The following is a 55197-nucleotide window of genomic DNA, read 5'->3' on the forward strand; positions in this document are numbered from 1 at the left end:
GAGACCTTCTTGCGGTCGCGCCCGCGCGCGAGGTCGAAGGCGAAGCGCATGATGCGCTCGCAGCCCTTCTCGGTGAACAGCGCGGTCTGCAGCGCCACCTCGTTGCCGGGCCCGCGACCGGAGAGGTTCCGGCCGCCCAGACCCGCGTACTCGCCCTCGCTGTTCTCCCGGACCACCACCCAGTCCAGCGGGGTGTCGTCGGCCTTGCGCAGCGGCGAGGTGATGCCGGGGTGGAAGTGCACCGGCCGGACGTTGGCCCACTGGTCGAAGCTCTGGCAGATCCGCAGCCGCAGCCCCCACAGGCTGATGTGGTCGGGCACCGACGGCCAGCCGACCGCGCCGAAGTACAGGGCGTCGAAGTCCTGGAGGACCTCGAGCCCGTCGTCGTCCATCATCCGGCCGGTCTTCTCGTAGTACCCGCAGCCCCAGGGGAATTCGGTCCAGGCGAAGGAGAACCGACCGCCGGATCCCGCGGCCAGCGCGTCGAGGACGGCGCGGCCCGCGGCCACGACTTCGGCCCCCACGCCGTCGGCGGGAATGGCGGCGATGGTGAACGTGCGCTGTGCTGACATCGGGTCGCTCCCTGCTGCGCGGACGGTCTGCTGCACCGAGTCAAGCGCTCGACGCGGCCGACGTCCAAGACGCACTCCCGATCCCACCGATAGGCGAAGGCTATCCGTCCTGGTCCAACAGCTCGTCGGGGGAGTAGTCGCGGGCGACGGAGAGGAATGCGCGGGCGGCGGGTGACAGCGGCGCGGACCGGCTCAGGAGCGCGACGTGCAGTTCCGCGGGCGGTTCGATCCGCACCGCGCGGGCACCCGCCCGGCGGGCCAGCGGAGCCCACGCCGACGGCAGGATCGCGAGCCCGACGTGCTGGGTGATCAGCGGCAGGATCGAGGTCCGGTGCGCGACCTCGGCGATGATGCGAATCTCCACGCCCGAGGCGAGGATCTCGTCCACGATCTGGCGCATCAGGCTGCCCGGAGGCGAGACGATCAACCGCGCTCCGCCCAGCGCCGACCGCGAAACCGGGTTCCCCTCCGGCATTCCGGCTTCCGGCGTGCCGACGAGCACGAAGTCCTGCGATTCGAGCGGGAGCACCGCCACGCCGGGTGCTCGCACCGGGCCGGGAGACCCGACCAGGCCGAGCTCGCAGGCGCCCTGCTTGATCTTGTCCACCACGTCGCCAGGGGTGAAGGCGGCGTCGGCACCGACCGTGATGCCCGGATGCCGCTCGCAGAACATGCGGGTCAGCGTCGCCAGCGGTTCGATCCCGGGGGAGGGCATGGTCACCAGCTCGACCCGGCCACGCGTGACGCCCTTGACGGAGTCCATCGTCGCGCGGGCCGTGCGCAGGTCGCGCAGCACCTGGCGGGCCGGTTCGATCAGCTCGCGTCCCGCTTCGCTGAGCACCGCGCCCCGGCCGATCCGGTGGAACAACCGCACTCCGAGCTCGCGTTCGAGGCCGGCGATCGTCTGCGACAGCGACGGCTGCGCGATGTGCAGGTGCTGAGCGGCTTTCCCGAACCCGTCGTGGTCGACGATCGCCAGGAAGTGCTCCAGCTGCCGCGCGTCCATCGACGATCTCCCCTGGTCAGCAGCCGTCCATTCGCGGAGCCTATCAGTGGGGTAGCGAGTCCCTGTTGGACCTTCCGCCGACGCGGAGGCGACGGTGGTGCGCGCAGAAGCCGCGCCAACGACGGCGCCCTCGATCGGAGCGTGCAATGACGCAGACCGCGCAGGACCCGGTGCCGCACAACGATGTTCGACAGAAGTCGAAACCCTGGTACCGCCAGCTGTACGTGCAGGTCCTCGTCGCCATCGTGGTCGGGATCGTCGTCGGCGCGGTGTGGCCGGACCTCGGCGAGTCCATGCAGCCGATCGGGGAGACCTTCATCGCGTGCGCTGGTCAACTTCTACGGCAACGCGGTGGCGACCCTGGCGATCGCGAAGTGGGACGGGACCCTCGACCTCGACCGGGACCGGGCGGTGCTGGCGGACCGGACCTCCGCCGAGCGCTCCGCGGCCTGAACGCGCAGCAGCCCCGGAGCCGTTTCCTCCTCCGAGGAGGAGGCCGAACCGGACGCAGTTCGGGGCTCCGGGGCCGGGTAGCTGCCTGGTATTCGCCGACCGCTCTCCCGCGCGGGGATCGCACGGAATCGTCACGCGTCGGGTCGGCTGGTGTTGCCGTGGGCGGTCCTAGCGGACAGCCACCTCACAAGTCCTGTTGGTATTCAACTTCGGACCACCTCCTTTCCTGTGTACTCGCAGGTTATGACCCATCCTGGCGGGTGGGCAACAGATTTTTCCGAGGCCGTGGTCGCAGGTCAGGCGCTGAGGCCGAGCGTTGACAACACATACCCCCCAGGGGTATGTTCGGCGTGTCGGTGGAAGGAGGACGTCATGGATCACGAACACCACCACCACGTCGGCGTCGAGCAGCAGGACGGCCGCGCGCTGACCCGCTCGGCCATCAGCGCCACCGCGCACTGCTTGACCGGCTGCGCGATCGGCGAAGTCCTCGGCATGGTCATCGGCACGGCGCTGGGCTGGGGGAACCTGGCGACGATCGTGCTCGCGATCGCCCTGGCCTTCCTCTTCGGCTACAGCCTGACGATCGTGCCGGTGCTGCGCGCGGGCGTCGGTCTCGGCGCGGCCATCGGTGTGGCGTTCGCCGCCGACACCCTGTCGATCACCGTGATGGAGATCGTCGACAACCTGTTCATGGTGCTCATCCCGGGTGCGATGGACGCGGGCCTGACGAGCTGGCTGTTCTGGCTGTCGCTGGCCGCAGCGCTGGCCATCGCCTTCGTCCTCACGGTCCCGGTCAACCGAGCGCTCATCAGGCGCGGCAAGGGCCACGCCGTGGTCCACCAGTACCACTGAAACACCTGGTCGGAGGGCCGGTTAGGCTCGTCGCATGCCGATGTCAGTACGCCTCGCCACCCAGGAGGACCGGCCCGCGATCCTCGAACTGCTGCAGTCCGCGCAGGAGAGCGCGGTGCCCGAGGGCAAGCGCGGGGAACAGGGGTTCGTCCAGGGCGAGTGGGACGAGGACGCGCTCGACGCCTTCCGCGGCGGCCCCGGCATCTTCCTGGCCGAGGACAAGAACAAGCTCGCCGGAATCGTGCTGACCTCGGAAGGCGCCTCGACGTTCGGGCCCGCGCAGCGGACCGCCGAGCTGACCAAGAACCTCGAAGGCCCGGTGCTGCAGTACGGCCCCGTCGTGGTCGCCCCGAAGTACCGGGGCAAGGGCGTGGTCCGGCTGCTGCTGTCGGGCATGGCGCTGATGCTCGGCGACCGCTATCCCAGCGCCGCGCTGTTCGTCGACAACACCAACCAGCGCTCGCTGAAGGTGCACCGCGCGCTCGGGATGCGCAAGCACGCCAAGTTCACCCTCGACGACCGCGCTTACACGGTCTTCACCTTCGCCCCCCAGGACTTCAGCCCCAAACCCGCCAGGTGACTCACCCGGCGCGGAGGAGCCCGAGCGCTTCCTCCGAGCTGAGGCAACCGGCGGTGGCGAGGTCCAGGTTCGCCACCGAGGCCTCGTGGACGGCCGGGTCGGCCGCGGCCGTGCAGTCGCTGATCACGTGCGCGGTGAACCCCAGGTCGGTGGCGTGGCGGGCGGTCTGCTCGACCGTGAGGTTGGTGGCCACACCGGTGATGAGCAGCGTGTCGATCCCGGAGTCCGCCAGCCGGGCGGCCAGGTCGTTGCCCGCGAGCCCGGACAGCTTCTGGTTGTCGACCACGATCGCGCCTGCGGCCATCTCCGGGATCAGCCGGGCGCCGGGCGAGTCGGGGCGGAAGAGCTCCTGGGCGTCGCCGACCGCGCGCATGAACTCGGTGTTGCGCACCATCTCGCCCTCGCCCTCCGGGACCGTGAACCGGGTGAAGAACGCCGGAACTCCCGCCTCGGCGTGGAACCGCACCGCCCGCTCGACCACGCCGCTGCGCGCCACCGGCTCGGCGAGCATCCCGCCGAAGAAACCCTCGGGCTTGATCACGTTGACCTGCCAGTGCAGGGCCAGAACCGCCGTCGAACCGATCTCCATGACCACATGATCCCCCAAACGGTGCGACCCGACGCCGTCCGAGGGGCGAACACCGCAGTCTTCGCCCCGCTGGGGGGCGTCGGAGTGTTCCCAGGTCGTGGATCTTGAGGCGGGGTTGGCGCGGTGGTCGTATGCTCTGCGTCCACAGTGCTGCCATCCGGGCACTGTGGACGGTGAGGAGTGGTCCGTGCGGCATGCGCTCAGGTGCGCGCTGCTGTTGCTGACGTTGATGGTCGTCGCGCCCGCGCAGGCAGGTGTCGCCGCCGCGCAGGACGCCGAGCGACCGGTGGTCAGGGTCGGGACGGAAGGCACCTACCCGCCCTTCTCGTTCCACGACCCCGATCCGGCTCGCTCACCGGCTACGACATCGAGGTCATGACGGCGATCGCCGAGCGCGCCGGGTGGCGCCTCGAGTTCGTCGAAACCCAGTGGGACGCGGTCTTCCCCGCGCTGGACGCCGGCCGGATCGACGTCGTCGCCAACCTCGTGGCCGATGTTCGTCGGCCTGGTGCGGGTGACGATTCCGCTCACGGCGCTGAGCTTCGCGATCGGGCTCGCGCTGGTGCTGCTGACGGAGCTGTTCCGCGAATCCCAGCTGGCCGGCGGAGAGCAACGAGTTCCTCGCGCTGTACGCCTTCGCCGGGCTGTACTACTGGGTGATCTGCGTGGCGCTGTCGGCGGCGCAGAAGCGGCTGGAAACGCGACTGGACAGGTACGTGGCCCGATGACCGAAACCGAGCAGAACCTCCGCATCCGAGTCCGCGGGCTGGAGAAGTCCTTCGGCGACCGGCACGTCCTGCGCGGCATCGATTTCGACGCGGCCACCGGGACCTCGACCGTCGTCCTCGGGGCCTCCGGCTCGGGCAAGTCCACGCTGCTGCGGTCGCTCAACGCGCTGGAGGTCCCGGAGCGCGGCGTCGCTCTCCGGCGGGCAGCAGCAGCGGGTCGGCACCGCGCGGGCGCTGGCCCTCAAACCCAAGGTCGTGCTGTTCGACGAGCCGACGTCGGCGCTGGACCCCGAGCTGGTGGGGGAGGTGCTGGCGGTGATCAAGGACCTCGCCTCGCAGGGCTGGACCACGGTGATCGTCACCCACGAGATCAGGTTCGCCCGCCAGGTCGCCGACCAGGTCCTCTTCCTCGACGAGGGCGTGATCGTCGAGAAGGGCACCAGCGACGAGGTCATCGGCGACCCCAGAGAAGACCGCACCCGCCGCTTCCTGAGCAGAATCCTCGACGTTTGAGAGCACGCCCTGGAGGCGGCCTCAGTCGTGATCGCCGTCGACGTAGAGCCAGCTCGTGCCCTCGCGGGTGAAGCGGCTGTGCTCGGTGAGGGCGTGGGTGCGTCCGTGGTGGCGGTAGCGGGCCCGGAAGTCGACCGTGCCCTCGGTGGCGAACGGGCCCCCGCCGGTGCGGCCGAGGATCTCCAGGTGCAGCCAGCGCTGGGCGGGATCGAGGTCGAGGTCCGCCGGCCGGGTGTCCGGGTGCCAGGTGCGCAGCAGGTAGTCGGCGTCGCCGACGGCGAACGCGGCGTAGCGCGAGCGCATCAGCTGCTCGGCCGTGGCGGCCTCGCGCTCCCCGGCGTGCAGCGGTCCGCAGCAGTCGGGGTAGGGCTCGCCGAGTCCGCAGGGGCACAGGTCCTTCGCGCTCACCAGCGCATCTTCGCATCCGGCTCAGCGGCGCCGCCGGGTGCGTTCGATCGCGGCGGCCCGGTTGCGCTGGATGTCGTCGTTGAAGATCCGGGCCCGCTCGGCCAGCGCGTCGCGGATCAGCGGGTGCGCGGCGGCGACGTCGGTGGACTCGCCCGGATCGCGGTCGAGGTCGAACAGCATCTCGCGCCCCAGCTCGGGCCACACCGTCGCGGGCCAGAGCAGCTTCCACCGGTCCTGGCGCAGCGCGGCGACGTTCCACACCCAGTCCGGGTCGACCTCGCTGGTGGGGCCCTCGTCGAAGTCGCCGTAGAAGTAGAGCGTGCGGCCGCCCGGCATCGGTTCGCCCGCCAGCGCGGGCGCGATGCTGATCCCGTCGACGGGGCGGTCCGAGGGCGGCGGTGCGGCTCCGGCCAGGTCGATCAGCGTCGGCAGCACGTCCACGAACGAGATCGGGTGCGGGTTCTCGGCGACCGGGACCCGGCCCGGCCAGCGGGCCATGAACGGCACCCGGATGCCGCCCTCGAACGGGTCGGTCTTGCGGCCCCGCAGCCCGCCGGTGCTGCCGGTGAACCACGGGCCGTTGTCGCTGGTCAGGATCACCAGCGTCGACCCCACCAGGTCCAGCGCGCGCAGCTCGTCGAGCACCCGGCCCACCTGGCGGTCGGCCTCGCGGACGATGTCGGGGTAGCTGCCGTCCACGCCACCGGTCTCCTCGGGCACGTGGAACGGCTGGTGCACCGCGCTGTGCGGGATGTAGGCGAAGAAGGGGCGCTGCTGGGCCGCGCTCCTGCGGATGAACGCGATCGCGGCATCGGTGTACTCGCCGGCCAAGAGCTCCTGCCCGCGCTCGGTGTTGACGTCGTCCACCGCGACGGCGTCGCCCCGGTACAGCGGGAGCCGCTTCTCCTGGCCCCAGCCCTGGTCGTTGCTGTAGGGGATCCCGCAGAAGTGGTCGAAACCGTGCGCGGAAGGCAGGAATTGCGGCTGCGCGTCCCACGGGTTGCCGGTGAGCATCGGATCGCCGAGGTGCCACTTGCCGAAGATCCCGGTGCGGTAACCGGCCGAGCGCAACGCTTCGGCGAGGGTGTGCTCGAACTCCGGAAGTCCGCGATCCTCCTCGGGCCACAGCACCACCGGCAGCCCGACGCGCTGCGCGTAGCGGCCGGTCATCAGCGCCGTCCGCGACGGGGTGCAGAGGGGCGCACCGGCGCAGGCGTGCCGGAACGTCATGCCGTCGCGGCCGATCTCGTCCACGCGCGGGGTGCCGATCGGCGAGCCGTACCAGCCGAGGTCGCCGTAGCCCAGGTCGTCGAGGACGATGAGCACCACGTTGGGCCGTGAACCCGAGAGCGCACCGGACATGTCAGCCACCCCCTGACGCGGACGCGCGAGGACATCGATTCTCCCTGGTGAGCGGGGTGATTCCCGGGCTTGCCACACGGACGGCCCAGGAATGTCGATCGACTGGCCCAACGTGTCCCGGCGCTGTGGGAAGATGGACGGGCACAGGTGAAGACCCGGACGCACTCCTGCGGAGCGCTGCCCGACCCGAGGCACCCGCAGGAGCAGGCATTGGCCACCATCAGCTGGTCCGAGAACGGATCGACGCACTCCGCCCGCTGGCATTCCGAGAACTCGGCGCCCGCCCCGGCCACCGTCGTGGTCATCGACGACCGCAGCTCCGCGAAGGCCGCGCACCGCACCGCCGAGTCGGGCGCGGGGATGTTGTGGCGCGGTGATTTCCACGCCGCCCGGCGTCTCGTGCAGGACCTCGATCGCCGCCTGCGGCGGCTGCGCCCCGAGCCGGAGGGCGATGCGGCGCAGCTGTTCCACGCGCAGCGCGCCGCGCGGGCCGAGCGGGCGGAGCTGCTCGGCAGGGTGCTGGTGCTGCTGGAGGCCGACCGCTCGCTGGCGCTGCGCCGCGCACCGGACGTGCGCGAAGCGTGCGCGCACGCCTACGGCCCGCCGACGGGCGAGGCGATGTGCGTGTCGGTGCCGGAACTGCTCGGCGTGATCAGCGCCCACCAGTGGCACCAGAAGGGCGTTGACGTTCCGGCGCTCGGCGCGCGGATCCACCCCGACTACGGCGTGTTCTCCCCGGTCCGGGGTGAGTACGTCGATCTCGTCGCCGAGGCCCCGATGCCGGTGCCGCGTCCCGCGGTCTTCGACATCGGCACCGGAACCGGTGTGCTCGCAGCGGTTCTCGGCCGGCGCGGCGCGAACGTGGTGGCCACCGACATCAACCCGCGCGCGGTGGCCTGCGCGCGGGCGAACGTCGACCGCCTCGGGCTCGGCGCGCAGGTGCGGGTCGAGGAGGCGGACCTGTGGCCCGCGGGGCGGGCCGACCTGGTCGTGTGCAACCCGCCGTGGATCCCGGCCCGCCCGACCTCGGCGCTGGAACTCGGTGTGTACGACCAGGATTCGGACGTCCTGCACCGGTTCCTCGCCGGTCTCGCCGAGCACCTCGCCCCGGCCGGTGAAGGATGGTTGGTGCTCTCCGACCTCGCCGAGCGCCTGGGCCTGCGCACCCGCGCCGAGCTGCTGGACCGCATCGCCGACGCGGGACTGAGCGTGCGGGCCCGCTGCGACACCGTCCCGCGCCACCCGCGCGCCTCCGACTCCACCGACCCGCTCCACCTGGCGCGCCGGGACGAGGTCACCTCGCTGTGGCGCCTCGTCCCAGGAAGTCGAGCAGGTGACCGGTGACCTCGGCCGGTTCCTCCAGGTGCAGGAAGTGCCCGGCGTCGGGCAGCAGAACGGCGCGCGAGGGCTCGCTGGTGCGGGCGGCGACGGCGGGGAAGAAGCGCGGATCGAGCGCGCCGTCCCGGTCGCCGTGGAGGTGCAGCAGCGGGATCCGCGGCTGCGCGAGCGCGGTCCGGCTGCCGCGCGAGACCAAGGCCCGGTAGTAGGAGACGACGGCTTCGGCGTGCGCCTTGTCGGGGACGGCTCGCGCGAGGTGGGCGAGGTCGTCGGTGGCGTCGTAACCCGGTGACCAGTCCCGCCACAGGCGCCGGGCCAGCCGGGTGAAGTTCCGCTCGGCCAGGCCGGGGACCTGGTTGTAGGCGATGTACCAGGAGCGCAGCGGCTGGCGGGCCACCGCCGACAGCCAACTGCGCGAGGTCGCCGACGTGGGGTTCATCCACGCCAGCGGCGGCACCGCCAGGAACGCGACTCGGGCGAACGGCGAGGCGGGATCTCCGGCCAGCGCCGAGGCGGTGATCGCGCCCCAGTCGTGGCCGATCAGCGCCGTGGTCGAGTCACCGCCGAGCCGGTCGCGCAGCGCGACCGCGTCGTCGGCGAGGGCCCGCACCGAGTAGTCGCCGTCGATCGGGATCTCCGAGGGCGCGTAGCCGCGCAGGAACGGTGCCACCACGCGGTACCCGGCGTCGGCCAGCAGCGGCGCGACCGACCGCCACGTCCAGGCGGTGTCGGGGAAACCGTGCAGGGCCAGCACGAGCTCGCCGTCCTCCGGGCCCCATTCGACGACCGCGGCCTCGTGCGTCGGCAAGGTGACGGTGTGCTCGCGCATGCCCTGCGACGCTAGCCGCCGAACGCGCGCCGCAACAGCGGCTGCGCCGGTTGATCGATCCTGCCGGTGAAAGCGGCGAGCAAGCGAGGAGCCCTAGCGTCGGTGATCGGGTGGGGAGTGCGAGATGACCACGATCGATCTTTCCGACCTCGATTTCTGGGCCAAGCCGCGTTCCGAGCGGGACAGGGCGTTCGCGGCGTTGCGTGCTGCTGACGAGCCCGTGTTCTGCCTGCGCGAGGACGGGCCCGGGTTCTACGCGATCACCCGCTACGACCAGATCGCCGAGATGAGCCGGAACCCGCAGGTGTTCAGCTCCGAGCCCATCGCCGTCGGCTTGGACGACCCGCCGCCGGAGGTGTCCGGGCTGCTGGGCTCCATGCTGAGCTTGGACGACCCGAGGCACGCGCGGCTGCGCCGCATCGTCGCGCGCGCCTTCACCCCGCGCATGATCGCCAAGGCCGCTGACGACGTCGCCCTGCTGGCCACCGAAATCGTCGACTCGCTGCTCGAGCGCGGCCCGTGCGACTTCGTCTCCGAGGTCGCCGTGCCCATGCCGCTGGAGGTCGTGTGCCGGATGATGGGCGTTCCCGAGTCCGTCCGGCCCGAGATCGTCGAGGCGACCGACTCGCTCATCGCGGCCATCGGCGACCCGGATCACCAGGACCCGCGAGGCAAGCCCAGGGCCGCGGTGCTGGTCGACAACGCGCGGTTCATGCACGAGCTGATGGGTGAGCTCGCCGAGGACCGGCGGGCCCGCCCGGCCGACGACGTCATCACCGCGATGGTCAACGGCGACGTCGACGGGGAAGCGCTCAGCGACGCCGCCCTGGGCAAGTTCTTCGTGCTGCTGGTCGTCGCGGGCAACGAGACCACCCGAAACGCGCTGTCGCACGCGCTCACCCTGTTCACCGACCACCCGGAGCAGCGCGACCTGCTGCTGGACGACCTCGACGAGCGGATGCCGACCGCCGTCGAGGAGATCGTCCGCTACGTCACCCCGGTGAACTGGATGCGGCGGACCGCGAAGCGCGACGTCGACCTGCTCGGGCACACCTACCGCGCCGGTGACCGGCTGATCATGCACTACGTGTCGGCCAACCGGGACGAAACCGTCTTCGTCGATTCGCACCGGTTCAACATCCGGCGAAACCCCAACCCGCACTTGGGTTTCGGATCGCGTGGCCCGCACTTCTGCCTGGGCGCGCTCGGCGCGAGGTCGGCCTGATGCTGCGGGAGCTGTTCAACCGGGTGCCCGACATCCACGCCTCCGCCGAGCCGGTCCGCCAGCGCACCAGCTTCGTCAACGGCGTGGTAGAACTGCCCTGCGCGTTCTGAGCGCGTCAGCGTCCGCTGGCGCGCAGCGCGGTGCGGATCATCGGCCACTGCATCGGCAACCGGGCGAGCGTGCCCGCGAAGAACGCCGTCGACTTCGGTTCGCGCTTGCGCTGCGCCCGCTTTCCCGCGTCGAGGCTCATCTTCACGTTGCCGGGGAAGACGCCGACCAGCAGCGCCGCGCTCGCGATCCCGGCGGCGGCACGGGTGCGCGGGTGCAGCAGCCCGGCCGCGCACGCGAGCTCGGCGACCCCGGAGATCTCCACGACCTCGCGCGGCGCGGGCAGCGCAGACGGGATCAGCGGTTCGAAGATCTGCGGTCTGACCAGGTGCAACGTCCCCGAGGTGGCGAACAGCCCGGCCAGGCCGGCGATCGGGAGGTCCAGCGGCGGTGCGGCACGAGAGGCCATGCACCCGAACGTAACGGCCCCGCGGTGCGAGGGCGAACGAATCGAGCCGAGATCACAACCGCCGGCTCTCGGGCGGGCCGAGGTAGCTGGGTCGCAGGCCTCCGGTGTCGACGACGAGCTTCTGGACCACCACGGTCGGGTCGACCATCCAGATCTTGAGGGTGTGAGCGCCCGGTCGGGCGAGGGTGTGGCGGGTGGCGGTTCGGTTGACGTTGTCGGAGGTGTTGCGCTCCCAACCGCGGTTCATCCCGGCGTCGTCGGAGTCGGTGGCGGCGATGATGTCCACGACCTGCGGGGCGGCGTCGTCGATCGAGATCGCGTAGCGCAGGCCGTCGTGCGCCCGGCGGGCGCGCGGGTGAAGTCGACGCGCAGTTCGGCGCGCGCCTCCTGATCGACGGTCCCGGCCGGCCGGTCCGCGCTCAGCCACGGCCGGCCGGTGTCGATCCGGTAGTCGAAGGGCACCGAACCCCGGTTGAACACCTCGACGTACTGTGCGGGCTGGCTCTGGAACGGGCTGAACACCGGCAGCACGCCACCCAGGCCCTGCGCCCACCACTGCTCGGAACCGTCGATGGCCACGCCCATCTCGGCCCGCGCGGGCACCTCGATCCGGCGCACGGCGGGGAAGACCTCGTCGGGCAGTCCGACGTCGCCGGGCCCGCGCATGCCGAGGGTCACCACGCCTTCGATGCCCTGGTCGACCATGCGCCGGATCCCGTCGGTCCAGTAGGCCTCGACGGCCGGGGCGTTGTAGCGGTAGCTCCACTCGCCGGTGCCGCCGCAGGGGTCGCTGCCGGGGGTGACGACGTTGCCGTTCTCGTCCCGCTCGGCGGGCTGGGCGTGCCGGTTCCACTCCTCGATGCCGCGCATCATCGGCGCCTCGTGCGAGGTGCCCATGACCACGCCGTACTCGCTGGCCACGCGGTGGTTGTCGGGATCGTTCTCGGCGAACGCCCGGCCCCACACCGCAGGCCACAGGTAGTTGGCCTTCAGCCGCAGCATGACCTCGAAGACCTTGGCGTAGAACGCGCTGTTGAACCCGTCGGGGTGGTCGGGGGCGTGCCCGGGCCCGAAGTGCGCGGGCGCCCAGGTGCCCAGCGCCGGGTTCTCGTCGTTGATGAAGAAACCCCGGTAGCGCACCGCGGGCGTGCCCCGGCTGTGCCTGCCGGGCAGCACGTGGAGTTCGTCGTGCTGCGCGGCCGGGACGTCGGCTCACCAGTACCAGGGCGAGACGCCGATCTCCCGGGAGACGTCGTAGGCGCCGAAGATGGTGCCGCGCTGGTCGCTGCCGGCGATGACGAACGCCTGGCGCACGCCGGGCATCGGGTAGGTGACGACCTGCTCCAGGGAGGTCTCCCACTGGCCCACGATGCCGGTGACGTCGAGCTTGCCGTCGGCGATGAGCTCGTCGATCAGCGGGCTGCGGCCGATCGTCCCCACGATCACCGGTGCGCTGCCCGCCGGAACGTTCCCGGTGATCACCTCCGGTGCGATGCCGGTGACCCGCTCGACGTCGTCGCGCAGGTCGGCGACCACGCGCACGACGCCGGGGAAGTCCTCGCCGCTGACCACCAGCGGAGCCGCCTTCCCGCCTGCGACCAGCGGAAACCTCCCGGGGCCCGGCTGGTCGACGACGTAGCCGCATCGACCTCGGATGTCAACCCTGCAACTGCCAGGGGAACCCGACCGTCGCAGCGTGACACTTTCGAATCTCGCCGGGATGAGCATGACCGGAATGAGTGAGGTGTCCGGTGTTCCGGGACTTTGTCCCCTGTGAGGCGCGCGTGGGGGCGGGGAGTCTCGGTGCCGGTCCGGGGGACGCGTGCGCCCAGGATCTCGACCGCTCTGATCTGGGCGGGTCGCACAACGGGGGAGGGTGATCAGATGGCTGTCGTGCCCACGGTTCAGTCGGACTTCCAGGTGGAGGCGGCGTGGACGCCCGCGGAGATCGCGGAGCTCGGCGAGTCGGTCTCACGTGCTCCGTCGGTGCACAACAGCCGCCCCTGGACGCTGACGCTGCACCACCGCACCGCGGTGCTGCGGGAGAACCCGGCACCGCTGATGAACCACGACCCCCAGGGTCGTGACCGGCGGATCTCGGTCGGGGCGGCGCTGATGAACCTTGTCCTGGGGGTGCGGGGCCTGGGCTGGAGCGCGCAGGTCGAGGTCGGGGCCACCAGCGACCTGGTCTCCGCGGTCGTGCACGCCGCGAACCCGGCCGAGCTCAGCCCGCGCGAAGCCGCCTGGGCGCGCGCGATCCCGCAGCGCCACAGCCACCGCGAACCGTTCACCGGCAGGCCGGTGTCCGAGCCGCTCCGCGAGAAGATCTGGGACGCGGCATCGGGAACCCGCTGCGGCGGCCGCTGGATCAACTCCGACGCCGAGGCCGTCGCGGTGGCGCGGATGCTGGGGAGCGCGGCGAACGCCTTCCATGCCAACTCCGACTACACGCGAGAGCTGACCGGTTGGGTGACGCCCGAGGGGCGGCGGTTGCAGACCGAGTCCGGTGGTCTGCGGGGTCTGGCCGCCGTCGGGCTGACCGCGATGACCACGCACCTGCCCGACGAGCACCGCCTGGCGCGGCTCCTCCGCGAGGAGTCGGTGCTGCTGGTGGGCACGCGCGGCGACCGCGCGGCCGACCACGTGCGCGCCGGACGAGCCGTCGAGCGCGCCTGGCTGGAGGCCACCAGCACCGGGCTGTCGGTGTCGATGATGACCCAGCCGCTGCACCTGCCGGAGATCCGCACCGGGCTGGCGGAACGGCTCGGGACCTCGATGATCCCGCAGGTGATCATGCGCTTCGGCTACGCCGCGGAGAGCTGAACACCCGCGCACGGGTGCGCGTGACGGCCGTTGGCAGCGGGCAGCTCGGACCAGAGCTGCCCGCTGCCGTTGCCGGACGCGGCGGAAAAGTGGGAACGGCGCGGGCGGTGTTAAGGGGAAGTGGAGTTCGGTTAACCGAGGTCGGTGCAGGGGTCCTTCGGCGGCGGCCCGAAGTGGGGTTCTGGGGTCGGAGCGTTCGCGCGGTAAAGGAACTTTGTCTGTTTGCCTCCTGCTCGGGGGCGTGAATTCGCTTCTGCTCGTGGGAAAAACCAGAACTGGCGAGTAATCGTCACCGGGTTTCTCCGGGCGGGACCGGTCGTCCACCGTATGGATCCAGAAGTCCCACGGGATGGGCGGGTTCATCCCCGAGCTGAGGACCGAGGTGCCTGTGAGCGCGAACGGAACGGATGCCGGTTGTCCGGGCGGGAACGTCGACGTTCCCGCCGGCCCGCAGCGTCGCGCGACCTGGGTCCCCGAACCCGCCGAACTGTCCGATGTGGAATTGCTGCTGGACGGCGCTTTCCCGCCGCTGCGCGGTTTCCTCACCGCCGACGAGGTCGAGTCGGTGCGCACCCGCCAGCGCCTCACCGCGGACGTGCCCTGGCCGGAACCGATCGTGCTGACCGTTCCCCAGGAGATCGCGGCGGCCGCGGAGGTCGAGCTGCACGACGTCGAGGGCGCCCCGGTCGCGGTCGTCCGCAACGACGCCGCCTGGTCGGACGCGACCGGCTGGCACGTCGCGGGTCCCGTCGAAGCCGTCGACGAACCCACCGGCGTGCTGCGGCGCATGCGCCCGCCGGCCGAGCAGGTCCGGGCGCAGCTCCCGGCGGGCCCGGTGCTGGGCGTGCTGCCCGAGTCGCCGCTGCACCACCGCGAACTCGCCCAGATCCGCCAGCTCGCCGCCGAGCTGGACGCGCACGTCCTCCTCCTGCCGCGGATGACCGGTCCGCGTCCCGAAGTGCTGGTCCAGTCGGTGCTGGCCGCCGGCCCGGAACTGCCCGAGAGCACCACGATCGTGCCGGTCCCGCTGGTGCGCCGCAGCGACCCGAAGCGCGACGCGCTGCTGGCCGCGCACGTCGCCGCCGCCTACGGCGCGACCCACCTGATCGCCGAGACCGCGCTCGAACGAGCACCGATCCAGGTGCTCGAACCGCCGGAGGTGGTGCGCGACCAGGCCGACCGCTGGCGCCCGGCCGCGCAGGTCGCCCCCGCCGACAGCCGCCCCGGGCTCAGCGACGAGCGGCTGCGCGAACTCCTCGACAGCGGCGAGGATCTGCCCACCTGGTTCACCACCCCGGCGATCGCCGAGCAGCAGCGCAGGCTGCACCCGCCGCTGGCCGCGCGCGGGTTCACCGTCCTGTTCACCGGCCTGTCCGGAGCGGGCAAGTCGACGCTGGCCAGAGCGCTGCGCGACGAGCTCAGCAGGCACGACCACCGCGCGGTGACGCTGCTCGACGGCGACGTGGTCCGCCGGACCCTGTGCGAGGGGCTGGGCTTCTCCGCCGAGGACCGCAGTCGCAACGTGCGCCGCATCGGCTACGTCGCCGCCGAGATCACCCGGCACGGCGGCGCGGCGATCTGCGCGCCCATCGCCCCGTACCACGCCGACCGCGACGCGGTGCGCCGCATGGTGCGCGAGGCGGGCGGGTTCGTCCTGGTGCACGTGGCCACGCCGCTGGGCGAGTGCGAGCGGCGCGACCGCAAGGGCCTCTACCGCAGGGCGCGCACCGGGTCGCTTCCCGAGTTCACCGGCATCTCCGCTCCCTACGAGTTCCCCGACGACGCGGATCTCGTCCTGGACACCTCCGAGCTGTCGCAGGACGAGGCGGTGGAACGCGTCGTGGCGTTGCTGCGCGAGCGGGGCTGGGTGCGGTCGTGGATCTCGGCGTAGCGGCGACCGGGCTGCTCACCGGCCTGATGGTGGGCGTGACCGGCATGGGCGGCGGGGCGTTGACGATGCCCCTGCTGACCCTGGTCTTCGGCGTGCCGCCGCTGGCCGCGGTGTCCTCCGACCTGGTGGCCGCCGCGGTGATGAAACCGCTGGGCGCGGCGGTGCACCTGCGGCGCCGGACCGTGCAGCCGAAGCTCGTGGGCTGGCTGTGCCTGGGCTCGCTGCCGTGCGCGGCGGCCGGATCGCTGCTGGCGGGGTCCCTGGGCGAGGGGACCCAGTCGGCGCTCAAGGTGGTCGTCGGCGGCGCGGTGCTGCTGGCCGCGATCACCCTGTTCGCCCGCATTGTGCTGTCCCGCCGACCCTCCACATCGGACGGAACGCGGGTTCGGCCGGTGCCGACCGTGCTGCTCGGGGCCGTCGCCGGGCTGGTCGTCGGTACGACTTCGGTGGGTTCCGGGTCGATCATCATCGTGGTACTGCTGCTGCTCAACCGGGGGCTGAGCTCGGCGCGGCTGGTCGGCACCGACCTGGTCCAGGCGGTCCCGCTGGTGCTGGTCTCGGCGATCGGCCACGTCTTCGCCGGCGACGTCCACCTCGGGCTGGTCGGTTCGCTGCTGGCCGGCTCGATCCCGGGCGTGCTGGTGGGATCGCTGATCTCGGCGCGAGTTCCGGACAGCCCGGTCCGGGTGCTGCTCGGCGGGATGCTGGTGACCACCGGGCTGATGATGCTCGGAACCGACGTCCTGCCCGGCGTCTCGGCCGGGCTGCTGGTCGTGCTGCTCGGCGCGGTGGTCCCGCCGCTGCGCGGCGCGATGTCGTCGCGGCGGGCGGCCGCCGCGAGTGATCGCAGGGAGGTAGTGGGGTGAGGGTCGACGACCACGAGCTGGCGGCCGCGCTGGCGCGGCGGGCCGGGGAGCGCCTGGTGGAGCTGCGGGCGGAGTCCACTTCGGACCCCGAGCGGCTCGGCGACGCCGGTGACGCCGCGGCCCACCAGCTGCTGATCGAGGCCCTGGCGCAGCAGCGACCGGCCGACCCGGTGCTCTCCGAGCACGGCGTGTCGGGTCCGGAACGCGTTGCGGGAGAACGGGTCTGGATCGTCGATCCGCTCGACGGGACCCGCGAGTTCACCGAACCCGGCCGCAGCGACTGGGCGGTGCACGTCGCCCTCGCCGAGCGCCACGAGGTCATCGCCTCCGCCGTGGCCCTGCCCGCCCAGGGCGTCGTGCTGCACACCGGCGAGCCGCCCGAGCAGCCCACGCACGGCATCGCCCGGCCGCGCATCGCCGTCAGCCGCAGCAGACCGCCGGAGTTCGTCGCCGCCCTCGCCGAGGAGATCGGCGCCGAGCTCGTCCCGATGGGCTCGGCGGGCGCCAAGATCACCGCGGTGGTGCTCGGCGAGGTCGACGCCTACCTGCACGGCGGCGGGCAGTACGAGTGGGACAGCGCCGCCCCGGTCGGCGTCGCCGGCGCCGCCGGACTGCACACCAGCCGCCTCGACGGCTCCGAGCTGGTCTACGACCGCCCCGACCCGTGGCTGCCCGACCTGCTGGTCTGCCGCCGCGAGCTGGCCGTGGACCTGCTGGCCGCCCTGTCCGACCGACCCGAGGGGAGTCGCTGATGCCCGCCGGACTTTCTCGTCTGGACGTACTGGAATCCGAGGCGGTGCACCTGATCCGCGAGGTGGTCGCCGAACGCGACCGACCGGCGCTGCTGTTCTCCGGCGGCAAGGACTCCGCCGTGCTGCTCAAGCTGGCCGAGAAGGCGTTCGCCCCGGCGCCGATCCCGTTCCCGGTGCTGCACGTCGACACCGGCCACAACTTCGAGGAGGTCCTGGACTTCCGCGACCGCCGCGCCGCCGAGCTCGGCGTGCGGCTGGTGGTCGCCTCGGTGCAGGAGTCCATCGACGCCGGGCGCACCGTCGAACCCGAGGGCCTGACCAGCCGGAACCGGCTGCAGACGGCCTCGCTGCTGGAGGCCATCGCCGAGCACCGCTTCGACGCGCTGTTCGGCGGCGCCCGCCGCGACGAGGAACGCGCCCGCGCCAAGGAGCGCATGCTGTCCTTCCGCGACAGCTTCGGCCAGTGGGACCCGCGCAACCAGCGCCCGGAGCTGTGGAACCTCTACAACGGCCTGATCCACCCCGGTGAGAACGTGCGGGCCTTCCCGCTGTCGAACTGGACCGAGCGCGACGTGTGGACCTACATCGACCGCGAGGACGTCGAGCTGCCGTCGCTGTACTTCGCGCACAACCGCAAGGTCTTCGAGCGCGACGGGATGCTGCTGGCCGACAACCCGTTCCTGCCGCGCGATCCCGAGGAGCAGCTGGTCGAGCGGTCCGTCCGGTTCCGCACGGTGGGCGACATGACCTGCACCGGCGCCGTCGAGTCCACGGCCGCGACGGTGTCCGAGGTGATCGCCGAGATCGCCGCGACCAGGATCTCCGAGCGCGGCCAGACCCGCGCCGACGACCGCACCAGCGCGGCGGCGATGGAGGACCGCAAGCGGGAGGGATACTTCTGATGACCACCACCGAGCCGGTCTTCGCCCCGGCCGACGACCTGCTGCGCTTCGCCACCGCCGGAGCCGTCGACGACGGCAAGTCCACCCTGATCGGGCGGCTGCTGCACGACTCGAAATCGCTGCTGGCCGACCAGCTCGAACAGCTGGAGGTCGCCAGCAGGGAGCGCGGCGACGAGCAGCAGCTGGACCTGGCGATGCTCACCGACGGGCTGCGCGCCGAGCGCGAGCAGGGCATCACCATCGACGTGGCGCACCGCTACTTCGAGACCGCGCGGCGCGCGTTCATCATCGCCGACACCCCGGGGCACGCCCAGTACACCCGCAACATGGTCACCGGTGCCTCCACCGCGGACCTGGCGATCGTGCTGGTCGACGCCCGCAACGGGCTCACCGAGCAGAGCCGCAGGCACGCCGTGCTGGCCGGGCTGCTGCGGGTGCCGCAGCTGGTGCTGGCGGTCAACAAGATGGACCTGGTCGACTTCGACGAGACGGTCTTCCGCTCCATCACCGGGGAATTCGCCGCGTTCACCAAGCAGCTGGACCTGCGCGAGGTCACCGCCCTCCCGATCTCGGCGCTGCGCGGCGACAACGTCGTGGACCGCTCGGCGGCGATGCCCTGGTACGACGGGCCGTCGCTGCTGGAGCACCTGGAGAACGTCGAGGTCGCCGAGGAGACCGGACGCTTCCGGCTTCCGGTGCAGTACGCCCTGCGCGCCCAGGACCAGGACTACCGCGGCTACGCGGGCCAGATCGTCGGTGGTTCCGTCGCCCCTGGCGAGGAGGTGCTGCACCTGCCCTCCGGGATGCGCAGCCGGGTGGTGGCGGTCGACACCGCCGACGGGGAGCTGGAACGCGGGCAGGCGCCGCAGTCTGTGGCGCTGCGGCTGGCCGAGGACATCGACGTCGGGCGCGGCGACGTGCTCTGCTCGGTCGAGCAACCCCTGGTCGCGGCCGAGGAGCTCACCGCCTCGGTGTGCTGGATGTCGCCGAGAACCCCGCTCACACCGGGAACCCGGCTGCTGCTCAAGCACACCACCCGCGTGGTCAAGGCGATCGTCACCGAGGTCCGCGAACGCCTCGACGTCACCACGCTGGAACGCGGGGCGGCGGATTCGTTGCAGCTCAACGACATCGGCGAGATCACCCTGCGGCTCGCGCAACCGGTGTTCTGCGACCCCTACGAGCACAACCGGTTCACCGGGGGAGCGGTGCTCATCGACGACGCCAGCCATGCGACCGTCGGCGCGGTCCTGATCACCGACGCGCGCTGAAGACCCTCAACGGCACGACGAAGGAGCAGACAATGGTCAAGATCATCGGGGCCGGGTTCGGCCGGACCGGCACCGCGTCGATGAAGGCGGCGCTGGAGCACCTCGGCTTCGCTCCGTGCTACCACATGTTCGAGGTCATCGCGCAGCCCGAGCGCGCCGAGGACTGGGACCGGGCGCTGGACGGGAAGGTCGACGACTGGGAGACCGTGCTCGGCGGGTTCGAGTCCACGGTGGACTGGCCGGGCTGCACGTTCTGGCGCGAGCTCATGGACTTCTACCCGGACGCGAAGGTGCTGCTCACCGTCCGCGACCCGGAGCGCTGGTACGACAGCGTGTTCAACACGATCTACCAGTTCGTGCAGGAGCCCCCGGGCGACGACGACTTCAGCAACACGATGCGGCCGACCGTGGAGCGGATGATCTGGAACGGCACCTTCGACGGCCGCTTCGAGGACCGCGAGCACGCCATCAAGGTCTTCGAGGCGCACAACGCCGCTGTTCAGGAGGCCGTTCCGGCCGACCGGCTGCTGGTCTACCAGGTCGGCGAGGGCTGGGACCGGCTGTGCGAGTTCCTCGACGTCCCGGTGCCCGAGGAAGCGTTCCCGCACGTCAACGACTCCGGCTCGATCCGCGATCTCGTGGAGAAGACGCAGCGCGAGGGCAAGTTCACCTCGCCGTTCCAAGCCTGATCCCGCCGAGCACTGTCGAGGAGACCCCATGTCCGCCAACAAGTTAGGCCGCAGATCGGTGCTGCGGATGCTCGCCGCAGCGCCCCTGGTTCCCGCGGCGTTATCGGGCACGGCCCAGGCCGCACCTCGTCCCGCCGCCGGCGCGCTAGGTGCCGACCTGGTCAGCCGACCGGACCTGCACCCGCCGCTGGTGGAGATCATGACCCCGGCCGCGGGCACCGAGCCGGGGCACGTGCTGCTCACGCCGACCGGCGCCAGCACGATGGACGTCAACGCACCGGCTCCGCGCGGCCCGATCCAGCCGGGCGCGATGCTCATGGACAACACCGGCCAGGCCGTCTGGTTCGGCCCGGCGTCCAACGGCGTGAACTTCGACCTGAAGGTGCAGCGGCACCAGGGCAAGCCGGTGCTGACCTTCTGGGAGGGGAAGGTCGTGGTGCCGCCCGGTTTCGGGCACGGCACGTTCGTGATCGTCGACGAGACCTACACCCGGATCGCCGAGGTCGCCCCGGTCAACGGCCTGACCGGTGACCTGCACGAGTTCGTCATCACCCCGCAGGGCACGGCGCTGCTCCTCGCCTACCGCGAGGTGCGGGTGGACACCACACCCGTTGGCGGGCAGCTGAATTCGAAGGTCCTCGAAGGCGTGGTGCAGGAGATCGACATCGCCTCGGGCGAGCTGGTCTTAGAGTGGAACAGCCTCGAGCACATCGGCTTGGAGGAGTCGTTCTACCCGGTTCCCACCGATCCCGAGGCGTTCCACGACTACATCCACCTCAACGCGATCTGCGAGGACGGCGACGCGCTGCTGATCTCGGCCCGCTGCACGCACGCCATCTACCGCATCGACCGCAGGACCGGTGACGTGAAGTGGCGGCTGTGCGGGAACAGGAGCGACTTCGCGATGGGCGACGACGCGGCGTTCGCCTGGCAGCACGACGTCCGCCGCCAGGGCGACGGCACGATCACGCTGTTCGACAACGCCGACGTGGGCGGTCGCGGCAAGTCGCGCGGCATGACCCTCAACGTCGACGAGGCGGCCAAGACGGCAACGCTGCTGCGCAGCGCTGAAAGCCCGGAAGGGCTGCTCGCCCCCAACCAGGGCAACGCCCAGATGCTGCCCAACGGTCACATGTTCGTCGGCTGGGGCGGCAAGCCGTACTTCACCGAGTTCGGCCCGAACAACGAGGTGCTGTTCCACGGCCGCTTCGCCGAGACGATGGCCTCCTACCGCGCCTACCGGGCCCAGTGGGTCGGCAAGCCCACCGATTCCCCCGCGGTGGCCGGCAAGCCCGGCGACGGCGTGACCAGCGTCTACGCCAGCTGGAACGGGGCCACGGAGGTCACCGCCTGGCGCGTGCTCGCAGGCCCCGACGAGCAGAACCTCGCGCCGGTGCTCGACGCCCCCAAGTCGGGCTTCGAGACGAAGGTCGACGTCCAAGGCGCTCACGCCTTCGTCGCCGTGGAAGCCCTCGACGCGGGCGGAGCGGCGCTCGGCAGGTCGGCGGCGGTCCAGGTCGCCTGATGCGCGGGCGGGCTCCATCGCCGGAGCCCGCCCGCGGATACCGCTCGCGGGCGTTCACCTCCCGCGACGGGTCTCCCCGAACCACGACCGGAAGGCCTCCGGCCCGACCTGATGTCGAAACCCGGCTTCAGGGCTGGTCCTTGAACTCGGATATGAGCGTCTGGTTGCAGTCCGCGCAGGTGGGCGCGGTGATCCAGTCGAGGTCTGTGGGAGCCGCCATCGCCACGTCGATGCCGCAGACGGTGGTGTCGGACGGCTGGCTCTCCCAGCGGCGGCCCCGGAAGGCATGTCGCGCGAAGACGCCGGACTCCGGGTTCGGGGTCGGCAGCCAGTAGTGCCGCGCAGGTTCGAGGTGCATCGGTGCTCTCCGCTCTTTCCGGTTCGAGGATGCCGATCAACCTAAATCTGCGATCGCAGATTTCGTAATTGCCGATTCGGGTGATGTTCTTGCGGGCGTTGATCCGGAACACTGGTGGGTGACGGAGATCGACTTCGGAGGCGATGGATGGCCACACCCACCGTGCGGCGGCTGCAACTCGGCAACGAACTGCGCCACGTGCGCCTCAAGGCCGGCCGGGAACAAGCCGAGGCGGCCGAGGCCCTGGACTGCGGGATCGGCAAGATCAGCCGCTTGGAGCTGGGCCAGGGAGGCATCTCCAAAGGCGACCTGAAGCTCCTGCTGGAGTTCTACGAAGTCGATCCCGACGAGATGCAGTGGATGTTCGAGCTCGCCAGAACCCGCAGCAGCCGGGGACGTTGGGGCGACTACCGCGCGGTCTTCCCGGAGTGGTTCCGGATGTACGTCGACCTGGAGAGCGACGCGGAGGAGATCCGGCAGGTCCAGGGAGAGATCGTTCCTGGGATCTTGCAAACCGAGGGCTACATCCGGGCTATGGACAAGGCTTCTGCCCGCCGGGAGAGCGAAGACATCGACGGCAACGTCGCCGCACGCCAGGAGCGACAGGCGATTCTGACCCGGGACGGGCCGCCGAACGTGTCGTTCGTGCTGTCGGAGTCCTGTCTGCGGCGCAAGATCGGTACCGCTGAGGTCATGCGTGAGCAGCTGGAACACCTGGCGGAGATGGCGTTGCGCCAGAACGTGAATCTGCAGGTCTTGCCCTTCGACGTGGAGGCCCCACCCGGTGGCACCTCCTACGACTTCACCATGCTTCGCATCCCGTCGAACGGAATCGCGGCCCCGCTGGAGTTCGTCTACGTCGAATGCCTCGACGACGCCCGCTACCTGGACGCCAAGGACGCGGTGTCGGCGTACGCGCGCCTGTGGGATCAGCTGCAAGCAGCGTCGCTTTCTCCGAAGGAATCTCTGAAAGTCCTACGATCGGTGCGCAACCAGTACTCGGAGTAGACGCGAGGTCGCACCATGATCGAACGACGTGTCCTGACGGACGCGACGTGGCGCAAGAGCAGCTACAGCGCAACCCAGAACGAGTGTGTCGAAGTCGCGATCACCCACGATGCCATCGGCGTTCGCGACACCAAGGACCGCCACGGCGGAACCCTGATCTTCGACACCACGACGTGGACCACCTTCTTATCCCACCTCACAACCCGCAGCTGAACACGCGCACCGGGCCGGTCTCCCCTCGGAGACCGGCCCGAAGCGTGTGGTCAGGAGCACGCGCGAACTGGAAGGAGGGGGCCGGGAGGTTAGGGTGTTTTAGAGGCTAAGGAGTGTTGTTCGTGAGCGAGGCGGCGGAGGACGAGCGGGAGGTCCGTCGCCGTTGTCGTCGGGCGCTCGGGGTGACCACGCTCGGGCTGATGTTGGTGCTGGTCAACGCCACGTCGTTGAACCTGGCGCTGCCCGCGCTGTCGGGTTCCTTCCAGGTCCCCGCTGCTACCGCGGACTGGTTCCTGGTGGCGTTCATGCTGGCCAACACCGCGTCGATCCTGGTGTTCAGCCGGATCTCGGACATGCTGGGGCGGCGGACGATCTACCTCGGTGGGCTGGCCTGCTTCACCGTGATCAGCCTGCTGTGCGTCTTCGCGCCGAACGCCTCCGTGCTCATCGTGCTCCGCGTGCTGCAGGGGGTCGCGGCGGCCACGACCGTCACGAACACGACCGCGATCCTCACCGACGTCTTCCCGCCGGATCGCCTCGTGCACGGGTTGAGCCTGAACATCACCGCGGCCTCGATCGCGCAGATGATCGGGCCCGCGCTGGGCGGGCTGCTGGTGACCTTCGCCGACTGGCACGCGTTGTTCCTGGTCAACGTGCCCATCGGAATCGTGGCCGTGGTGCTGGGGTCGCGGTTGCTGCCGAAGATCCCGCGGGCTCGCGGGCCCCGGGAGCGCTTCGACGTCGCAGGCGCGGTGCTGTCCAGCGCGGGGTTGTCGGCGCTGCTGTTCGGGATCAACCGCATCGGCCCGTGGGGCGCGACCGACCCGCGGGTGGCCGCGGCGATCCTGCTCGGGGTGGCGCTGCTGGTGACGTTCGTGCTGGTGGAGCGGCGGATTTCGGCGCCGCTGCTGGACCTGCAGCTGGTGCGCCGACCCGGGCGCGGCCAGGCCTACGGGGCCGCGTTCTTCAACTCGTTCTGCCGTGCGGGGGTCGTGGTGCTGGTGGGGCTGCACCAGCAGATGGTCGAACACCGCACGGCGCTGGAAGCCGGCTTCATCGTGATGCCGCTGGCGCTGCTGATGATGCTGTGCGCGCCGCTGAGCGGCAGGTTGTCGCTGCGCTGGTCCGCGCGGACCCTGTCCAGCCTCGGTGCGCTGCTGGTGGTCGTCGGCATCGTCGGACTCGCCGCTCAACTGGCGCTGCCGGACGCACCGCTGCTGGTCATGGCGGTGTGCCTGGGGCTCATCGGCGCGGGAACCGGGCTGTTCACCGCACCGAACACGGGCTCGATCATGGCCGGGGTCAGCAGCGATCGGCGGGCGGTGGCCAACGGGATCCGCTCGATGCTGTTCAACAGCGCGCAAGCCGCCGGGACCGCCGTGGCGCTGCTGATCCTCACCAGCTGGCTGGGCTCCTCCGGTGTTGCGTCCTACGCTGCCAACGCCGACGATCCCGCCGTGCGGTTCGGCTTCGCGGTCGCAGCGCTCGCGATGGGCCTCGCCGCGTTCGCCGGGCTGGTGCTGTCGTTGGCGCGCGGCGGCCCGTGGCGGGCCCGCTGAAGGAACGGAGGTCGTCGGTGTTCACCGTTACCGTCCGGGACCACGTGATGGTCGCCCACAGCTTCCGGGGCGAGGTCTTCGGGCCCGCGCAACGACTGCACGGTGCGACGTTCGTGGTGGACGCGACGTTCAAGCGGGAATCGCTCGACGCCGACAACATCGTCGTCGACATCGGACGCGCCACCGAGCAGCTCGGCGAGGTCCTGGCCGACCTCAACTACCGCAACCTCGACGAGGAACCCGAATTCGCCGGGGTGAACACCTCGACGGAGTTCCTGGCCAAGGTCATCGCCGACCGCCTCGCCGACCGGGTGCACGCCGGTGCGCTCGGTGAATCCGCGCGCGGGCTCGCGGGAGTGCAGGTCTCGCTGCACGAATCGCACGTGGCGTGGGCCGGGTACGAACGGGCGCTGTGAGGGTTCACTTCGTCCTTCCCGACGACGACCAGCCCAGCGGCGGCAACGTCTACGACCGCCGCGCCATCGCAGGGCTGGCCGCGCTGGGACTCGACGTGCGCGACAGCGCCATCGCGGGAACCTGGCCGCAGCCGGGCGAAGACGCGCGCGGCCGGTTGGCGGGCCTGCTCGCCGCGATCCCCGATCACGAGGTGGTTCTGCTCGACGGGCTCGTGGCCTGCGGAGTCCCGGACATCGTCGAAGCCCACACGCACCGGCTGCGGACCGCGATCCTCGTGCACCTGCCACTGGCCGCCGAGACCGGACTGAGCCCAGAAACCGCCGCGCGACTCGACGCGGCCGAGAAGCGGGCCCTGCGCGCGGCGCGCCTCGTGATCACCACGAGCCCGAGCACGGCCGACGAGCTCGACCACGACCACGTGCGCACCGCGCTGCCCGGGACCGAACCGGCACCGGTCGCGCCCGGGACCGACGGGGTGACGCGCCTGCTCTGCGTCGCCTCGCTGACCCCCCGCAAAGGCCACGACCTGCTGCTCGAAGCGCTCGCCGACCTGCCGCTGACCTGCGATCTCGTGGGGCCGGAGCGCGATCCCGACTGGGCCCGACGGCTGGGCGAGCACCGGCTCGGCGACCGGATCCGCCTGCGCGGGCCGCTGACCGGCGCCGAACTCGCCGACGCCTACGCGGCGGCCGACCTGCTCGTGCAGCCCTCCCGGGCCGAGACCTACGGCATGGCCGTCACCGAGGCGCTGGCGCGCGGGATCCCGGTGATCGCCAGCGCGGTGCCGGACGCGCTCGGCGACGGTGGCCTGCTCGTGCCGGCCGGCGACCTCGAATCCCTCACCCGCGCGCTGCGGCGCTGGGCCGAAGACGCCGCGTTCCGGGACCGGATGCGCTCGGCCGCGCTGCGCCGCCGCGCGCACCTGCCGACCTGGGAATCGACGGCGCGGCAGCTGGCCGCCGCGCTGGCTAGCCTGGAGGTATGACCGCCGCCGGATTCGCCCCGGAGTGGCTGGCGCTCCGCGAGCACGCCGATGCCGAAGCCCGCGCGGCCGACCTGCTGGGACCGCTGCGCGCGGCGTTGGCACGTCGAAGCCCGTTCCGCCCCCGGCTGGTGATCCGCGACCTGGGCTGCGGCACCGGGTCGATGCGCCGGTGGCTGACCGGGCGGCTCGACCAGCCACAGCACTGGATCCTGCACGACCGCGACCCGCAGCTGCTCGCGCTCGCCGCAGCGACCGCGCTCGGCAGTGTTGAAACCCGGGAAGGTGAGATCGCCGACCTGCGCGGCGACGACCTGGCGGGGACCTCGCTGGTCACCGCCTCCGCGCTGCTCGACGTGCTCACCGCGAGCGAAGCCGACGCGCTCGCGACCGCGTGCGTCGACGCCGGCTGCCCCGCACTGCTGACGCTCACCGTCACCGGGCACGTCGAGCTCGACCCGCCGGGACCGCTGGACGACCGGTTCGAAGCGGCCTTCAACCAGCACCAACGCCGCCACCTGCTCGGACCCGACGCCCTCGGGCACGCCGTCGCGGCCTTCCAGGACCGGGGCGCGCGGGTGATCACCCGGCCCAGCCCCTGGCGGCTCGGGCCCGGCCGGCTGACCGAGGAGTGGCTGCGCGGCTGGCTCGGCGCGGCCTGCGAACAGGACCCGGACCTGGCCGCGTCGGCGCCCGGGTACCTGCAGCGGGCCGGTGACCTGCGAGTCGTCGTCCACCACGCCGACCTCCTGGCGCTACCGGGGGAGCGGGCGTGATCCGGCACGCGTGGCCCTGGCTGCGCGCGCTCGCGGCCGTGGGGATCCTCGCCGTCCTGGCGTGGCGGCTGGGCGCGAACGCGTTCCTGGAGGGACTGCGCGCCATCGGGCCCTGGACGATCCTGACCGCGCTCGGCATCGGACTGGCCACGACCGCGTGCAGCGCCTGGCGGTGGAGCGTCGTCGCGCGAGGGCTCGGCCTGCGGCTGCCGCTGCGGACGGCGCTGGCCGACTACTACCGCGCGCTGCTGCTCAACGCCGTGCTGCCCGCCGGGGTGCTCGGTGACGTGCACCGGGCCGTCAGCCACGGGCACCGCTCCGGCGACCTCGGCGGCGGTGTCCGCGCGGTCGTGCTCGAACGCTTCGCCGGGCAGATCGCGCTGCTCGCCGTCGCGGGAATCGTGCTGGTCACCGGGCCGGTCCTGCCGTTCCAGCTCGGCCCCGGACTGCTCGTGGCGGCCCTGGTCGGCGGGGCGTGCCTGCTCGTTCCGGCGGTGCGCCGGGCGGCGGCGACGTTCTGGCGGGACGCGCGGCGCGGCGTGCTCACCCGGCGGGCCCTGACCCCGGTCGCGGTGTCCTCGGTGGCGACCGTCGCCGGGCACCTGGCTCTGTTCCTGGTCGCCGCGCGGGTTTCCGGCGTGACCGCACCGATCGCCGCGCTGCTGCCGCTGCTGGTGCTGGCACTGCTGGTGATGGCGCTGCCGCTCAACATCGGCGGCTTCGGGCCGAGGGAGGCGTTCCTGGCCATCGCCTTCGCCGCCACCGGGCTCGATCCCGCGCAGGGCCTGGCGACCTCGGTCGCCTACGGAGCGCTGACGCTCATCGCCGCGCTTCCGGGGGTGTTCGCGCTGGTCGGGCGTTCCGCGCGGCGCAGCCGAGCGGTGGAACGGCGCGAGCGGGTCCTCGCGGGCTGAGATCAGGGGTAGACGATCCGGTGGCACAGGGTCGGGAGTTCCCCGGCCAGCAGCTCGGGCAGCTCGTCGAACCTGCTCTGCCCGCTGATCAGGGCGTCGAACACCGGATCGGCCAGCAGCCCCAGCGCCAGCGACATCCGCTCGGCGAAGGTGCGGCGGGGGTGGGCGACCGCGCCGACCTGGCTGCTGCGCACCGTCAGCCGCCGGGAGTGGAAGAACTCGCCCAGCGGCAGGCTCACCTCCCGGTCGCCGTACCAGCTGAGCTCGACGACCCGGCCCTCGGTGGCGAGCAGCTCGAGCGATTGGACCAGGCCCTGCTCGCTGCCGCTGGCGTGCACCACGAGATCGCACTCGCCGTCGGCCTGCTCGGGCGCGGCGAAGCCGACGCCGAGGGCGTCCGCGGTCGCCTCCCGCGCCGGGTCGACGTCCACCAGCTGCACCCGGACGCCGGGGAAGCGCGCGAGGACCGCGGCCACCGCGCAGCCGACCATCCCGCCGCCGACCACCGCGATCCGGTCACCGACCAGCGGCGCCGCGTCCCACAGGGCGTTGACGGCCGTCTCCACCGTCCCGGCCAGCACCGCGCGCTCCGGCGGAACGCCCTCGGGCACCACCGCCACAGCGGAGGCCGGGACGACGTAGCGCGTCTGGTGCGGGTACAGGCAGAACACCGCACGGCCCTCGAACTCGGCGGGACCGTCCTCGACCACGCCGACGTTGAGGTAGCCGTACTTGACCGGCCACGGGAAGTCGCCCTCCTGGAACGGCGCCCGCATCCGCTCGTGCTGCGATTCGGGGATTCGCCCGCCCAGCACGAGGCTTTCCGTTCCCCGGCTGACGGCCGAGAACAGGGTGCGCACCGCCACCTGATCCGGCGAACGATCCGGCAACGCGGCGCGCCGGATCTCGCACCTGCCCGCTGCAGTGACCCACAATGCCCGCGCGGCGTCTAGCATGGACGACCTCCGAAAACAGGGTGGCCATGATCGAACTCCACCGCAACACCGCGGAGCACCTGGCGTGGGCGGGCGTCCAGGTCATCGCGCTGGGCGTGGTCGCCGCGACCGCGGGGCTGGGGCCGATCGGTTGGGTAGCCGGGATCGCCTGCGCCCTCGTCACCCAAGCGCTGGTGGGCCGCGCGATGCGGAGGCACGCCACGACCGCGCTGGGGCCCGCTGACCGGATCACGCTCGTCCGGGCGGGGTTGACCGCGGTCATCACCGCGCTGGTGGTCGACGGCGCGGGACCGCCGGTGATCGTCGTGCTCGGGATCCTGGCGCTGATCAGCGATTTCGTCGATGGTCAGGTGGCTCGGCGCACCGGGACGGCATCGGCGTTCGGGGCGCGGCTGGACATGGAGGTCGACGCGTTCCTCATCCTGGTGCTCAGCGCGCACGTCGCGGTCTCCTCCGGCCCGTGGGTGCTGGCGATCGGGGCGATGCGCTACCTGTTCGTGGCCGCGTCGTGGTGGCTGCCGTGGTTGCGGGCGGAGCTGCCGCCGAGCTTCGCCCGCAAGACCGTCGCGGCGGTGCAGGGGATCGTGCTCGTCGCCGCCTCGTCCGGGATCGTGCCGCGCTCGGATGAGCTGGTCCTCCTCGCGCTGCTGGTGCTCACGTGGTCGTTCGGCCGGGACGTGCTGTGGCTCAGCCGCTTTCGGACGTGACCTTCGGGAAGTAGCGCAGCACGGCCACATCGCCGATCTTGGTCACCTCCTCGAGGTGGAAGCGGCGCGCCGGGCCGCCGGGGAAGTCGGCGGGGTGCAGGAAGCGCGGTGCCGCCTCCTGCCCGACGAGCATCGGCGCGATCGCCATCCGCAGCTCGTCGGCCAGACCGGCCTGGAGGAACTCCGTGTGGATGCAGGTGCCGCCCTCGACCATGAGCCGTCGCACGCCCCGGGAACCGAGGTCGTCGAGCAGCGCGCCGAAGTCGATTTCCGCTCCCAGCGAAGCGATTTCGGCCAGTTCGTCCACTGTGGTCGCTGCCGCGCCGGAATCGGTGGTGTAGACGAGCTTTCCGCCGCCGAGGCGCCACAGCCGCAACGCGGGGTCGAGGTTCCCGCTGCCGGAGACGACGACCTTCAGCGGGTGCTCCGGCAGGCCACGGGCGACGCGGTCGGCGCACCGCCGGGCACTGCGCACGAGCAGGCGCGGGTCGTCCCGGCGCACCGTTCCTGCGCCGAGCAGGATCGCGTCGGACTCCGCGCGCACCTGGTCGACGTGGTCGAAGTCCGCGGCGTTGGACAGCGGGAACCGCCCAGCGCTCACGTCGTCGATGCAGCCGTCCGCGCTGACGGCGACGCTGAGCAGAACGTACGGGCGCGACACATCCGCCACCGTACCCACTGGTGATCGTTCTGGGGGTTCCCACATGCGCAATCAACAAAGTGTTGACAAGAGCCGGTGATGGCGGCCACTATTCTGTGGACCGGAAACAAAGATCCGCGATACGGAATTAAGGGGACGGCTGCGATGAGTCACGCACTGCCCTACGAGGTCAACTGCTCGATCCTGCTCACCGAGCTGCCGCTGCTGGAACGCCCGGCCGCCGCCAAGGCCGCCGGCTTCGACGCCGTCGAGTTCTGGTGGCCGTTCGACACGGCGGTGCCCGCTGAGCGCGACGTGGACGCGTTCGTGCGCGCCGTCGAGGACGCGGGCGTGCGGCTGGTCGGGCTGAACTTCTTCGCCGGTGACATGCCCGGCGGTGATCGAGGCCTGGTCTCGTGGCCGGCGCGCAGTCGCGAGTTCCGCGACAACATCGACGTCACCGTCGGGATCGGCGAGCGCCTCGGGTGCACCGCCTTCAACGCCCTCTACGGCAACCGCGTCGACGGCGCCTCCGCCCAGGAGCAGGACGAACTGGCCGTGCAGAACCTCGCGCTCGCGGCGGAGTCCGCCGCCCGCATCGGCGGAACGGTGCTGGTCGAGCCGGTCAGCGGGCCGCAGCCCTACCCGCTGCGCACCGCCGCCGACGCGCTGGCCGTCATCGACCGGGTGCGGGAGAGCTCCGGTGCGACCAACCTCGGCCTGCTCGCCGACCTCTACCACCTCGCGGTCAACGGCGACGACGTCGACAAGGTCATCGCCGACCACATCGACCGCATCGCGCACGTGCAGATCGCCGACCACCCGGGCCGCAACGAGCCCGGCACGGGCGAGCTGCCGCTGCAGCAGCAGCTCGCCGCGCTCGAACGCGGCGGCTACCGCGGCTGGGTCGGCCTGGAGTACAAGGCCAGCGGCCAGGCGGGCCCCTTCGACTGGCTCCCGCGCGAACGCCGCAGCTGAACCGAAGAACTTCGAGGAGGACACAAGCAATGAGCTCGATCGCGTTCATCGGCCTGGGCGTCATGGGCAGCCCCATGGCCGTGCACCTCGCCAACGCCGGCCACGACGTGACCGGCTACAACATCAGCCCGAACAAGTACGGCCCGCTCGAGGCCGCGGGGGGCAGCGCGGCGGCCTCGATCGCCGAGGCCGTCTCGGGCGCGGAGATCGTCTGCGTGATGGTCCCCGACAGCCCGGACGTGCGGGAGGTGCTCGCCGGTGAGGGCGGGGTGTTCGCCAACGCCAAGCCGAACGCGCTGATCATCGACTTCTCCAGCATCCGCCCGGACGTCACCATCGAGCTCGCCCGCGAGGCCGCCGAGAAGGGCTTCCGGCTGGTCGACGCCCCGGTCTCCGGCGGTGAGGCGGGTGCGAAGAACGCCGCGCTGTCGATCATGGTCGGCGGCTCGGCGGAGGACTTCGCCGCCGCCGGTGAGGTCTTCGACCACGTCGGCAAGACCGTCGTGCACGTCGGGCCGAGCGGTGCGGGACAGACCGTCAAGGCCGCCAACCAGCTGATCGTGGCCGCCAACATCCAGGCGCTCTCGGAAGCGGTCGTGTTCGTCGAGTCCTACGGGGTCGACGCCGAAGCCGCGCTGGAGGTCCTCAGCGGCGGGCTCGCCGGTTCCGCGGTGCTGCAGCAGAAGCGCTCGAACATGCTCAACCGCAGCTTCGACCCGGGCTTCCGCATCGACCTGCACCACAAGGACATGGGCATCGTCACCGCCGCCGCCCGCGAGTCCGGCGTCGTCGTGCCGGTCGGCTCGCTGCTGGCGCAGCTGATGGCCGCCGCGCGCGCCCAGGGCGACGGCGGGCTCGACCACTCCGCACTGCTGCGCGGCGTCGAACGACTCTCCGGCCGCAGCGACACCTGACCCTCCCCGCCGAAACGAGGACGAACATGACGCGCATGCGCACCGTGGACGCCGCCGCCCTCATCCTGGAGAAGGAGGGCGCCACGCAGACCTTCGGGCTGCCCGGCGCCGCGATCAACCCGTTCTACAGCGCCATGAAGAAGCACGGCGGCATCGGCCACGTGCTCGCCCGCCACGTCGAGGCCGCCTCGCACATGGCCGAGGGCTACACGCGGGCGGAGGCGGGCAACATCGGTGTCTGCGTCGGCACCTCGGGTCCCGCGGGCACCGACATGATCACCGGGCTGTACTCCGCCTCGGCCGACTCGATCCCGATCCTGGCCATCACCGGTCAGGCGCCGGTCGCCAAGCTGCACAAGGAGGACTTCCAGGCCGTCGACATCGAGTCGGTGGCCAAGCCGGTCACCAAGTGGGCGGTGACCGTGCTGGAACCCGCCCAGGTCCCGGGCACCTTCCAGAAGGCCTTCCAGCTGATGCGGTCGGGACGGCCGGGCCCGGTGCTCATCGACCTGCCGCTGGACGTGCAGCTGGCGGAGATCGAGTTCGACATCGACACCTACGAGCCGCTGCCGGTCGCCAACCCGGCGGCGACCCGCGCGCAGGTCGAGCACGCGCTGGAGATGCTCAACGCCGCCGAGCGGCCGCTGGTCGTCGCCGGTGGCGGGATCATCAACGCCGACGCCTCGGACCTGCTGGTCGAGTTCGCCGAGATCCTCGGCGTGCCGGTGGTGCCGACGTTGATGGGCTGGGGGACGATCCCCGACGACCACCCGCTGTCGGCGGGCATGGTCGGGCTGCAGACCTCGCACCGCTACGGCAACGCGACGCTGCTGGAGTCGGACTTCGTGCTCGGCATCGGCAACCGCTGGGCCAACCGCCACACCGGGGGTCTCGACACCTACCGCCAGGGGCGGACGTTCGTCCACGTCGACGTCGAACCCACGCAGATCGGCCGGGTTTTCGCGCCGGACTACGGCATCGTCTCCGACGCGCGGGCCGCCCTGGAGGTCTTCGTCGAGGTCGCGCGCGAGTGGCGGCAGCAGGGCAAGCTCGCCGATCGCGGCGAGTGGGCCCGGCAGTGCCGGGACCGCAAGGCCGCGCTGCTGCGCAAGACCCACTTCGACGTGGCGCCGATCAAGCCGCAGCGGGTGTACCAGGAGATGAACCGCGCGTTCGGACCCGACACCCGCTACGTCTCCACGATCGGGCTCTCGCAGATCCAGGCCGCGCAGATGCTGCACGTCTACCGGCCGCGGCACTGGATCAACGCCGGTCAAGCGGGTCCGCTGGGCTGGACCGTGCCCGCAGCCATCGGCGTGGCCACCGCCGACCCCGAGGCCACAGTGGTCGCGGTGTCGGGGGACTACGACTTCCAGTTCCTGGTGGAGGAGCTGGCGGTCGGCGCGCAGTTCAACATCCCGTTCGTGCACGTGCTGATCAACAACGCCTACCTGGGGCTGATCCGGCAGGCGCAGCGCGGGTTCGACATGGACTACCACGTGCAGCTGTCCTTCGAGAACATCAACGCGCCCGAGGTCGCCGGGTACGGCGTCGACCACGTCAAGGTCGCCGAGGGCTTGGGCTGCAAGGCGCTGCGGGTGTTCGACTCCGACGGCATCTTCGACGCGCTGGAGCAGGCCAAGAAGCTCGTCGCCGAGCACCGGGTCCCGGTGGTCGTCGAGGTCGTGGTCGAGCGGGTCACCAACGTGTCGATGGGCACCGAGATCGACGCGGTCAACGAGTTCGAGGCGCTGGCCGAGTCCGGCGCAGACGCTCCGACCGCTGTAGCGGGCCGGTCATGAGACTGGTCAGAGTGGGCGAACCCGGCGCTGAACGGCCGGGGGTGTTGGACGCTGCGGGCCTGGTCCGCGACGTGTCCGGGTTCGCCCACGACATCGACGGCGAACTGCTGGCCGATCCGGAGCGCCTCGCGGCCATCGAAGCCGGCCGGGAGGCGCTCCCGGAACTGCCGGCCGCGCGGTTCGGGCCGCCGATCGCCCGGCCGGGCAAGGTGGTGGGCATCGGCCTGAACTACCGCTGCCACGCCGCCGCGGCCGGTGCCGAACCGCCCGCGGAGCCGATCGTGTTCCTCAAGCCCAGCAGCGGGATCACCGGCCCGGCGGACGAGATCGTGCTGCCGCCCGGCAGCACCCAGACCGACTGGGAGGTCGAGCTGGGCGTCGTGATCGGCACCCGGCTGCGGGACTGCCCGGATCCGGGCGAGGCGCTGCGCTCGGTGGCCGGGTACGTCGCGGCCAACGACGTCACCGAGCGCGCGCACCTCAAGAGCGGGCCGACGTGGGTTCGCGGCAAGTGCCACGACACGTTCAGCCCGATCGGACCGTGGCTGGTGACCGCCGACGAGATCCCCGACCCGCAGGCGCTGCGCCTGGACCTGCGGGTCAACGGGACGCAGCGGCAGCAGGGCAGCACGGCGCACATGGTCTTCGGCGTCGGCGAGCTGCTGTCGCACCTCAGCGGCCTGATGACGCTGGACCCGGGAGACCTGGTCCTCACCGGAACCCCGGCCGGCGTGGCGGCTCTGCACCCGGAGCCGCGCCCGTACCTCCGTCCCCGCGACGTGGTCGAGATCGAGGTCCAGCACCTCGGGCGCCACCGATCGACGGTGCGGGGATAGGGGCCCGAGGCGGGAGGGCGCACTGCCGGGCACCCTCCCGCCCGGGAGCCCCTCCGGCCCAGCAGAAGTCCACCCCACCCCCGAATTCCAATTTCGCGCGAATTTCGACGTCGACGCGCAGCCTTCCAATTTCGCGCGAAGTTCGAACGCCTCACCCGCGCTCGGGCGTGTACCCGCAGGTCAGGGCGCCGTCCCGGCTGGGGTTCGAACTTCGCGCGAAATTCGACTTGGGTGCGGGGCCCTCGAATTTCGCGCGAAATTGGGGATGGGTCCCGGGTGGCGGGGAGTTGAGCGTGCCGCGGTGTGGGTCGATGGCGGTTCTGCCGGGTCCGTTGCGCCTCTGCCGGAGCTTCTGCTCGTGAAAAGCGGTGGTCGGTGGGCGTGATCGGTTTTCGGGTGAGCGGGTCGAGGTTCCCCTTGCGACCGAGTCAGGTGCTGATGGCGGTGCGGAGGCGGGTCGTGTAGTTGCGGAAGAGGGTTGGCATGTCGACCTTCTTCGGGTCCAGCAGCCATTGGAGCTGCAGGCCGTCGATGGTGGCGACGATCTCGGCGGCGATGGCGGTGCAATCGGTGTCCGGGTGGATCTCGCCGCGCTCGACGCCCTTGCGGAGCTCGGCGGCGATCATCGTGCGGACGGTCTCGTAGCGGCTCTGGAACCAGTCGCGGGCCGGGTGCAGGTCGGCGGTGCTCTCACCCGCCAGGACCGTGAACGACTGGACCATCCCGGTCAGATACGTGTTGTACTCGACCAGTTTCTCCAGCGCCGTCAGGATTTCGATGCCCTCGGCCCCGTCGGCGAGGAAGCGCCGGGTGTCGAGCCGGTCGCGCTCCTCGAGCACCGCGGCGAGCAAGTCCTCCTTGGTGGGGAAGTGGTGCAGCAGCCCGGCCTGCGACAGGCCGACCTCGCTCGCGATGCGGGCCAGCGAGCAGCCCTGGTAGCCGTCCTTGGCGAACGCCTCCACCGCGGCGTGCAGGATCCGCTCCCGCGCCGCTTCGCCTCGGGCGGAACGGCGTCGCGGAGCGCTTCCCTCAGGAGTGGAGTTGACGATCACGGACCAACCCTACGACACATGAAGTAACAGAACAATAACAGAACCTACTGATCACTCGGCTCTGGCGTCAGGATGTTCGATCAGCGCAACGATGCGAACTTCCTGGAGGCGTCATGGTGGAGTCCTACGTGGGCACCGAGCGAAGACTCGAACCCGAACGGGCGAGCGCGGCGTTCATCGCCGTCTACGCGCTCGCTTACCTCGGCCTGTGGGTGGCTCTGCTGACGCCGGTCGTGGTGAGCCTGGCGGTGCGCGTGCAGCAGATCGACCCCGACGGCAAGGAGGGCAGCCTCGCGCTGGTCACCGGGGTCGGAGCGCTGCTGGCGCTGGTGGCCAACCCGTTCTTCGGCCACCTCAGCGACCGCACCACCTCCCGGTTCGGGATGCGCCGCCCGTGGCTGGTCGGCGGCGCGCTGGCCGGAACCCTCGGGCTCGCCGTGGTCTCGCTGGCGCAGGACGTTCCCGTGCTGCTGCTCGGCTGGTGCCTCGCCCAGGCCGGGCTGAACGCGGTGCTGGCGACCCTGACCGCGCTGCTGCCCGACCAGGTGCCCACCGCGCAGCGCGGCCGGGTGTCCGGACTGCTGGGCATGGCGATGTCGGCGGCCATCGTGCTGGGCACCTTCCTCGCCCAGGCGCTGCAGAACTCCTCGTTCTGGATGTTCATGGCCCCCGGCCTGGTCGGCATGGTGCCCGCCCTGCTGCTCGCCGCGATGCTGCGCGACCGCCGGCTGGAACCGGGCTCGCAACCCCGCTACGACGTCCGCGAGTTCGCCCGCGGCTTCTGGGTGAACCCGGTGCGCCACCCCGACTTCGGCTGGGCCTGGTTGAGCCGGTTCCTGCTGTTCATGGGCGTGGCCACGCTGCTGACCTACCAGGCCTACTACTTGACCGACCGGCTGCACGTGCCGGAGGGCGAGGTGGCGCGGCTGGTGTTCGTGGCGACTCTGGTGCAGACGGCGTTCGTGGTTGCCGGCAGCAACGCCAGCGGCTGGCTGTCCGACCGGCTGGGCCGCCGCAAGATCTTCGTGCTGAGCTCGGCGGTGGTCTTCGGGCTCGGCCTGCTGGTGATCGGCCTCGCCGGTTCGTTCTCGACGTTCCTGGTCGGCATGGTGCTCACCGGTCTCGGGCAGGGCGTCTACCTGGCGGTCGACCTCGCGCTGGTCGCCGACGTGCTGCCCAACCGGGAGACCGATGCGGGCAAGGACCTCGGTGTTTTCAACATCGCCAACGCGATGCCGCAGTCCCTGGCACCGGCGATCGCGCCGGTGTTCCTCGCCGTCGGTGGTGGCGGGAACTACTCGGTCCTGTTCGGCGCCGCCGCGGCGTTCGCGGTCGTCGGTGCGCTGAGCATCCAACCTGTCAGGAGGGTTCGTTGATGTCCACGGCCGATCTGCGGGCGCGGGTGCGCGCGCTGTCGCTGGAGCAGAAGGTCCGGTTGCTCACCGGCGCCGATTTCTGGTCGCTGCACCCCGAACCCGCTGCCGGGCTGCGCAGGGTGGTCGTCTCCGACGGCCCGGTCGGCGTGCGCGGCGAGGCCTTCGACGAGCGCAGCACCTCGGCGAACACGCCGAGCCCCACCTCGCTCGCGGCGTCCTGGGACGTCGAGCTGGCGCACCGCGTCGGACGGCTGCTGGCCGCCGAGGCGCGCCGCAAGGGCGTGGACGTGCTGCTCGCGCCGACCGTCAACCTGCACCGAACGCCCTACGGCGGAAGGCACTTCGAGTGCTTCAGCGAGGACCCGCTGCTGACCGGTGAGATCGGCGCGGCCTACGTGCGCGGCGTGCAGTCCGGCGGGGTGGCCGCGACGGTGAAGCACTTCGTGGCCAACGACTCCGAGACAGACCGGATGACCGTCGACGCCCGCGTCGACGAGCGGGCGCTGCGCGAGCTCTACCTGGCGCCGTTCGAGCACATCGTCCGCGAGGCCGGGCCGTGGCTGGTGATGGCCGCCTACAACCGCGTCAACGGCACCACCATGACCGAGCACGCCATGATCGAGGAGGTGCTGCGCGGCGAGTGGGGGTTCGACGGCGTGGTCATCTCCGACTGGTTCGCCACCCGCTCCACCGACGAGTCCGGCAGTGGCGGTCTCGACCTGGCCATGCCCGGACCGGAAAGCCCCTGGGGGCAGCAGCTCGTCGACGCGGTGCGCGACGGCCGGGTCGCCGAGTCCAAGGTGGACGACAAGGTGCTGAACCTGCTGCGGCTGGCCGATCGGGTCTGCGCGCTGGACGGCGCCGAACCGCCGGCCGTGGACGCCGAGCGGCCCGAGGTGGTGCTGCGGCACGCGGCCGCCGCCGGATTCGTCCTGGCGCGCAACGACGACGACCTGCTCCCGCTGAACACCGCGGAGGCGCGCAGGGTCGCGGTGCTGGGTCCCAACGCCGCCGCTGCTCGCACCCTCGGGGGTGGCAGCGCCAGCGTCTTCCCGCCCTACACCGTCTCGCCGCTCGACGGGCTCCGCGCCAAGCTGGGCGGCGACGTGGAGGTCGTGCACGCCCGGGGCGTTCGGTCCACCGAACTGCTCGCCCCGGCATCGCCGGAGCTGGTCACCGACCCCGAGGCCGGGGAGCCCGGCTTGGCGGTGCGGTTCCTGGACGCCGACCGCGCGCCGATCGGCACCGAGCACCGCAACAGCGGCAAGCTGATCTGGATGGGCTCGTTCGGTCCTGACGTGCCGGTGGAGGCCGTCGGTTTCGTCGAGGTCCGGGGCGTGCTGCGCGCCACCGAGGCCGGCGCGCACCGGATCGGTGTGGCCGGGGCCGGGCACTTCACGCTCGCGGTCGACGACCGGCCGCTGATCGACGGGGTGCTGGAGCTGCCAGGTGGGCCGGACCCGATCGAGGCGATGGTGCGGCCACCGCACCGCACCGCCGAGGTGCAGCTCAGCGCCGGGCAGGAGGTGGAGGTCGTGCTGACCCACCGCGTCGAGGCCGACGCCATCGGCACCACCTTCACCCTCGGTCTGGAGAACCCGGCGCTGCCCGAGGAGGACGAGCTCGCGCACGCCGTCGAGCTCGCCGCCTCCGCTGACGTCGCGGTGCTGGTGCTGGGAACTTCCGACGAGAGCGAGAGCGAGGGTTTCGACCGCGACACCCTCGCGCTGCCGGGCCGCCAGGACGAGCTCGTGCGCCGGGTCATCGCCGCGAACCCCAGGACGGTGGTCGTGGTCAACTCGGGTGCGCCGGTGCTGCTGCCGTGGGCTCAGGAGGTCCCGGCGGTGCTGCTGTCGTGGTTCCCAGGCCAGGAGTTCGGCAACGCGCTGGCCGACGTGCTCACCGGCGACGCCGAACCCGGTGGCCGCCTGCCGGTGACCTGGCCCGCCGCCGAAGGCGAGCCGCTGCCCAGCCCCCTTCCCGAAGCCGGTGCGCTCGACTACGCCGAGTCGATCCACATCGGACACCGCGCGTTCGAGCGCAGCGGGATCGAGCCCGCGTTCTGGTTCGGCCACGGCCTCGGCTACACGACGTGGGCCTACCAGGGCGCCGAGGTGCCGACCGCGATCGCCACCGGCGAGGACCTGACCGCGCGGGTGCGGGTGCGCAACAGCGGGCTGCGGCCCGGCCGCGAGGTCGTGCAGGTCTACCTCTCCCGCGAGGGCGAGGTGGAGCGCCCGGCGCACTGGCTCGCGGGGTTCGCCGCGGTGGACGCCGAACCGGGGGAGGAGGCCGAGGTTGCGGTCCGCGTTCCCGCGCGGGCGTTCCAGCACCACCAGGACGGCGCGTGGCGCACCGAGACCGGCAGCTTCACCATCCACATCGGACGGTCGCTCGCCGACCTCCCGATCGAGGCCGAGGTGAAGGTCACCGAGTAGCGCCGAGCTCGGTCTTCCCGGAGGCCGGGTTCCAGCGGGACTTCCGCTGGAATCCGGCCGCCGCGGCGCCGTCGCGAGTTTCGGTACGGTGGTCTGCGCAAGGAACTTCGACGGGAGTGGGCATGGGTTTGTTCGGTGGGATGATGGGCAACGCTTCGGGGGTCGATCCGCAGGCGGCGACCAAGGAGTACGGGCGGCTGCTGGCGCAGGGGGAGCAGATCCACGCCGCCTACCAGCTGATCCGGGATTCGCTGATCTTCACCGACCGGCGGTTGATCCTGGTGGACAAGCAGGGCATGACCGGGCGCAAGATCGAGTACCACTCGATCCCGTACCGCAGCATCACGCACTTCTCGGTGGAGACCGCGGGCACCTTCGACCTGGACGCCGAGCTCAAGATCTGGATCTCCAGCACCGCTGAGCCGGTCTCGCAGCAGTTCGGCAAGGGCGTCGACGTCTACGAGGTCCAGGCGCTGCTGAGCACCTTCGTCGCGCGCTGATCGACGATCAGCTTCTGGACAACCGTCTAGAACATGTTGCATTCTGAACCCGCTTCCGCGTTGACCTGACGCGGAACCGGGTTGCAACAAGTTCTAGCGGCGGGTGGGCTCATGGGAATGGACATCCCAGATCCGGTGTCGGTCGAGTCGGTGGGCTCGTTCTCCGACGAGGTCGACGTCCTGGTGATCGGCGCCGGCATGGCCGGTGTGAGCGCGGCGCTCGAAGCCCGCGAATCGGGCGCGCGGGTGCTGGTCATCGACGCCGGAGGTCGGCTGACCTGCACCAGCGCGATGGCCGGCGGGCACTTCTACCTGGGCGGTGGCACCGAGGTCCAGCGCGCGACCGGCTGGGACGACTCGCCGGAGGCGATGGCCGACTACCTGACCCTGATGTCGCCCGAGTGCGATCCGGCCAAGATCCGCTCCTACGCCGACGACAGCGTCGAGCACTTCCGCTGGCTGGAGTCGCTCGGGTTCGAGTTCACCCGGGAGTTCTACCCGCACAAGGCCGTCGTGCAGCCGGGCACCGAGGGGCTGAGCTTCACCGGCAACGAGAAGTGCCTGGACGTGGCATCGGTGGCGAAGGTGGCGCCGCGCGGGCACAAGGTCCCGGTCCCCGGCGACACCGGAGGGGCCTCCCTGGTCGTCGGTCTGGCGCTGGACCTGCTCGACGCCCGGGGCGTCGAGGTGCGCTGGGAGACCGGCGCGACGGCGCTGCTCGTCGACGGCACCGCGGTCGCAGGCGCGACCTGGAAGGACCTCGACGGCGCCACAGGTGCGATCAAGGCCGGTTCGGTGGTCATCGCCGCGGGCGGGTTCGTGCTCAACCGCGACATGCTGGAGGCCCACGCCCCCGACCTGCTGGCCGTGGAGAGCAACGGCATGGCGCTGGGGAACACCCACGACGACGGCCTCGGGATCCGGATGGGCCAGTCCGTGGGCGGGGTCGCCGACCACCTGGACAAGGTCTTCTTGACCGGCCCGTTCTACCCGCCGGGCGAGGCGCTGCGCGGCATCGTGGTCAACAAGCTCGGCAAGCGCTTCGTCAACGAGGACTCCTACCACTCCCGCACGTCCGCACACGTCTTCGAGCAGCCCGAACGCACCGCGTACCTGATCCTCGACTCGGCCACGATGGTCGAGCCCGCCTACCGCTTCCAACCGCTGGTCGACGGCTGGGACACGGTGGCGGAGATGGAGCGGGGGCTCGGCATCCCGGCGGGCGCGCTGGCCGAGACCCTGACCGCCTACAACGAGGCCGCCGCGCGCGGCGAAGACCCGGAGTTCCACAAGGTGCCGGAACACCTCGTGCCGCTCGACCGAGGGCCGTGGGGTGCCTACGACCTCACCCCGGGCAAGTGCTTCTACGCCGGCTTCTCCTGCGGCGGCCTGCGGGTCAGCGTCGACGGCGAGCTGCTGCGCGAGGACGGTTCGGTGGTCCGCGGCGTCTTCGCGGCGGGGGCCTGCGCGTCCAACATCGCCATCGACGGCAAGGGCTACGCCTCCGGGATCCAGCTGGGCGAGGCCTCCTACTTCGGTCGCCGCGCGGGCCGCCGTGCCGCTCCCGCGCAGCGCTGACCCCGCTCGTCGAATGCACGCTATGGAGTGAGCGTGTGCGCGGAATTGTGCGCCCCGGATCCGTCTCATTTAACGTCGATCTGGCCTGATCGAAATTCGAGTTCGGGCATTTCGCGAACCTCGCTCCGATTTTGCTCGGACCAGGTTCGCGAATTGCGGGGGAGCGATCTTGGGAGGTGCTGGGTGTTGCGAAAGATCACATGCTGCACCGAGTTCGAGGGAAGATCCAGTCCGACGCCTGGTCGCGCGCAATTCTTGATCTCGTATTCACCGACCTCGTCGAGATCGTTTTTCCGCTGCTGTCGAACCCGGTTAATCGCCGCTCGCAACTGATCGAATTCCCGGGTGTCGGTTCTCTGCTCTTTCAATCTTGCGCGAGTGGCGATGATGGATCTTTCGGTGGTAGTTCCGTGCTTCAACGAGGAGCGCGGTTTGCAGGAGCTCCGCGACGAGCTCAACGCCGTGCTGCCCGCACTCGTGGGCCGGTTCGAGGTCGTGCTCGTCGACGACGGCAGCACCGACGGCACCCTCGACGAGGCCCGACGGCTGAGCTCGCTGGATCCGCGCTACCGGTACCTGTCGTTGAGCCGCAACTTCGGCAAGGAAGCCGCCATGCTCGCCGGGATCCGCGAGGCGACCGGCGACCGGGTCCTGATCATGGACGCCGACCTGCAGCACCCGGCGTGGCTGATCGGGGACATGCTCCGGTTGCTCGACGTCGGCTACGACCAGGTCGTCGCCCGCCGCGACCGGCACGGCGAACCGCGGGTGAGGTCGCTGCTGTCGAAGCTGTACTACGTCGGGGTGAACAAGCTCGCGGACGTGCCGCTGGTGGACGGCGTGGGCGACTTCCGGGTCCTCTCCCGCCGGGCGGTCGACGCGCTGCTGGCCCTGCCGGAGACGAACCGGTTCTCCAAGGGCCTGTTCGCCTGGGTGGGTTTTCCGACCGCGACCGTTCCGTACCGCAACGTCACCCGCAAGTACGACCAGTCCTGCTTCAACTTCGGCAAGCTCGTCAACTACGGCATCGACGGCGTGGTCTCGTTCAACAGCAAACCGCTGCGCGCGGCGGTCTACGTCGGCGGTGCGGCCACGCTGCTGGCCTTCGTCTACGCCGTGTACGTGATCATCTGCGCGTTGGTCGGCCACCCCGGTGTGCCCGGGTACGCGACGCTGATCGTGGGCATCACCGGGTTCGGCGGGATGCAACTGCTGCTGCTGGGCGTGGTCGGCGAGTACGTCGGGCGGATCTACCTGGAGTCGAAGAACCGGCCGTCCTACTTCGTCAAGGAGTCCGGCGGCTCCGCGGCGCCGCCCGCCCAGGACGCCGCGCCGCGGGTGATCGTGCCTCGCCGTCCCTCCGCCCCCCCGCTGGTCGCCGACCCCGCGGCGAGCAACGGAGGGCATCAGTGCGCGGATTGAGCGAAACCGGCAAGTTCGCGCGCTTCGTGCTGGTGGGGGCCGTGAACACGGTCGTGCACTACCTGGTCTACCTCGCCACCTGGTTGCTGGTCGGGTACCTGGTCGCGCACGTGCTCGCCACGGTCGTGGCGATGTCGGTGTCCTACCTGCTCAACTGCCGTTTCACCTTCCGCGTCCGGCCGCGTCTGCGGACGTTCCTGCTCTACCCCGCGTCCAACGGCGTCAACCTCGGGCTCAGCGCGGCCGCGATGTGGTTGCTGGTCGAGGTGATCGGCATCCATCCGCTGGTGGCGACGTTGCTCGGCGGCCTGGTCGCCACCCCGGCCACCTACCTGGTGAGCCGCCTGATCTTGACCTCGCGGCATCGCGCGCCCTGCCCGCACCCCGACGAGTCGTTGCCCATCGGGAGGACCTGGTGACCCAAGTCGTCGTGGCCGCCCCGGCCGAGAACGCCGAGCCGCAGGATCCCGCGCCCCCGCGCGACCGCGGCCGGGTGGCCGTGCCCCTGATCACCTGCCTGGTGGTGGCCGCGCTGGCGCAGATCCCCGTCCTGCGTCCGGGCTGGTTCTACTTCGTCGACGACGCGGCCACCCAGATCCTGCCCATGTGGTACCACCTGGGCCACCAGGTGCGGGACGGGATCTGGCCGCCGGTGCTGGAACCGGACCTGCTGATGGGCGGCAACCTCGCGGCCGAAACGCTGTTCGGCGTCTGGAACCCGGTCAACGCCCTGGTGTGGGTGGGGGTCTCGTTCTCCTCCGACGTGGGCGTGGCCGGCATCGTCGTGCGCGCGGTCGCGCTCGCGGCGCTCGCGCTGGGTTGCTACCTGCTGTGCCGCGAGTACGGCGCCGCCCGCTGGTCGTCCAGCGCGTTGGCCACCGCGCTGCCGCTGTCGGGTTCGCTGCTGCACTTCGACACCGCGAAGTGGCCGGCCGCGCTGCTGGCGTTCGTGTGGGTCCCGTTCCTCTGGCTGGTCGCGCGCCGCATGGTCCGCGGCCGCGCCAACGCGTTCTGGGTCTTCCTGATCGGAGCGCTGGCCGTGACCGCGGGGAACCCCTACGGCCTGCTCGGAGTCTGCGCGGTGCTCGCGGCGCTGCTGGTCGAGGCCGGGTTGCAGCGGAAGTGGGCTCCGGTGGCGAGGCTCGCGCTGGTCTCGGCGGCGATCGGCGCGGTCGTGCCGCTGGTGTACCTGCCGCTGGTGCGCTCGGCCCACATGACCTGGCGCACCACCTCGGGCGGAGTGGACAACAGCGGGACGCTGGCCCCGAGCCTCGAGGACCTGGTGAACCTCGGGATGCCCACCTACGTCCCGGCGATCCCGGACGTGGCCGTGCCCGCGGTGTACTTCTGCTGGTTCGCGGTTCCGCTGGCGATGTGGTGCGACTGGTCGGCGCTGCGCGAGCGGGCGCGCGAGCTCGCCGGGCCGGTGGTGCTCGCGGTCGGCTACCTGCTGATCGCGCTCGGGCCGTCCGAGGTGTGGATGTTCCGCTGGCCGCTGCGGGTGGTGCACTACGGCTACCTGGCGCTGGCCGTGCTGCTGGCCGTGGTGCTCACCGCCGGGCTGCGGCTGGACCGCCCGCGCGTCCGCGCGGCGGGGACAGCGGGATTCCTGCTGCTGTCGGTGCACTTCACCGCCGGGCGCAGTCCCGACGTGGTGACCCTGGGCCGCGCGGTGGCGGTCACCGTCCTGATCGGACTGCTGATCGCCGCCGGGCTGGCGGTCTACCGCAGGCGCGGCAGCGGGTCGCTGCTGGTGGTGCTGCAGGTCGGCACCGCCCTGACCTTCTGCGCGCAGTGCGTGTGGTTCATCGGTGGCGGGCCCGACCTCCAGCACTACTTCCCGAGCTCGCCGAAGCAGGTGCGGGAGAACTACGCCGGTCGGTACGAGGGGCGCGTGCTGCAGGTCGCCGACGCCACGCTCAACGTGCCGGTACCAGGTGAGCAGGCCCGGGAGATGTGGCGCGACATGGTCATCGGCAACGCCTACCTGCTGTCCGATGTGGACAGCGTCGGTTCTTACACGGGACTCGGGTTCCGCGAGCTCTCCGACGCGCTGTGCCTGCGCTACGACGGGTCGACGTGCCCGGGCGCCTACGACGCGCTGTGGCACCCACCGCGCGGGGCCGACGTCCGGCTCGCGGACCTGCTGCTGCTGGACACCGTCGTCGTCCAGCACAAGATCGTCCCGCAGCCGGTGGCGCCGGCGGGCTGGCACCTCGCCGAGCGGAACGCGCGGGTCAGCGTCCTGGTGCGGGATCACCCGGTTTCGGCGGGGGCCGGGTACCTCAGCTGGACCTCGCCGCACCTGCGGGTCCGGTCCGACACCTCCAGCGGGCCGCGCGGAGAAGCGGTCGAGGCGGACCGGAGCGGGGGAGGCCCGGGGCGGCTGATCTTCGCGAAGACGGCCTGGCCCGGGTACGCCGCGACGTGGAACGGCACGCGCGTGCCCGTGCGCGCCGGGCCGGCCGGCCTGCTGGAGGTCGCGCTTCCGGCCGGTCCACCCGGTGCGGGGAGGCTGGAGCTCACCTGGACGCCGCCGAGCGCGCGGCTGGGACTGGCATCGCTGGCCGGGGGAGCGCTGCTCGCGGCCGGAGTCGGGATCCAGCAGCTCACGGCGCGTCGCAGGGACGCCGCTGGAGCACCGCGATGAGCAGGCGCATCGCGTTCGGCATCGGGGTCGTGCTGCTGGTCCTGGCCTCGTGCCAGGGGCCTGGGCGACCGCACGCCACCGACCCCGCGCCGCACCCGCTTCCACCGGCGCACCACGCGCAGGTGGTCGCGCACCCCGACGACGACCTGCTGTTCATGAACCCCGACCTGGCCGAAGGCTTGCGCAGCGGGCGGCCCACCACCGGCATCTTCCTCACCGCGGGTGAGGCGGACGTGCCCGACAAGGCGGGGTACAGCGCGGCGAGGCAGGAGGGAACCCGAGCCGCCTACGCGCAGATGGTCCGCAAGCCCAACGACTGGTCGCGCGGCACGATGCCGGTGGGGCACGGCCGCCTGGCCGAGGTCGACACGCTGCGAGCCGACCCCGACGTGAAGCTGGTGTTCCTGAACCTGCCCGAAGACGCCAACTCCCAGCAGGGCAGGCACGCGCTGACCCGACTGCGCCAGGAGCCCTCGCTCACCGTCACCACGACGGTCCCGGCGGGCGCCGCCGTGCCGCACCCGCAGTCGTTCGACCGGCGCGCGGTGGTCGAAGCGCTCACCGCACTGCTGGACGCCTTCCAGCCCACCGTGGTGCGCCTGCAGGACGACCAGCCCGACGGGCGCTACCAGCCCAACTGGGCCGGGGTGCACAACCACCCGGATCACGTCGCCGGTGCGGCGTTGGCGGAGGAGGCGGTCGCCGCGCACCGGCCGGCGGCGTTCTCGCCGGTGGTGCAGACCTACCGCGACTACAACGTCGCCGACACGCCCGCATCCCTGTCCGATGTGGAGAAGCGCAGCACCCGCGAGGCGTTCACCGCCTACGCCGGCCACGACGTGCTCGCCACGGGCGCCATCTACCGGAGCTGGAGCGACAACAGCGCCTACCGGTGGCCGCGGCGCGGCCGGTGGGCGGCGTGGGGCGAAGGCGGTGCGGTGCAGGCGTTCGCGGTGCGCGCGCACGGGCTCGCGCGCTGGACCCGTGCGCCGCACGGAGTGTGGAGCGGCCCGGAGCTGCTGCCGCTCCCGGAACCGCTGCGCCCGCAGCTGACGGTGCTCGGCGGGACCGTCGTGGCGCAGAGCGAGAACGGCTCGCGCATCCTCGTTCGCAGCCCGGGAGAGCCCGGGCGCTGGGACGTGGTCGACGGGCCTGCCGCGGCGGATCCGACCGAGAACGGCCCACCCGCCGCCACCGTGGACTCCGACGGCCGGATCGTGCTCGCGGTGAAGAACGCCGCAGGCGGGGTCAGCCTCCGCAGGCAGAGCTCCCCGGGGAGCGCGCGGTGGCAGCCGTGGACCGAGCTCGGCGGCACCGACGTCCAGGACGGGCTCTCGCTCGTTCCCGCTGGTGACGGGGCGGTGCACGTGTTCGCCGCGACGCGGGGGAAGGTCCTGCGCTGGGAGGTTGCGCGCACCGGGGCAGCGCAGGCCGAGGCGGTGCCGATCGGCCCGGCCCGCCCCGCCGGTGCGCCGGTGGCCGAGCGCGCACGCGACGGGTCCGTCCGGCTGCTCGTGCGCACGGACCGAGGTGGTGAACTCGTCGAGCGCACCTTGACCCGGCAGGGCTGGCGGGAGGACCGGACGACGCTGCCCGGGCCCGGCGGCATCGGCGATCCGACGGCGACCGGGCCGGGCCCGCAGGGTTCCGCCGACCTGATCAGGGTGGCTCGGGACGGCGCGGGCAACGTCCGCGTCGCCGACCGGGCAGGGGGCCCGTGGTCGGAGGTGGGCGGAGCGGTGACCGATCACCCGGCCGCGGTCGTCGAACCCGGCGGTGAGGTCACCCTCGTCGGGCTCGGGTTCGACGGCGCGCTGCTGATCAACCCGGGCGCGAAGGGGGCCGGTGGCCTCGCGTTCGCGGGCTGGCGTCCCGCGGTCGTCCCGCCCCAGCGGGCGGACTGATCCGCTGGGCAGCGGCATCGGATACTACCGGGATGGATGTCCACACCAGGATCGTCGACGCTGCGATCCAGCGGATGGCGGCCGCGGGCTACGAGGGGCTGTCGATCAGCTCGGTGGCCCGGCTCTCCGGCCTCTCGCGGCCGACGATATACGCGCACTTCGGCACGCTGGACCAGCTCGTCGCCGAGGCGTTGGAGAAGGCCGCCGTCCAGGTGATCTCGCGGGTCATCGAGCGGGCGCGCGAAGAAGCGGCCACCGCAGCCGATTACGTCGTGGAGGTCATGGTCGCCGCGCGGGCGGAGTTCCGCCGCAGTCCCGCGCTCGCCCCGATCGCGTTCCCGCAGCACGGCACCATCCTGTTCGACGGTGACGCGGTCGGACCCGGGGCGCTGGACCTGTCGCGCTCGTTCCTGCTGCCGCTGCTGGAGTTCCAGCCGGAGCTGGAGCCGGACCTGGAGGAGATCGCCGAGACGTGCCTGCGCTGGCTGGTGTCGCTGGTGCAGTTCGAAAGCGCGAGATCGCGCTCGGACGCGAAGCTGCGCGCCTACCTGCACCGACACCTCGTCTCCGGGCTGGGCGTCACCGCGTGATCTTTACATCGTTGACAGTAGTTGTAAGGCTGCGTCAACGACAGAAGGGTCCGGTGTGCGCGCTCCGACTTCCCGCCGCCGCTTCATGGGCATGGCCGCCCTCGGTTCCGCCTCTGCGCTGGGGCTGACCACCATCTCGACGCGCAACTCCGCGCGGGCCGCCGAGCACTCCCCGGCCGTCGTCATCGGAACCGGCTACGGCGCGGCGGTCACCGCGCTGCGCCTCGGCGCGGCGGGCGTGCCCACCGTGATGCTGGAGATGGGCCGGTTGTGGAACACCCCGGCCGAGGACGGCACGATCTTCTCCGGCATGCTCGCCCCGGACCGCCGGGCGATGTGGTTCAAGAAGCGCACCGAGGCGCCGCTGGCCTCGTTCCTCTGGCTGGACATCGCCAACCGCGACATCGAGCCCTACGCGGGCGTGCTCGACCGCGTGAACCACGGCGACATGTCGGTCTACGTCGGGCGCGGCGTCGGCGGTGGCTCGCTGGTCAACGGTGCGATGGCGGTGACCCCGAAGCGCTGGTACTTCGAGGAAGTCCTGCCCGAGGTCGACGCCGACGAGATGTACAGCAGGTACTTCCCGCTGGCCAACTCGATGCTCGGCACCAACCACATCGACCAGGACTGGTTCGAGACCTGCGATTCCTACCAGTTCGCGCGGGTTTCCCGCGCCGCCGCGCACGAGGCCGGGTACAAGACGACGTTCGTGCCCAGCGTCTACGACTTCGACTACATGCGCCGCGAGGAGGAAGGCCTGGTGCCGCGCTCGGCGCTGGCCTCGGAGGTCATCTACGGCAACAACCACGGCAAGCGCTCGCTGGACAAGACCTACCTCGCCGCCGCCCTGGGCACCGGCAACGTCACCATCCAGACGCTGAGCGAGGTCCGCGACATCGCCCAGCAGCAGGACGGCAGCTACGTGCTGTCGGTGCGCCGGATCGACGAGCTCGGCAACGTCCTCGGCATCCACCAGCTCACCGCGAAGTACCTGTTCCTGGGCGCGGGCAGCCTGGGTTCGACCGAACTGCTGCTGCGCGCCCGCGACACCGGCACGCTGCCGGACCTCGGCGAGGCGGTCGGCCAGGGCTGGGGCACCAACGGCAACGTCATGCTCGGCCGCGCCAACCACGTGCAGGACCTGGTCGGGCCGCTGGAATCCGGCATGCCCGCGCTCGGCATCGACGCCTGGGACGACCCGGTCAACCCGGTGTTCGCCGAAATCGCCCCGGTACCTGCGGGTTTGGAGACGTGGGCGAGCCTGTACCTGGCGATCACCCGCAACCCGGAGCGGGGCTGGTTCCGCTACGACCCGGGCGCCGACCGCGCGGTCCTGCAGTGGCGGGAGGAGCAGGGGCAGCCGTCGATCGACGCGGCCGCGCAGCTGTTCGACCGGATCAACTCGGTCAACGGCACCAGCTACCGCTACGACTTGTTCGGCGACACCAGGGCCTTTGAGAACCGCTTCACCTACCACCCGCTGGGCGGCCTGGTGCTCGGTGAGGCGACGGACCTCCACGGCCGGGTGAAGGGCTACCGCAACCTCTACGTCACCGACGGCTCCCTCATCCCGGGCAGCACCGGCGTGAACCCCTTCGTCACCATCACGGCCCTGGCGGAGCGCAACATCGCCCGAGTCCTCGCCGAGGACATCCCCACCCGCTGACCGAGGGGCGAGAACCGCAGGGTTCGTCACCGCGAGAACTGCGGTTCTCGCCCCCCGGGAGGTCAGCGGATGACGTTGAAGACGTTCTTCTGGACGCCGTTGGGGTAGGCCTCGTGCTCGACCAGCTCGAGCTTCTGGGCGTCCTTGTCGGTGTCGCTGAACAGGCGCTTCCCGGCGCCGAGCAGCAGCGGGAAGACGAGCAGGTGGTAGCGGTCGATGAGCCCGGCGTCGGAGAGCCCGCGGTTGAGCGTGGCGCTGCCGTGGACGATGATCGGCCCGCCCTCGGTCTCCTTGAGGGCGGCGACCTCGTCGAGCGAGCGCAGGACGGTCGTCTCGCCCCAGCCGCTGACCAGCGCGTCGTCGGTGAGGCTGGTGGACACCACGTACTTGGGCATGTCCTTGTACTCGGCGAAGTCCTCCATCGACGGCCAGACCGGGCTGAACGCCTCGTAGCTGATGCGGCCCATCAGCATCGCGGTGGCCTCCTGCTGCTCCCGGCCCTTGATCTCGAACGCATCCGGCAGGAACTCGACGTCGGTGAATGTCCAGCCGGAGTTGCGGTAGCCGGGTTCGCCACCGGGGGCTTCCACGACGCCGTCGAGCGAGACGAAAGCGGTGCTGATGAGAGTGCGCATCGGGCGAGTTTCCCTTCGGTCGTGCGTGTCTGCTGTGTTGACCAGCGAGCGCGCGAAAACTCATCGTTCGCGCGAACACCGCAGCTCATCGGGGCGGGTTCCACTGCGCGGAACAATTCTGTCGGAGCCTTGCCGGAAAAATCTCGTCGATCGAGCATGGCCGTCATGCGAATGTCCGGCGAGGCGCACGCGCTGGTGCGTCACACCCACCAGGAGCGGGTGCTGCGCGCGCTGCGGGAGCGGGGTGCGCTGAGCCGGGGCGAGATCGCCGAGGCGGTGGGCCTGTCGCGCACCACGGTCTCGGAGATCACCCGTGACCTGCTGCGGCACGGGGCGGTCGTGGTGGTCGACACTGATGCGGCCTCGCGCGCGGGAAGCGGCCGTCCCGCTGAACGCCTCGCGCTGGACCCGGACTCCGGGCAGTTCATGGGCGTGGACTTCGGGCACCGGCGGGTGCGCGTGGCCGTCGCCGACGCCTCGCACGAGGTCCTCGTCTCCGGCCGCCAGACCTACCCCGAGAGCGCCGGTTGGCCGGAGCGGATCGCGACCGCCTTCGAGCTCATCGACCGTCTCGGTGCCGAGCGCGGGGTGCACTTCCGGGCGTTGCAGGGCATCGGCATCGGCGTCACCGGGCCGCATCCGCGCTCCTCGGCTCCGCACGCACCGGAAGGCGCGTTCGGGCCCGGCTTCGCCGCCGCGCGCGACGACGTCGACGTGTCCTTCGCCGAGCGCTTCGGCGCCTCGGTGATCGTGGACAACAACACCCGCTTCGCGGCGCTCGCCGAAGCGCTCGCCGGTGACGGCGACGTCGAGAACCTGCTCTACGTGCGGCTCTCCGACGGCGTCGGCGGCGCGCTGGTGATCGGCGAGCAGCTCGTCTCGGGCGCCACCGGGCTGGCCGGCGAACTCGGTCACGTCACCGTCGCACCTGGGGGTCGGCGGTGCCGCTGCGGCAAGCGCGGATGCCTGGAGACCGTCGCCTCGGTACCGGCGATGCTCGCCGAGTGCCGGGAACGCGGCGCCGACGTCGGCTCGCTCGAGGAGCTGGCGAGCGCCACCGATCCGGTGGTCGAGCAGGTGCTGCGCGAGGCCGCTTCGGCGCTGGGGCGGGTCCTCGGCGCGGTGGCGATGGTGTTCAACCCGGCCGAGGTCGTCATCGGCGGCGACATCGCCAGGACGGCACCGGTGATCGTCGAGCAGGCCTCGGAAACCCTGGGTGCCGAACTGTTCCCGTGGGTCGCGGCGAACCCGGTCGTCCGGTGCGCCCGGCTCGCCGACGACGACGGCGCCACCGGCGCGCTCGCCGCCCTGTTCCGCAGCTCACCGCTGCTGGCCGACCACCCGGAACCGGCGCCGGTCCGCGCGCTCCCGGCCTGAAGGAGTCCTGATCATGGCAGTGCTGAGCGAGCGCGACGCCGCGCCGAAGGCCGAACCCGGCGGGGTTCGGCGCCGCAGCGCGCCGCTGCTGCTCAACGCCGGCTCGATCCTGCTCGGCATCGCCGTGTGGTGGGCGCTGGCGGCGCTGGGCATCAAGATCCCGGCACCGCCCGAGGTCGCGGCCAGAGCCGCCGAGATGCTCGATGACGGCACCCTGCTCACCGACACCGGAGCCAGCCTCGTGCGGGTGCTGACCGGGTTCGCGCTGGGCACAGCGCTGGCGATCGGCATCGGGTTCCTGATGGGCTGGTACCGGCCGGTGCGCGCGCTGGCCGAACCGTGGGTGCAGTTCTTCCGCACCATCCCGCCGCTGGCGATCATTCCGCTGGCGATCGTGCTGATGGGCATCGGCGAGGTCCCGAAGATCTTCGTGATCTTCCTGGCCGCCTTCCTGGCCTGCGTCATCTCGACGCTGCAAGGAGTGGTCGCGGTGGACCGGACGCTGATCAACGCCGCCCGGGTGCTCGGAGCCGGCGACGCGACGATCTTCGCCAAGGTCGTCGTGCCCGCCTCCGCGCCGTTCATCCTCGTCGGCATGCGCGTCGGTCTCGGCTCGGCGTGGGCGACGGTGGTCGCCGCGGAGCTCATCGCCGCGCAGGAAGGTCTCGGCTTCCGCATGCAGAACGCCCAGCTCTACTACGACCTACCGACGATCTTCGTCAGCCTGATCACCATCGGCGTCCTCGGCCTGGTCATGGACCGGTTGCTGCTGCTGGCCGAGCGCAGGCTGACCGGATGGCAGGAGGGCTCGTGAACCAGCCGAAGATCGCCGTGGACGGCGTGACCAAGAACTTCAGCCTCGGCAACGACCAGCTGGTGGCGCTCGACGACGTCTCGCTGGAGATCGCCGACAACGAGTTCGTCACCGTCGTGGGGCCTTCCGGCTGCGGCAAGAGCACCCTGCTCAACATCGTCGCCGGGCTGGAGGAGCCGAGCGCGGGACGTGCGCTGGTGGACGGGACCCCGGTCACCGGGCCCGGACCCGACCGCGGGGTGATCTTCCAGCAGTACGCGCTGTTCCCGTGGCTGACGGTGCGCGGCAACGTCGAGTTCGGCCTCAAGATCGCCGGAGTGCCCCGCGCCGAGAGGCGGGCGCGCGCCGAGCACTTCATCGACGTCGTCGGGCTCACCTACTTCGCCGACGTGCTGCCCAAGGCGCTCTCCGGCGGCATGCGGCAGCGCTGCGCCATCGCCCGCGCCTACGCCGTGGACCCCGCGATCCTGCTGATGGACGAGCCCTTCGGCGCGCTCGACGCGCTGACCAGGGTCAAGCTCCAGGAACAGCTGCTGCGCGCCTGGGACCGGGAGCGGCGCACGGTCCTGTTCATCACCCACGACGTCGACGAGGCCGTCTACCTGGGCGACCGGGTGATCGTGATGGCCGCCCGGCCCGGCCGCATCTACGACGTCGTCGAGGTCGACCTGCCGCACCCGCGCACCGAAGAGGTCCGGTTGAGCGCGGAGTTCGCCGCGCTGCGCAACCGGGTCTGGAACTCCGTCTACCACCAGGACGACCACCGCACCGCTGAGAGGACGCCATGACCAGCAGGAAGAGATGGCTCGCCGGGTTGCTCGCCGGACTCGCGGTCGCGCTCACCGGGTGCGGCGGCGGTTCGGCGGCCGACGAGGTCCGGTTCGGCTACATCGGCGACTACAACGGCGCCAGCCTGCTGGCCGTCGCCGAGGACCAGAAGCTCTGGGACAAGCACGGTCTCAGCGCCGACATCAGCGTGTTCAACAACGGTCCGCTGCAGATCCAGGCGTTGGGCAGCGGCGACCTGGACTTCGGCTACATCGGTCCGGGCGCGATGTGGCTGCCGGCCTCCGGGCAGGCCAAGGTCGTCGCGATGAACACCCTCGGCAACGCCGACCGCGTCATCGCCCAGCCCGGCACGAACAGCATGGCCGATCTGCGCGGCAAGACGATCGGTGTGCCGCAGGGGACCTCGGGTGAGATGATCCTCGACCTGGCGCTGCGCGAGGCGGGCATGACCGAGAAGGACGTGAAGGTCGTGCCGATGGAGGCCTCGACGATCGTGTCCGCGTTCTCCGCCAAGCGCATCGACGCCGCCGGTTTCTGGTACCCGGCGATCGACATCATCAAGCAGCAGGTCCCGGGCCTGGTGGAACTGGCCCGGAACTCGGACTTCGCCGGGCAGCTGGAGTTCCCGACCGCGTTCGTGGCCGGCAACGAGGTCGTGGACGGGCAGCAGGACAAGGCGCGGCGCGTGCTGGCGGTGCTGCGGGACGCGATGCGCTACCGCTCGGCCAACGCCGAGCGCACCGTCGAACTCACCGCGGGCCTGCTCAAGAAGGACCCCGCGCAGGTCCGCGCCGACGCCGCCAACGTGCAGGTCCTGGGCGTGGAGGAGCTGGACCGCATGACCGCTGACGGCACGGTCGAGCGCTGGTTGTCCACGATGGACTCCTACTTCACCGGTACCGGGCAGCTCAAGCAGAGCACCGGTCCCGCGAACTACTACACCGGCGAGCTGTTCACCTCGGCGGGCAAGCCGTGAGCCGCCGCAACGTGCTGTTCCTGATGACCGACCAGCACCGCACCGACACCCTCGGCGCCTACGGGAACCCGCTGGCCGCGACCCCGAACCTCGACGAACTCGCCGCCACCGGAACGCGTTTCGACCGCTGGTACACGCCGACGGCGATCTGCACGCCCGCGCGAGCGAGCCTGCTCACCGGGCAGGCCCCGTTCCGGCACAAGCTGCTGGCCAACTACGAGCGCAACGTCGGCTACATCGAGGACCTGCCCGACGGGCAGTTCACCTTCGCGGAAGCGTTGCGCGCCAACGGGTACAACTGCGGGCTGATCGGCAAGTGGCACGTCGGCACGGCCAAGTCCGCCGGGGACTTCGGCTTCGACGGGCCGGACCTGCCGGGCTGGCACAACCCCGTCGAGCACCCCGACTACCTGGCCTACCTCGCCGACAACGACCTGCCGCCGTACGAGATCAGCGACCGCATCCGCGGCACGCTGCCCAACGGCGGTCCGGGGAACCTGCTGGCGGCGCGGCTGCACCAGCCGGTCGAGGCGACGTTCGAGCACTACCTGGCCACCCGCGCCATCGAGATGATGGAGCGCTACGCCGCCGACGTGCGCGAGCACGACAAGCCGTTCTTCCTGGAGCTGAGCTTCTTCGGCCCGCACCTGCCCTACATCGTCCCCGACGAGTACTT

At 71.3% G+C, this 55197-nt stretch carries 57 protein-coding genes and 2 pseudogenes (1 of these 59 only partly in view); 43 read left to right on the forward strand and 16 right to left on the reverse strand.

Features of this window, described 5'->3' with window-relative positions; translation table 11 throughout:
* Both R4I43_RS30800 and R4I43_RS30805 read right to left on the reverse strand, forming a co-directional pair.
* A partial coding sequence (locus tag R4I43_RS30800; protein WP_324269222.1) for an isocitrate/isopropylmalate family dehydrogenase occupies window positions 1-572 on the reverse strand: 572 nt, incomplete at its 3' end.
* A gap of 100 nt (window positions 573-672) precedes the next feature.
* A complete protein-coding gene (locus R4I43_RS30805; RefSeq protein WP_324269223.1) occupies window positions 673-1578 on the reverse strand; it encodes a LysR family transcriptional regulator in 906 nt (301 codons plus the stop codon).
* A gap of 825 nt (window positions 1579-2403) precedes the next feature.
* Between R4I43_RS30805 and R4I43_RS30810 the strand changes: the two genes are divergently transcribed.
* Complete coding sequence (locus tag R4I43_RS30810; RefSeq protein WP_324269224.1) at window positions 2404-2886, forward strand: DUF4396 domain-containing protein; 483 nt, start codon at window positions 2404-2406, stop codon at window positions 2884-2886.
* A 34-nt stretch (window positions 2887-2920) separates the two neighbouring features.
* The gene (locus tag R4I43_RS30815; RefSeq protein WP_324269225.1) at window positions 2921-3466 is read left to right on the forward strand and encodes a GNAT family N-acetyltransferase; all 546 of its coding nucleotides are present in this window, start codon (window positions 2921-2923) and stop codon (window positions 3464-3466) included.
* A 1-nt stretch (window position 3467) separates the two neighbouring features.
* On the opposite strand, the gene R4I43_RS30820 is transcribed toward R4I43_RS30815, so the two are convergent.
* Complete coding sequence (locus R4I43_RS30820) at window positions 3468-4055, reverse strand: cysteine hydrolase (protein ID WP_324269226.1); 588 nt, start codon at window positions 4053-4055, stop codon at window positions 3468-3470.
* Window positions 4056-4242: 187 nt separating this feature from the next.
* Here R4I43_RS30820 and R4I43_RS34485 point away from each other — a divergent pair, with 187 nt between their 5' ends.
* The 4 genes and pseudogenes from R4I43_RS34485 to R4I43_RS34585 all read left to right on the forward strand — a co-directional run.
* Window positions 4243-4434 (forward strand): hypothetical protein, encoded by a 192-nt coding sequence (locus R4I43_RS34485; protein WP_407691343.1) that lies wholly within the window; start codon window positions 4243-4245, stop codon window positions 4432-4434.
* Window positions 4431-4715 (forward strand): transporter substrate-binding domain-containing protein, encoded by a 285-nt coding sequence (locus tag R4I43_RS34490; RefSeq protein WP_407691344.1) that lies wholly within the window; start codon window positions 4431-4433, stop codon window positions 4713-4715. Before R4I43_RS34485 ends, R4I43_RS34490 begins: the two co-directional genes overlap by 4 nt.
* 64 nt (window positions 4716-4779) lie before the next feature.
* Window positions 4780-4909: pseudogene (locus R4I43_RS34580) on the forward strand (ABC transporter ATP-binding protein); the annotation flags it as partial.
* A gap of 60 nt (window positions 4910-4969) precedes the next feature.
* Window positions 4970-5296: pseudogene (locus R4I43_RS34585) on the forward strand (ATP-binding cassette domain-containing protein); the annotation flags it as partial.
* Window positions 5297-5317: 21 nt separating this feature from the next.
* Here R4I43_RS34585 and R4I43_RS30835 read toward each other — a convergent pair.
* Window positions 5318-5707, reverse strand: a complete 390-nt coding sequence (locus tag R4I43_RS30835; RefSeq protein WP_324269295.1) for a YchJ family protein — start codon at window positions 5705-5707, stop codon at window positions 5318-5320.
* 18 nt (window positions 5708-5725) lie between these two features.
* Entirely contained in the window at window positions 5726-7066 is a 1341-nt protein-coding gene (locus R4I43_RS30840) for a sulfatase-like hydrolase/transferase (RefSeq protein WP_324269228.1), read from the reverse strand.
* A 219-nt stretch (window positions 7067-7285) separates the two neighbouring features.
* Between R4I43_RS30840 and R4I43_RS30845 the strand changes: the two genes are divergently transcribed.
* Window positions 7286-8410 (forward strand): methyltransferase, encoded by a 1125-nt coding sequence (locus R4I43_RS30845; RefSeq protein WP_407691348.1) that lies wholly within the window; start codon window positions 7286-7288, stop codon window positions 8408-8410.
* On the opposite strand, the gene R4I43_RS30850 is transcribed toward R4I43_RS30845, so the two are convergent.
* Complete coding sequence (locus R4I43_RS30850; protein WP_324269230.1) at window positions 8361-9233, reverse strand: alpha/beta fold hydrolase; 873 nt, start codon at window positions 9231-9233, stop codon at window positions 8361-8363. The two genes, R4I43_RS30845 and R4I43_RS30850, sit on opposite strands and share 50 nt — an antisense overlap.
* A gap of 124 nt (window positions 9234-9357) precedes the next feature.
* On the opposite strand from R4I43_RS30850, the gene R4I43_RS30855 reads away from it, so the two are divergent.
* Entirely contained in the window at window positions 9358-10458 is a 1101-nt protein-coding gene (locus R4I43_RS30855) for a cytochrome P450 (RefSeq protein WP_324269231.1), read from the forward strand.
* Between the two features lie 115 nt (window positions 10459-10573).
* Here the strand turns inward: R4I43_RS30855 and R4I43_RS30860 are convergent, their stop codons facing one another.
* From R4I43_RS30860 to R4I43_RS30875, 4 genes are read right to left on the reverse strand one after another with little or no spacing between them, the layout of a single operon-like run.
* Window positions 10574-10975: a DoxX family protein gene (locus tag R4I43_RS30860; RefSeq protein ID WP_324269232.1), complete on the reverse strand. Its 402-nt coding sequence runs from the start codon at window positions 10973-10975 to the stop codon at window positions 10574-10576.
* 52 nt (window positions 10976-11027) lie between these two features.
* A complete protein-coding gene (locus R4I43_RS30865; protein ID WP_324269233.1) occupies window positions 11028-11261 on the reverse strand; it encodes a hypothetical protein in 234 nt (77 codons plus the stop codon).
* Window positions 11219-12151, reverse strand: a complete 933-nt coding sequence (locus tag R4I43_RS30870; RefSeq protein ID WP_324269234.1) for a glycosyl hydrolase 115 family protein — start codon at window positions 12149-12151, stop codon at window positions 11219-11221. The genes R4I43_RS30865 and R4I43_RS30870 overlap by 43 nt, the downstream gene beginning before the upstream one ends.
* Before the next feature lie 36 nt (window positions 12152-12187).
* On the reverse strand, window positions 12188-12547 hold the full coding sequence (locus tag R4I43_RS30875) for a hypothetical protein (protein ID WP_324269235.1): 360 nt from the start codon (window positions 12545-12547) through the stop codon (window positions 12188-12190).
* Window positions 12548-12859: 312 nt separating this feature from the next.
* On the opposite strand from R4I43_RS30875, the gene R4I43_RS30880 reads away from it, so the two are divergent.
* From R4I43_RS30880 to R4I43_RS30915, 8 genes are all read left to right on the forward strand, one after another.
* Window positions 12860-13798, forward strand: coding sequence for a nitroreductase family protein (locus R4I43_RS30880; RefSeq protein WP_324269236.1), 939 nt, complete (start codon window positions 12860-12862; stop codon window positions 13796-13798).
* A gap of 388 nt (window positions 13799-14186) precedes the next feature.
* Window positions 14187-15689, forward strand: coding sequence for an adenylyl-sulfate kinase (cysC, locus tag R4I43_RS30885; RefSeq protein WP_324269237.1), 1503 nt, complete (start codon window positions 14187-14189; stop codon window positions 15687-15689).
* Complete coding sequence (locus R4I43_RS30890; RefSeq protein WP_324269238.1) at window positions 15674-16555, forward strand: sulfite exporter TauE/SafE family protein; 882 nt, start codon at window positions 15674-15676, stop codon at window positions 16553-16555. The genes cysC and R4I43_RS30890 overlap by 16 nt, the downstream gene beginning before the upstream one ends.
* Window positions 16552-17307, forward strand: coding sequence for a 3'(2'),5'-bisphosphate nucleotidase CysQ (locus tag R4I43_RS30895; protein ID WP_324269239.1), 756 nt, complete (start codon window positions 16552-16554; stop codon window positions 17305-17307). Before R4I43_RS30890 ends, R4I43_RS30895 begins: the two co-directional genes overlap by 4 nt.
* A complete protein-coding gene (cysD, locus tag R4I43_RS30900) occupies window positions 17307-18209 on the forward strand; it encodes a sulfate adenylyltransferase subunit CysD (protein WP_324269240.1) in 903 nt (300 codons plus the stop codon). Before R4I43_RS30895 ends, cysD begins: the two co-directional genes overlap by 1 nt.
* Window positions 18209-19480: a sulfate adenylyltransferase subunit 1 gene (locus R4I43_RS30905; RefSeq protein WP_324269241.1), complete on the forward strand. Its 1272-nt coding sequence runs from the start codon at window positions 18209-18211 to the stop codon at window positions 19478-19480. Before cysD ends, R4I43_RS30905 begins: the two co-directional genes overlap by 1 nt.
* Before the next feature lie 32 nt (window positions 19481-19512).
* On the forward strand, window positions 19513-20169 hold the full coding sequence (locus R4I43_RS30910) for a sulfotransferase family protein (protein WP_324269242.1): 657 nt from the start codon (window positions 19513-19515) through the stop codon (window positions 20167-20169).
* Between the two features lie 28 nt (window positions 20170-20197).
* On the forward strand, window positions 20198-21694 hold the full coding sequence (locus R4I43_RS30915; RefSeq protein ID WP_324269243.1) for an arylsulfotransferase family protein: 1497 nt from the start codon (window positions 20198-20200) through the stop codon (window positions 21692-21694).
* Between the two features lie 127 nt (window positions 21695-21821).
* On the opposite strand, the gene R4I43_RS30920 is transcribed toward R4I43_RS30915, so the two are convergent.
* A complete protein-coding gene (locus tag R4I43_RS30920) occupies window positions 21822-22052 on the reverse strand; it encodes a hypothetical protein (protein WP_324269244.1) in 231 nt (76 codons plus the stop codon).
* Between the two features lie 147 nt (window positions 22053-22199).
* Here R4I43_RS30920 and R4I43_RS30925 point away from each other — a divergent pair, with 147 nt between their 5' ends.
* From R4I43_RS30925 to R4I43_RS30955, 7 genes are all read left to right on the forward strand, one after another.
* Window positions 22200-23060 carry a helix-turn-helix domain-containing protein gene (locus tag R4I43_RS30925; protein WP_324269245.1) on the forward strand — a complete coding sequence of 287 codons (861 nt, stop codon included), beginning with the start codon at window positions 22200-22202 and terminating at the stop codon, window positions 23058-23060.
* A 15-nt stretch (window positions 23061-23075) separates the two neighbouring features.
* Window positions 23076-23273, forward strand: coding sequence for a DUF397 domain-containing protein (locus R4I43_RS30930; protein WP_324269246.1), 198 nt, complete (start codon window positions 23076-23078; stop codon window positions 23271-23273).
* A 122-nt stretch (window positions 23274-23395) separates the two neighbouring features.
* Window positions 23396-24832, forward strand: a complete 1437-nt coding sequence (locus R4I43_RS30935; protein ID WP_324269247.1) for an MFS transporter — start codon at window positions 23396-23398, stop codon at window positions 24830-24832.
* Between the two features lie 17 nt (window positions 24833-24849).
* Window positions 24850-25248 (forward strand): 6-pyruvoyl trahydropterin synthase family protein, encoded by a 399-nt coding sequence (locus R4I43_RS30940; protein ID WP_324269248.1) that lies wholly within the window; start codon window positions 24850-24852, stop codon window positions 25246-25248.
* Window positions 25245-26234: a glycosyltransferase family 4 protein gene (locus tag R4I43_RS30945; RefSeq protein ID WP_324269249.1), complete on the forward strand. Its 990-nt coding sequence runs from the start codon at window positions 25245-25247 to the stop codon at window positions 26232-26234. The genes R4I43_RS30940 and R4I43_RS30945 overlap by 4 nt, the downstream gene beginning before the upstream one ends.
* Window positions 26231-27007 carry an SAM-dependent methyltransferase gene (locus tag R4I43_RS30950; protein WP_324269250.1) on the forward strand — a complete coding sequence of 259 codons (777 nt, stop codon included), beginning with the start codon at window positions 26231-26233 and terminating at the stop codon, window positions 27005-27007. Before R4I43_RS30945 ends, R4I43_RS30950 begins: the two co-directional genes overlap by 4 nt.
* Window positions 27004-27921, forward strand: a complete 918-nt coding sequence (locus tag R4I43_RS30955) for a lysylphosphatidylglycerol synthase transmembrane domain-containing protein (RefSeq protein WP_324269251.1) — start codon at window positions 27004-27006, stop codon at window positions 27919-27921. The genes R4I43_RS30950 and R4I43_RS30955 overlap by 4 nt, the downstream gene beginning before the upstream one ends.
* Before the next feature lie 2 nt (window positions 27922-27923).
* Here R4I43_RS30955 and R4I43_RS30960 read toward each other — a convergent pair whose 3' ends face one another.
* On the reverse strand, window positions 27924-28877 hold the full coding sequence (locus R4I43_RS30960; protein ID WP_324269252.1) for a zinc-dependent alcohol dehydrogenase: 954 nt from the start codon (window positions 28875-28877) through the stop codon (window positions 27924-27926).
* A 26-nt stretch (window positions 28878-28903) separates the two neighbouring features.
* Between R4I43_RS30960 and R4I43_RS30965 the strand changes: the two genes are divergently transcribed.
* Window positions 28904-29584 carry a CDP-alcohol phosphatidyltransferase family protein gene (locus R4I43_RS30965; protein ID WP_324269253.1) on the forward strand — a complete coding sequence of 227 codons (681 nt, stop codon included), beginning with the start codon at window positions 28904-28906 and terminating at the stop codon, window positions 29582-29584.
* Here R4I43_RS30965 and R4I43_RS30970 read toward each other — a convergent pair.
* The gene (locus R4I43_RS30970) at window positions 29565-30245 is read right to left on the reverse strand and encodes a RibD family protein (RefSeq protein ID WP_324269254.1); all 681 of its coding nucleotides are present in this window, start codon (window positions 30243-30245) and stop codon (window positions 29565-29567) included. The genes R4I43_RS30965 and R4I43_RS30970 overlap by 20 nt on opposite strands.
* A 144-nt stretch (window positions 30246-30389) precedes the next feature.
* Between R4I43_RS30970 and R4I43_RS30975 the strand changes: the two genes are divergently transcribed.
* From R4I43_RS30975 to R4I43_RS30990, 4 genes are read left to right on the forward strand one after another with little or no spacing between them, the layout of a single operon-like run.
* Window positions 30390-31202 (forward strand): hydroxypyruvate isomerase family protein, encoded by an 813-nt coding sequence (locus tag R4I43_RS30975; protein WP_324269255.1) that lies wholly within the window; start codon window positions 30390-30392, stop codon window positions 31200-31202.
* Window positions 31203-31231: 29 nt separating this feature from the next.
* Window positions 31232-32116, forward strand: coding sequence for a 2-hydroxy-3-oxopropionate reductase (locus tag R4I43_RS30980; RefSeq protein WP_324269256.1), 885 nt, complete (start codon window positions 31232-31234; stop codon window positions 32114-32116).
* A gap of 26 nt (window positions 32117-32142) precedes the next feature.
* Entirely contained in the window at window positions 32143-33918 is a 1776-nt protein-coding gene (gene gcl / locus R4I43_RS30985) for a glyoxylate carboligase (RefSeq protein WP_324269257.1), read from the forward strand.
* Window positions 33915-34754, forward strand: coding sequence for a fumarylacetoacetate hydrolase family protein (locus tag R4I43_RS30990; RefSeq protein ID WP_324269258.1), 840 nt, complete (start codon window positions 33915-33917; stop codon window positions 34752-34754). The genes gcl and R4I43_RS30990 overlap by 4 nt, the downstream gene beginning before the upstream one ends.
* A 428-nt stretch (window positions 34755-35182) precedes the next feature.
* On the opposite strand, the gene R4I43_RS30995 is transcribed toward R4I43_RS30990, so the two are convergent.
* Window positions 35183-35806 (reverse strand): TetR/AcrR family transcriptional regulator, encoded by a 624-nt coding sequence (locus R4I43_RS30995; protein ID WP_324269259.1) that lies wholly within the window; start codon window positions 35804-35806, stop codon window positions 35183-35185.
* 113 nt (window positions 35807-35919) lie between these two features.
* Between R4I43_RS30995 and R4I43_RS31000 the strand changes: the two genes are divergently transcribed.
* From R4I43_RS31000 to R4I43_RS31015, 4 genes are all read left to right on the forward strand, one after another.
* Window positions 35920-37182 (forward strand): MFS transporter, encoded by a 1263-nt coding sequence (locus R4I43_RS31000; protein ID WP_324269260.1) that lies wholly within the window; start codon window positions 35920-35922, stop codon window positions 37180-37182.
* Window positions 37182-39620, forward strand: a complete 2439-nt coding sequence (locus tag R4I43_RS31005; protein ID WP_324269261.1) for a beta-glucosidase H — start codon at window positions 37182-37184, stop codon at window positions 39618-39620. The genes R4I43_RS31000 and R4I43_RS31005 overlap by 1 nt, the downstream gene beginning before the upstream one ends.
* A gap of 122 nt (window positions 39621-39742) precedes the next feature.
* Window positions 39743-40120 (forward strand): PH domain-containing protein, encoded by a 378-nt coding sequence (locus R4I43_RS31010; protein ID WP_324269262.1) that lies wholly within the window; start codon window positions 39743-39745, stop codon window positions 40118-40120.
* Between the two features lie 117 nt (window positions 40121-40237).
* Window positions 40238-41698, forward strand: a complete 1461-nt coding sequence (locus R4I43_RS31015; RefSeq protein ID WP_324269263.1) for an FAD-binding protein — start codon at window positions 40238-40240, stop codon at window positions 41696-41698.
* A gap of 65 nt (window positions 41699-41763) precedes the next feature.
* Here the strand turns inward: R4I43_RS31015 and R4I43_RS31020 are convergent, their stop codons facing one another.
* Window positions 41764-42066 carry a hypothetical protein gene (locus R4I43_RS31020; RefSeq protein ID WP_324269264.1) on the reverse strand — a complete coding sequence of 101 codons (303 nt, stop codon included), beginning with the start codon at window positions 42064-42066 and terminating at the stop codon, window positions 41764-41766.
* Between the two features lie 19 nt (window positions 42067-42085).
* Here R4I43_RS31020 and R4I43_RS31025 point away from each other — a divergent pair, with 19 nt between their 5' ends.
* From R4I43_RS31025 to R4I43_RS31050, 6 genes are all read left to right on the forward strand, one after another.
* Window positions 42086-43120, forward strand: a complete 1035-nt coding sequence (locus R4I43_RS31025) for a glycosyltransferase family 2 protein (protein ID WP_324269296.1) — start codon at window positions 42086-42088, stop codon at window positions 43118-43120.
* Window positions 43108-43539, forward strand: a complete 432-nt coding sequence (locus R4I43_RS31030; protein ID WP_324269265.1) for a GtrA family protein — start codon at window positions 43108-43110, stop codon at window positions 43537-43539. The genes R4I43_RS31025 and R4I43_RS31030 overlap by 13 nt, the downstream gene beginning before the upstream one ends.
* Window positions 43536-45770, forward strand: a complete 2235-nt coding sequence (locus tag R4I43_RS31035; protein WP_324269266.1) for a hypothetical protein — start codon at window positions 43536-43538, stop codon at window positions 45768-45770. The genes R4I43_RS31030 and R4I43_RS31035 overlap by 4 nt, the downstream gene beginning before the upstream one ends.
* Complete coding sequence (locus R4I43_RS31040; RefSeq protein ID WP_324269267.1) at window positions 45767-47674, forward strand: PIG-L family deacetylase; 1908 nt, start codon at window positions 45767-45769, stop codon at window positions 47672-47674. Before R4I43_RS31035 ends, R4I43_RS31040 begins: the two co-directional genes overlap by 4 nt.
* 32 nt (window positions 47675-47706) lie before the next feature.
* Window positions 47707-48264 carry a TetR/AcrR family transcriptional regulator gene (locus tag R4I43_RS31045; RefSeq protein WP_324269268.1) on the forward strand — a complete coding sequence of 186 codons (558 nt, stop codon included), beginning with the start codon at window positions 47707-47709 and terminating at the stop codon, window positions 48262-48264.
* An 85-nt stretch (window positions 48265-48349) separates the two neighbouring features.
* Window positions 48350-49930: a GMC oxidoreductase gene (locus R4I43_RS31050; protein WP_456115138.1), complete on the forward strand. Its 1581-nt coding sequence runs from the start codon at window positions 48350-48352 to the stop codon at window positions 49928-49930.
* Between the two features lie 62 nt (window positions 49931-49992).
* Here R4I43_RS31050 and R4I43_RS31055 read toward each other — a convergent pair whose 3' ends face one another.
* Window positions 49993-50565: a dihydrofolate reductase family protein gene (locus R4I43_RS31055; RefSeq protein WP_324269269.1), complete on the reverse strand. Its 573-nt coding sequence runs from the start codon at window positions 50563-50565 to the stop codon at window positions 49993-49995.
* Window positions 50566-50721: 156 nt separating this feature from the next.
* Here R4I43_RS31055 and R4I43_RS31060 point away from each other — a divergent pair, with 156 nt between their 5' ends.
* The 5 genes in view from R4I43_RS31060 to R4I43_RS31080 are tightly spaced (at most 13 nt apart) and all read left to right on the forward strand, a layout consistent with a single transcriptional unit that may run on beyond the window.
* A complete protein-coding gene (locus tag R4I43_RS31060; RefSeq protein WP_324269270.1) occupies window positions 50722-51942 on the forward strand; it encodes an ROK family transcriptional regulator in 1221 nt (406 codons plus the stop codon).
* A 13-nt stretch (window positions 51943-51955) separates the two neighbouring features.
* A complete protein-coding gene (locus tag R4I43_RS31065; protein ID WP_324269271.1) occupies window positions 51956-52756 on the forward strand; it encodes an ABC transporter permease in 801 nt (266 codons plus the stop codon).
* On the forward strand, window positions 52753-53544 hold the full coding sequence (locus tag R4I43_RS31070; protein ID WP_407691345.1) for an ABC transporter ATP-binding protein: 792 nt from the start codon (window positions 52753-52755) through the stop codon (window positions 53542-53544). Before R4I43_RS31065 ends, R4I43_RS31070 begins: the two co-directional genes overlap by 4 nt.
* Window positions 53541-54521: an aliphatic sulfonate ABC transporter substrate-binding protein gene (locus R4I43_RS31075; protein ID WP_324269273.1), complete on the forward strand. Its 981-nt coding sequence runs from the start codon at window positions 53541-53543 to the stop codon at window positions 54519-54521. The genes R4I43_RS31070 and R4I43_RS31075 overlap by 4 nt, the downstream gene beginning before the upstream one ends.
* Window positions 54518-55197, forward strand: the beginning of a protein-coding gene (locus R4I43_RS31080; RefSeq protein WP_324269274.1) for a sulfatase-like hydrolase/transferase. It continues 817 nt past the right edge of the window; only the first 680 of its 1497 coding nucleotides appear in the window; its start codon is at window positions 54518-54520; its stop codon lies off the right edge, out of view. Before R4I43_RS31075 ends, R4I43_RS31080 begins: the two co-directional genes overlap by 4 nt.

The sequence above is a fragment of the Saccharopolyspora mangrovi genome (assembly GCF_035320975.1).
Taxonomy (GTDB): Bacteria; Actinomycetota; Actinomycetes; order Mycobacteriales; family Pseudonocardiaceae; genus Saccharopolyspora; species Saccharopolyspora mangrovi.

Coding starts and splice junctions, on each gene's coding strand:
- R4I43_RS30805 (WP_324269223.1), bottom strand. CDS start 1,578: ATGGACGCGCGGCAGCTGGAGCACTTCCTGGCGATCGTCGACCACGAC.
- R4I43_RS30810 (WP_324269224.1), top strand. CDS start 2,404: ATGGATCACGAACACCACCACCACGTCGGCGTCGAGCAGCAGGACGGC.
- R4I43_RS30815 (WP_324269225.1), top strand. CDS start 2,921: ATGCCGATGTCAGTACGCCTCGCCACCCAGGAGGACCGGCCCGCGATC.
- R4I43_RS30820 (WP_324269226.1), bottom strand. CDS start 4,055: ATGGAGATCGGTTCGACGGCGGTTCTGGCCCTGCACTGGCAGGTCAAC.
- R4I43_RS34490 (WP_407691344.1), top strand. CDS start 4,431: ATGACGGCGATCGCCGAGCGCGCCGGGTGGCGCCTCGAGTTCGTCGAA.
- R4I43_RS30840 (WP_324269228.1), bottom strand. CDS start 7,066: ATGTCCGGTGCGCTCTCGGGTTCACGGCCCAACGTGGTGCTCATCGTC.
- R4I43_RS30850 (WP_324269230.1), bottom strand. CDS start 9,233: ATGCGCGAGCACACCGTCACCTTGCCGACGCACGAGGCCGCGGTCGTC.
- R4I43_RS30855 (WP_324269231.1), top strand. CDS start 9,358: ATGACCACGATCGATCTTTCCGACCTCGATTTCTGGGCCAAGCCGCGT.
- R4I43_RS30860 (WP_324269232.1), bottom strand. CDS start 10,975: ATGGCCTCTCGTGCCGCACCGCCGCTGGACCTCCCGATCGCCGGCCTG.
- R4I43_RS30880 (WP_324269236.1), top strand. CDS start 12,860: ATGGCTGTCGTGCCCACGGTTCAGTCGGACTTCCAGGTGGAGGCGGCG.
- cysD (WP_324269240.1), top strand. CDS start 17,307: ATGCCCGCCGGACTTTCTCGTCTGGACGTACTGGAATCCGAGGCGGTG.
- R4I43_RS30905 (WP_324269241.1), top strand. CDS start 18,209: ATGACCACCACCGAGCCGGTCTTCGCCCCGGCCGACGACCTGCTGCGC.
- R4I43_RS30910 (WP_324269242.1), top strand. CDS start 19,513: ATGGTCAAGATCATCGGGGCCGGGTTCGGCCGGACCGGCACCGCGTCG.
- R4I43_RS30915 (WP_324269243.1), top strand. CDS start 20,198: ATGTCCGCCAACAAGTTAGGCCGCAGATCGGTGCTGCGGATGCTCGCC.
- R4I43_RS30920 (WP_324269244.1), bottom strand. CDS start 22,052: ATGCACCTCGAACCTGCGCGGCACTACTGGCTGCCGACCCCGAACCCG.
- R4I43_RS30925 (WP_324269245.1), top strand. CDS start 22,200: ATGGCCACACCCACCGTGCGGCGGCTGCAACTCGGCAACGAACTGCGC.
- R4I43_RS30930 (WP_324269246.1), top strand. CDS start 23,076: ATGATCGAACGACGTGTCCTGACGGACGCGACGTGGCGCAAGAGCAGC.
- R4I43_RS30950 (WP_324269250.1), top strand. CDS start 26,231: ATGACCGCCGCCGGATTCGCCCCGGAGTGGCTGGCGCTCCGCGAGCAC.
- R4I43_RS30960 (WP_324269252.1), bottom strand. CDS start 28,877: ATGCTAGACGCCGCGCGGGCATTGTGGGTCACTGCAGCGGGCAGGTGC.
- R4I43_RS30965 (WP_324269253.1), top strand. CDS start 28,904: ATGATCGAACTCCACCGCAACACCGCGGAGCACCTGGCGTGGGCGGGC.
- R4I43_RS30975 (WP_324269255.1), top strand. CDS start 30,390: ATGAGTCACGCACTGCCCTACGAGGTCAACTGCTCGATCCTGCTCACC.
- R4I43_RS30980 (WP_324269256.1), top strand. CDS start 31,232: ATGAGCTCGATCGCGTTCATCGGCCTGGGCGTCATGGGCAGCCCCATG.
- gcl (WP_324269257.1), top strand. CDS start 32,143: ATGACGCGCATGCGCACCGTGGACGCCGCCGCCCTCATCCTGGAGAAG.
- R4I43_RS30990 (WP_324269258.1), top strand. CDS start 33,915: ATGAGACTGGTCAGAGTGGGCGAACCCGGCGCTGAACGGCCGGGGGTG.
- R4I43_RS31000 (WP_324269260.1), top strand. CDS start 35,920: ATGGTGGAGTCCTACGTGGGCACCGAGCGAAGACTCGAACCCGAACGG.
- R4I43_RS31005 (WP_324269261.1), top strand. CDS start 37,182: ATGTCCACGGCCGATCTGCGGGCGCGGGTGCGCGCGCTGTCGCTGGAG.
- R4I43_RS31010 (WP_324269262.1), top strand. CDS start 39,743: ATGGGTTTGTTCGGTGGGATGATGGGCAACGCTTCGGGGGTCGATCCG.
- R4I43_RS31015 (WP_324269263.1), top strand. CDS start 40,238: ATGGACATCCCAGATCCGGTGTCGGTCGAGTCGGTGGGCTCGTTCTCC.
- R4I43_RS31025 (WP_324269296.1), top strand. CDS start 42,086: ATGGATCTTTCGGTGGTAGTTCCGTGCTTCAACGAGGAGCGCGGTTTG.
- R4I43_RS31040 (WP_324269267.1), top strand. CDS start 45,767: ATGAGCAGGCGCATCGCGTTCGGCATCGGGGTCGTGCTGCTGGTCCTG.
- R4I43_RS31045 (WP_324269268.1), top strand. CDS start 47,707: ATGGATGTCCACACCAGGATCGTCGACGCTGCGATCCAGCGGATGGCG.
- R4I43_RS31050 (WP_456115138.1), top strand. CDS start 48,350: ATGGGCATGGCCGCCCTCGGTTCCGCCTCTGCGCTGGGGCTGACCACC.
- R4I43_RS31055 (WP_324269269.1), bottom strand. CDS start 50,565: ATGCGCACTCTCATCAGCACCGCTTTCGTCTCGCTCGACGGCGTCGTG.
- R4I43_RS31060 (WP_324269270.1), top strand. CDS start 50,722: ATGGCCGTCATGCGAATGTCCGGCGAGGCGCACGCGCTGGTGCGTCAC.
- R4I43_RS31065 (WP_324269271.1), top strand. CDS start 51,956: ATGGCAGTGCTGAGCGAGCGCGACGCCGCGCCGAAGGCCGAACCCGGC.
- R4I43_RS31075 (WP_324269273.1), top strand. CDS start 53,541: ATGACCAGCAGGAAGAGATGGCTCGCCGGGTTGCTCGCCGGACTCGCG.